Source organism: Tamlana sp. s12, from assembly GCF_016767215.1.
Classification (GTDB): Bacteria; Bacteroidota; Bacteroidia; order Flavobacteriales; family Flavobacteriaceae; genus Pseudotamlana; species Pseudotamlana agarivorans.
In genome coordinates, this window is the sequence record NZ_CP068547.1 from 173014 (window position 1) to 230684 (window position 57671).

Sequence of the window (57671 nt, forward strand, 5' to 3'; positions counted from 1 at the left end):
AAGACACCACATCGGTACAAGTTGAAAACAAAATACTAAATCTAGATTTACAATCTAATGCCACACCTCTCGTATTTAGTAAAGCCCTAAAAAACCATGTATTAAGTTACTTTTATAGAGAAGACAGAAGCGCTACTCTCGATACGCTTCAAAACCCGGTAGAACTTAAATTACAAGCAAAACTCGCGCAATCACCCGTAATAAACAATGTCTTTTTAGTAAATCTAAAAGAGGTTGATACCGTTAAAATAGATGTCGAATTTAAAGAACTTGATAGGCAGTTAGTAGCCATTGTGGACGCTCCTCATATAAACTACAGTGACAATACTATTGACAGTTTATCGGTATTAATTAACACCTATAAAGATGAGTTTCTTTTTAATTTAGGGTTTAAAGAAATTAACGCAGGACCACTATTACTTCCTGAAACCTATATAACCGGCGTACAAAAGAATAATGAATTACAGTTAGATTTTAATGCTGCTTACAAGGGCACCGAACTTACAGATGTTAGGGCTGTTGTAACAGGTGTTGAAAACGATATAAAATTTCATGTTTATCCTGAAAATTTAAAACTAAATAAGGAAAATTGGAGCATCCCAGAAGACAATGCCATCCTATTTACAAAGGATAAAATTTCATTTAATAACTTTAAAATCACCAAGAACGAACAGTCGATAGAAGTCACTAACCAATTACCTAAGGTCCATACAGACCATATCGCTGTTGCATATAAAAACTTTAAAATAAATGAAATTTTAGAATATTTCAATCCTGAAACTCCCTTGGCTGAAGGGGTTTTAAACGGTGACTTTATTGTTCAAGACCCACTTAATAAGCCCGGAATTATTGCCGACTTAGACATCTCGCAACTTAAGGTTAAAAACATAAACATGGGGCGTTTAAGTTTACATGGAAAATCGGTTGGAGCTAATAACTATACCTTAGAAAGCACGCTTTCTGGAGGCGAAATTGATTTAGACCTTAAAGGAACTTATAAATCAGAAAGCGATAAAGCTAATTTAAACTTAGACCTCAATCTCAAAACCTTCAATATGCATGCCCTAGAAGGCTTTACCGATGGAGAGGTATCAGAAACTGAAGGCTTTTTTAAAGGACGTTTCAAAATTAGTGGCACTACTGAAAAGCCTAATTATGATGGAACCATAAATTTCAGCAATGCAAAATTCAAAATTGTTAAATTCAATACTGCTTTTGCTTTACTTGATGAAACTTTAAAAATTGATAATAAAGGTGTTTATTTTACCGATTTCACTGTTCAAGACGAAAACAATAACACCTTCGACATTGCTGGAAATATCGGCACAGAATCCTTTATTAATCCGACTTTCGATTTAAGTCTGAGTGCTAAAAACTTTCAAGTTTTAAATGCCACAAAGGATGATAATGACCTGCTATACGGAAAAATTGTTTTTGATGCTGACGCGAAAATTACTGGTGATTTGGAAATTCCGAAAGTGGATTTAAAACTTACGGTAGATTCTGAAACAGATGTGACTTACGTTATGCCGTCCTCATCGGTCGATGTCGAGTCGCGCGATGGGATAGTACGTTTCGTAAATCGAAATAACCCCGATGCCATACTAACACAAGCCAGCGAACAAACCAGCAAGTTAACAGGTTTTGATATTTCAAGCTATATAAAAGTTGGAAAAAACGCAACGTTTTCTATTGTCATTGACGAACAAACCAATGATAATTTTAAAGTTTTTGGTGAAGGTGAATTTGATTTTACGATGAGGCCAAACGGACAAATGAATCTAGCTGGTGTGTACAACGTATCTGGTGGTCATTACGAGATGAGTCTATACCATTTAGTTAACAGAAGATTTGAGTTAGCCCCTGACAGTCGTGTGACATGGTCTGGCAGCCCTTTTGATGCCGACTTAGACATTCGTGCTATTTATAATATTGAAACATCGGCCGCTGGATTAATGGCATCCACGTCTTCTGGGGCCGACATTTCCGATCAAGGTAGATTCCAACAAGTACTACCCTTTATCGTTTACTTAAATATTGACGGCGAACTAACTGCTCCTGTTCTGTCCTTTAATTTAGACATGCCCGAAGATGATCAAGGTATGGCTAGCGGTCAGATTTACGGACGAGTGCAACAAATTAATCAGGAGCCCGATGCCTTAAATAAGCAAGTTTTTTCCCTTTTGGTTTTAAACCGTTTCTATCCGGACTCTAACAGTGATGGTAGTGAAGGTGGATTTAACGCTATAGCTAGAGACAACTTAAACAGCGCACTCTCCGACCAATTAAATGTGTTTTCAGATAAACTTTTAGGAGACTCTGGTTTTGATTTGGATTTCGGGTTAAACAGTTACACCGATTATCAAGGTGATGCTCCCGAAGACAGAACGAACTTAGACATTGCGGCACAGAAAAAACTGTTTCACGATCGTTTAATTGTAAAAGTTGGTAGCGAAGTTGCCATACAGGGAAGTAGAGAACCTACACCTTTAATTGGTAATGTAAGTCTTGAGTATATGCTCACAAAAGATGGACGCTATAAACTTCGTGGTTTCAGAAAAAGTGAATATGAAAATGTTATAGACGGACAAACTATCGCTACAGGAATTGCCATTCTTTTTACCCAAGAGTTTAATAAATTTAAAGAACTTTGGGATTCCATGTTTAAAGCAGCCCAAGAGAAAGAAGAGAAAAAAGAAGCCTTAAACGATTCAACTTCCAAAACCCAAGAAAACGTCGATACTAAAAACAAAAAACAAACCAAATAGAGAAACCTTTTGAATATGTCGTGTAAAAACTTTTTAATCTTAAGCACTATAGTGCTCCTGTGTTACGCTTGCAGTGTATCGCGATACATCCCTGAAGATGAGCGCTTGTACACTGGTGCTACGCTAGAGATAGAAAGTGATTCCACCCTATCCGACAAATCTAAAGACGTCATAAAAACAAACCTTAATTCGGTGCTTAACCCTGAACCGAATAGTAAAATTTTGGGCATGTATTTAGGTTTGTATTTTTACTATCAAAACCAGAAAGAACACCCAGGCTTTATAAATAAATGGCTCAATAAAAATTTTGGAGAAGAACCCATCTACCAAAGTGATGTTAAACCTCTTGAAGTGGAATCTCTATTACTAAACCGCTTGGATAATCGAGGGTTCTTTTACAGTTCGGCATCATCAGAATTTATTGAAGAAGAAAAAAAGGCTTCTGCAGCCTACCAGGTTAAAGTTGCCCAGCCATATAAAATGGAAAATTATGCCCTCGATAGTTTACCACAACCCATTGGCGCCAATATTAAAGCGCATCTTAACAAAACAATTTTAAAAAAGGGGATGCGTTTCGATTTGCCTTTAATGCAGTTAGAGCGTAAGCGCATCGATCAGTCCCTAAAACTAAGAGGATATTATAATTTCAATGAAAGGTTTTTACTTTTTGAAGCCGACACGAATCAGTACAAAAACAAACGCTTTGATCTCTATTTAAAAATGAAACCGGAAACGCCAAAACCGGCCATCGTTCCTTATGAAATTTCTCGAATAAATATTTATCCGCATTACAATATAGAAACCGATTCTGTAAATATTCCTTCCGAAACTTATAACAATAAAAATTACAAACAAGACGAATTATTTTTTAAGTTAAAATACCTTGATCCATTTGTAACCATTCAAAAAGGGCAACTCTACAATGCTGAAACCTCTAAAAACACAGCGAGGCGCTTATCTCAAATTGGCACTTACAAATTTGTTAATATTCAGTATAAAGAAATAGACTCTGCTTTAACAGATAGCCTAGGACGTTTAGAAGCCAACATTTACTTATCTCCATTAAATAAAAGAGCTCTACAAGTCGAATTACAAGGCGTTACCAAATCGAATAACTTTACAGGGCCAGCTATTTCTGTTTCATCGATAAACCGAAATTTATTTAAAGGAGGCGAAAGCTTTAAACTAAGTGCTAAATTTGGTTACGAAGCCCAATTTACAAGAGGTAGTGAGGATGCCGATAAATTAAGCAGTACCCAATTTGGTATAACTGGGGAATTAACATTTCCTAGAATTATTTTCCCTATAAAAGTTGGCCCACATTTTTTCAAGTATAACATTCCAAAATCCAAAACTTCATTAAGCCTTGATTACTTAAACCGTAAGGAATATTTTAGTTTAATTTCAGCCACAGCTTTATTTGGATATACTTGGGACGCTAATAAACTAGTAACTTACGAAGTCAATCCTATAACGGTGAGTTACACCAAGCCTTGGAACATCACCGAGGAGTTTCAGCAGATTTTAGATGACAACCCATACATGCAAGACAGTTTTGAGCAAGAATTTATAAGCGGACTCACCTTTTCTTTCACATACAATGGGTTATTAGAAACTCGTAAAACCGATCAAATCTATTTTAACACCAAGCTGGATATTGCAGGAAACTCTTTAAGCTTAATCAGTAAAAATAATGCAGATGGCAGCCCTAGTGAAATATTTGGTTTAGAGTATGCACAATATGCCAAGGCCGATATTGATATTTACTACCACCATAAATTTAACGATGACCATATTTTGGCCAGCCGTATTTTTGGAGGTTACGGTATTGCCTATGGCAACTCTACATTACTGCCCAATGTAAAACAATATTTTTCGGGAGGTCCTTATAGCGTTCGCGCCTTTAGAATACGCTCTTTAGGACCTGGAACGTTTGACGGATCAACGGTTAGTGACACCTACTTTGATCAAACGGGTAATATTCGTTTAGAAGCCAATATAGAATACCGCTTCCCTATTTATTCATTCCTTAAAGGCGCCGCTTTTGTTGATGCTGGAAATATATGGAACTCGATTGAAAACCCTGCTTTACCAGGAGGTAAATTTACTAGCTCGTTTATGCAAGAATTAGGTATGGGTGTTGGCCTTGGTGCCCGTGTAGATTTTCAAGGATTTGTAATTCGTTTAGACCTAGCAACACCTTTTCATAATCCAGCCTTACCCAAAGGTGAACGCTATACTTTCGACACTCAGGAATCGGTACTAAACTTCGCCATCGGATATCCTTTTTAATAGGTTTATGACATAAAAAAAGCCGAATAAAACGAAAACAATATTCCGTTATTATTCGGCTAAACTCGACCACTGTGTTGTGAAATCATGTGGTACAAAAACAAAACGTATTTATTCGAGTTCTTTTATTCTAACAATTTCAATTTCGCTAAATCGTGAAAGAAAAAATTTCTATCATCATTCATAGAAACAAATAATCCGTTTGGATACTTATCCCCTAAAGCTACTGTGGTAACATCGCAACCATCGGTTTCAACAGTACCTAAATTAAGTTCTTTAATAAAGGCATTAGTGTCTAAATCGAAAATATTGAAACTATGCGCTTGCTGGTTTGATACGATAAGGAAACCTTTGTTTTCGTATTGAGCGATAGCAATCCCTTCGATATCTTCTTTAAAATATTCGCTACCAAAACATGAAATTTCTTCATTCCCTTTTGATGGTTCTGCATAATATTTTCTAATGCAATGCATTTCATCAGAATAATAAACGATACCATTTTTATTATCAACTGCAATAGCTTCAATTTCTTTTTTCCCGCTAAATTTTCCGAATTTTCTAACCAATTTAGCTTGTACCCCCAAACTATCACTATACAATTCGTATTGATGTAAATAACCATCTAAAGGCCCGTTTTTTCTTCCTACAATCGCATATATTTTATTAGATATTTGCGATTTGTAAAGTGCAATTCCCATTGGTAAATCGCCTTCTGGTTCTTGGGCATTTTCAAAAACTGAAAATCCACCACCATCTAAAGGAATCATTTCTGGAACGGCATACAAGCGCATTTTTTTGCGTTCTCTTTCGGTAAAAGCGATAATGGCTGTTTCGGTAGAATCGTTGATTTTAAAGCCGTATTCCAAATCCACATTGTTCGGTCGCTTTAGCCCTCTTATGGTTTTATCTTCAATAATTTTTCCATCTAAATCGAAAGCATAAATAGCACCTTCGGTATTTTTATCAGTACCAAAAACTATGCTTTTCGAAGCATCACTTGGGTTAATCCAAATGGCTGGATCATCAGAATCGTGCATCGTATGCTCGGTGATTACATCGGGTGCTATTTCTGGTAAATTTTTATGACATGAACTTGCTAAAGCTAGCAAGCCTACAAAAAGTAATTTCTTCATTAATGTTTTTTAAAAGTAGCTGACTGAGAACTATTCTGTTATTTATTGACCCTGTCGATATAGTTTTTGTTTCCCTGTCTTAACATGGGGTTCGACAAACTCTACCTGACAAATCAAATTCAATTGAGTCCTCGGTCAGCCTCTTATTTATATTTTATTTTTTTCTTTTGAATAAATCATACTTGATACCAAAAGTGAAACGTCTTCCGTAAAACTCGGCTTGCATAGTTCTATCTTTTTGCCCTTGGAAATAACGTAAAGGTTGGTTAGTTATGTTATTTAAATCGGCATAGACACTTAAGTTTTTATTGATATTAAAACCAACGTTGAAGTCTAAGAAAAACTGTTGATCGTAATATCTATCTTCAAAAGCATTTCCGCCGATTTCATCGATATAAGCATCTGAGAAGTTTGCCGATAATCTGGCGCTAAACTTTTTGTCGCTATATCCTAAAGAACCATTTACCAAATTTGGTGAAGTATTAGGTAAGTCCAAATCTGAACGCTCATCACCATCTTCATTTTTAATTCCTTCAGCATCTGATGACACATGAGTATAGTTTGCATAAACACTAAAGTTTTTAGCAAAACCTGGTAAGAAGTCTAACTGACGTTGGATAGAGAATTCCACTCCAAAAACAGAAGCTTTATCGCCGTTTAAAGGCTGATACACATCATATCCAGTAGTTCCATTTCCGAAGTTATCATCTTCAGTTTCATATTGTGAAGTATATATGAAATCATGAATGTCTTTATAGAACACCCCTGCAGAGATGATACCCACACTTTTAAAATAGTGTTCGGCCATGATATCGAAGTTCATAGAAGTTGTTGGATCTAAGTCTGGGTTTCCAATGAAAATTTCAGAATCACCATGAACAATATCGACAGTAGGAACAATATCCACATAATTAGGTCTCGCTAAAGTGTTCGTCCAGGCAAAACGCAATACAGTAGACTCAGAAGCATCATATTTAAAATGCACGCCAGGAAGCACATTGGTATATGAATTTTTTCTAGTCACTTCGCTAATAAACGTATCTTCATCTTCAATTTCGTTACCTGTGGCAGTTAAGTTCGTGTTTTCAACTCTTACCCCTAAAATAACGCTTAATTTATTAGATAATTTTTGATGCGCCATGATGTATGCAGCATAAACATCTTCTCTTACATCAAAATTCTCACGTAAATATTCATCTGGAACTGGGTCTCCTCCATTTAAGTTTAAGCTCCCTAACCATTCATTTGAAGCAAAGTAACCTGCTTTATACTTACTACCCGCTAAATAATCTGGATCTGTTAAATTTTGTGTAGGCACATCGGCAAGTGTTGGGTACATTGCTTCTAAATCATTCTCAAAAAAGCTGTTATCTCTGCTTTTATTTTTAAAACGACCACGACCTCCAAATTTAATGGTTCCGTCACCTTGTCCGAATAAATCTACTGGCAATTCAAAATTTAAAAAGGTATTGAAGTCTTGCTCTTCGGTGTATTGATTTTCTTCAGTGATTTCATCATATTCGAAATTAGATAAATCATCGGCATCGGCAGGGTTTGCTGCTGTAAAAATCGGATATCTTGAATCAGAATCATCATTATTAATAATATATTCCGATTGAAAAACTGCATATCGCTCGTTTAAACGCTCTTCTGAAGCCTTTGCATACGACGCCATCCAATCCACTTTTAATTTCCCAACTAAGTGATCACCACCTAAACTGTAATTTTGCATACGTTGGTCCTCTAAACGCGTATTTTTATTACGGTTATTATCAATACCTCCTTTAGTTTCTCTTTTTACTTCAACTGGAAAACGTGTAGGTACATTGTTAACAATATCAAAATCACCTATTTCGATATCTTCACCATCTAAAATACCATGTTCTAGAACATAACGGTTTTCACGGTCGTCTCTCCAGTTGTAAATGGTTTTTAGATAAATACTATTATTAGCATCAAAATCGTAATCAAAGTTTGCTGAGAAACTTCTACGAATACGTTGTACGATGTAGTCACGTTGCTCAAGAACGCTTGTATATGGATCTACATCAACTGCTTCAACATCGGTTCCGTTGTAATATTCAAATTCATTCGACCATTCAGCTTCAACATCATCAGAACCAAAATCGTTATCGTTGATAGAAGCAGAAAGCATCCATCCGAATTTATCATTTTTACTACGATCACCTAATAAAAATGACCCGTTTAAAATTCTTTTCCCAGAAATAAAATTAACACCAGAACCAGCAGTTGCAGATAACCTGAAACCTTCTGGTGATGTTCTTGTAACTAAGTTTACAGATCCCCCTAAAGCATCGGCATCCATATCTGGAGTAACCGCTTTACTCACCTCGATAAGTTGAATCATGTCGGCAGGAATTAAATCCATTTGTACATTACGGTTATCGCCTTCGGCCGATGGAATACGACTTCCATTTAAAGTTACCGAGTTTAATTGTGGTGCTAAACCACGTACAATAATGTTTCTAGCTTCTCCTTGATCGACCTGCATGGTAATACCAGGAATACGTTTAACCGCATCACCAATATTAGAATCTGGGAATTTACCAATTTGATCGGTAGACACAATGTTAGTAATGTTAGCCTTGTTTTTCTGTGCGTTCAAAGCTTTAGCTTGTCCGCTGTTGTAGCCTGTAATTAAAACATCCTCTAAAGCTACCGATGTTGGGCGAATTACAATAATAATTTCTGCCGTTTGTCCAGCAACCACATCTACATTAGTTTCGGCCGTTGTATATCCTATATAAGTTACTTTTACGGCATGCTTTCCCACTGGAACATCTACAATAGTAAATTTCCCATCCTCATCAGATAAATTACCTTTACTTAAAGCTTCAATAATTACGTTACTAAAAGGAACAGACAGACCATTTTCGTCTATTACTTTCCCTTGAATATTTCCATTTTGAGCATAACCCCAAAACGAAAAGCATATTATGGTTAATAATAATGCGTACTGTTTTTTCATCATTTTATTATTTTTAGTTTCGGACAAAACTAGTTTCCAAGGATGGTTTTTTTCTGAAATCTGTATTAACAAAAGGTAACTTGGAGTCCGAAATAGGCGTTATTGCATAGCAACATTAACCTGTGCGTAACATTGGAATAATCTTTATGAAACATGCTTAAAGATTCAGCAAATAGGCTTGTAAATCGGCCTTCGCATCGATAGGAAGTTTTTTTCGAAGCCTATATCGCGCAATACGAACACTTTCGGGTGTGATATGAAGAATAGAAGCAATCTCTTTTGAGGACAGATTTAGACGTAATAACATACAAAGTCGCAATTCTGAGGCCGACAACTTCGTGTTAACTTCAGAATTTAAATTTTCAAAAAAGTTTGGATGTATTTTTCCAAAGTACCCCATTAATTCGTTCCACTCATTTCCACGAGCTAAATCGAAATCGATGTCTTTAGCTAAGCTTTCAATTTTTGACTTTACAAAATCGGCATTTCTACTTTTCAAATTGGTTAGGGTTTTTGAAACGTTAGAAAGCATTTTGTTTTTATGAGCGATATTGAGACTGTAATTGGTTAAGGCAGATATTTTAGATTCAATTTCTCGTTTTAAAGAGGCTTCTTCCGCTATTTTAATATCTAAATCGGCTTGAAGAATTTGCTGCTTGTATTTTAAGATTCTTTGTTCCTGTCTTTTTCGCTTTTTTAAATAGATTAACCAAACCATAAAAACAATAAACATGGCACAGCTGGCAATGATGATAGCTATTTGTCGTGTTTTATTAATTTGATTTTGTTTATTAAGCAAACTGAGTTCGGCTTCCTTTTCTTTAACATGGTAAAGCACTTCCATGGCACCCACTAAATCGGCGTTTCTCTGTTTAAAAGCCTGGTCGTTTAAAACATTTTGTTTTAAGAGGTATTGATACGCTTGTTGGAAATTACCCATATCGGCATAGGCGCGTGCTAAATCTTTTAACCCGCTTTCTTCTTGTTTAATATTTTGCGTGCTTTTAGCCAGAGTTAGCGCTTGTTGGGTAAATTCTAAGGATTTTTGAATATGCCCCCGCTTTCTATTAACATCACCAAGATTGTTTAAAATATTGATTTTAAGGTCTGAGCTTTCATTAGACTCATAATCGTAGGCCTTTTTAAAATAACCATACGCTTTATCGTATTGCTCCAAATCTTCATAAATACTTCCAATATTTTCATTGGTAATGGCTAAACCGGTGCTATCTTTCAATACCCTGAAAATTTCCAAACTAGTATATTGATACGATAAGGCATCTTCGTAATTTCCTTGTTTTTCAGCAACGCCTCCTAATAAAGCACTAGCTGTAGCGAGCCCTTTTTGATAGGATAGATTTTTAGAGAGGTTAACACTTTCATTGAGGTACAATGTAGCGTCGTTAAAATTTTTTAATTTATGATGAATGGCAGCAATATCATTATTAATGTTAACGTAGAAGGTATCCTTTTTTATATAGAGCCCTTGTGCCACCCGGTAATTTTTTAGAGCCTCACTATCTAAACCTAAATTTTTATAGTAACTAGCCAAATGCACATATTCCTGAGCCATTTTAACCGAATCTTTCAATTGTTCGGCATGATTAAGCGCCTTTTTAATGCTACTTATTTTTGTTTCATGAGCAATTACATTTTTGTCTTGGGCCGGTGATAAGGTGGTTATGGTAAGAACACCAATATAGAGTAGATTTTCAATTAAGTTCACGGTATGTTTTTTATTTACAAAAGGATGTAAAGTAAACCGTTGGACATTAACAAAACATCACTAAAAAACTATATTTAGATTAAAAATGCAGTAAACAGAAAAAGCCCTTCCTGAATAACAGAAAGGGCTTTTTAATACATTAAGAAAAATTTCTTAAGCCTCGAAAGGCTCGATAGAAACGTAAGATTTATTATCTTTTTTCTTTGTGAATTTTACAAGTCCATCAACTTTAGCGTGTAAAGTATGGTCTTTTCCTTGGTATACGTTTTCACCTGGGTGATGTGTATTACCACGTTGTCTTATGATAATGTTTCCAGCAATAGCAGCTTGTCCACCAAAAATTTTAACGCCTAAACGTTTCGATTCTGATTCTCTACCATTCTTCGAACTACCAACTCCTTTTTTGTGAGCCATGATCTTAAGGTTTTATATTGTTAAACTTAAGCGGAAAGCCTTATGCTTTACCACCATCTAATTCGTCTTGCCATTTTTTCAACTCATCCCACTTACCATCAGCAGCTAATTGAGCTTGTGCTGGCCAAGTATCTGTTACGTGGTTTCCACGAACATCAGAAATGATTTCTGCGATTTTAGCTGCATCTGTTTTCGCTAATTGAGCGAAAGTAGTAATACCAGCTTCTGCTAAAGTTTCAGCGATTTTTGGTCCGATTCCTTCAACTTTTTTCAAGTCATCAGCCTTAGTTGCTTTTGCTTTTTTTGCTGGTGCAGCTTTCTTTTCAACTTTGGCAGCTTTCTTAGCTCCCGAAGTTACAATACTTTCAATTACAATTTCTGTTAAAGATTGACGGTGACCGTTTTTCACACGGTATCCTTTACGTCTTTTCTTCTTAAAAACTATAACTTTATCACCTTTAAGGTGCTTTAAGACTTTGGCTCCTACTTGAGCTCCGTCTATAGCTGGGGCGCCTACAGTTACATTGTCACCTTCACCTACTAAAAGAACGTTATCGAAAGAAACTTCCTTACCCTCTTCGGTTTGTAAACGGTTAACAAAAACTTTTTGGTCTTTTTCAACTTTAAATTGTTGCCCTGCTATCTCTACAATTGCGTACATAGCGTAACGTTTTTATTAATTAATTTTGTTCAAAAATGAGTGCAAATATACTTCTAATTAATTAAACGACAAACGTTTTACTTTTTTTTGACAAATATTTTTTAATGAGGTTTACTGTATTTCTTGTAAATATACAATCCTATTCCCAAAACCAAGTACTCAAACTATTGATTTCATTCATATTAAGTGTACTATAGCACCCTGTTTTTAAGTACTAATTCGATTTTTTTAACCTAGTAGACCGCTTTATTTAGTAATTTTGCAGCAAAACCTTTAGAAACTAAATTATGAAAACTTTAAAACAACTTTTTATACTTACTTTAATTACAGCTTTCGCTTTTAGTTGTAAAAACAAAAATGCTGAAGTTAAAACCGTTGAAGTTGAAACGGCTACTGAAACCACAAAGGAATTAGATCCTAATGCGACTTATGCCAAAGCAGAATTTACCATAGAAGGTATGACTTGTGCCATGGGTTGCGCTGCTCAAATCCAAAAGAAAATCACTAAAATGGAAGGTGTAAAATCGGCTAAAGTAGATTTTGATAACAAATTAGCTATGGTTGAGTATGATGAGGCTAAGGTTACACCGGCATCATTAGAAGAAACGGTAGTAAAAGTTTCAGACACTTATTCGGTTCATGATATGAAAACTGTTGATGATTTTTCAGCGGCAAAGAAAACTTGTGGAGCTGATTGTAAAGGTGGATGTTGCAAAGCCGATAAGGATAACGACGAAAAAATAGCTTGTAAAGAAAACTGCGACAAAGCTTGTTGCACTAAAAAAGCTGCTTAAATAGATAAAACATCTATTTAGATTTATAAAAAAAGAGGCTGTCTGAAAAGTTAAAACAAACGTCATTCTGTGCTCGACACAGCATCTCATGATTATGAGAATCTGAAATAAATTCGGATTGACGTGACAATGGCTTTTAAGACAGCCTCTTTCTTTTACTTTAAGAAGTATTACTTAGCACAGAAAGCTCAACAAAACCTACCTCAAAAGGTAATCAGAACACTTCGCCTTCCCTACTTCCACCTTACGGTTTCCATGATATGACGAATATCTTTTTCAATATAATGTGCGGCAGGTAAAATAGAATCGTAATTCGGTTTTGCATAAAAATACAGCGAACCAGTTAAAAAATGCTGTACGCTATCGGTCACATAAAACTGCGCTGGCGAGGCCACATCACCTTTTACTTCCGCGAAAGCGCCATAAACTTTACGTTTAAAATTCTCGTATGGTCTTACTGGAATTTCATCGGCCTTAATGGTATGTTTTTGGGTGAAGTTTTGAGCGTCTCTAAGGAAATCCTTTAAATTCTCTTCACTATTGTCAATCGACTTGTAGGTTAAAAACACCGTCCCTTTTAACGACGGATACACCAAATTCACACCATAACTCTCGGTTGGGGCTTCAACTTTTTGAAACTTTATTTTTGTAGCGAGTTCGTTAATTTCAAAAGTAACCGGCATATCAAAGGTAGATTCCTTATACACGGCCTCTGGATATTCTAATCGTAAAAACGCGTTAGGCTTTGGGACATGATCTTCTTCACAGGAAAAAAGGCAAAGTACCAGAACCAAAACGTATAGTATTTTCTTCATTATAGTATTGTAAATTTTACAAGCTTGATGCGTTTTTTATCGAGCGCTTCAATAGTAAAAACGTAATTTTCGAAATTTATTTTACTGTTTAATTTTGGAAAACTTCCAGAGATCTCTAAAACAAAACCTGCTACAGTTTCGGCTTCTCCTTTTTTAGATTCGAAAACCGTTTCATCTTCAATTTTAATAATCTTATAAAAATCCTTTAATGCGGTTTTGCCTTCAAAAACATAGTTGTTTTCATCTAATTTCGAATAGGTCAAATCTTCATCATCAAACTCATCACTAATATCACCAACTATTTCTTCGATAATATCTTCTAATGAAATAAGTCCTGATGTGCCGCCATACTCATCTACCACAACAGCTAAGTGTACTTTCTTTTCTTGGAACTCCGTCATTAAATCATCCAACTTTTTGTTTTCTGGCACAAAAAACGGATCGCGTAACAAACTCGTCCAATCAAATTGTTTTCTATCGATGTAAGGCAATAAGTCTTTTACATATAAGATCCCTTCTATCGTATCGATATTATCGCGATACACAGGAATTCGCGAGTAGCCGTTAGCAATCACTTCGGGCATAATCTCGGCATACTTTTGTTCTATGTTTAAAGCAAAAATATCAATTCTTGGGCGCATCACTTGCTTGGTATCGGTATTTCCAAACGACACGATGCCTTTTAAAATTTTATGTTCTTCTTTGGTAGTATCTTCTTCGCTGGTAAGCTCTAAAGCTTGGGAAAGTTGATCGACACTAATATTTGACTTCTGCTTACCTAACTTACTATGAATACCTAAAGTCACGCTACGCATTGGCAAACTTATAGGCGATAACAAGACATCCAATACCCGTAACGGATAAGCCATAAACACAGCAAACTTAAGGTTGTTTCTACTGGCGTAAATTTTTGGTAAAATCTCACCAAACAGTAAGATTAAAAAAGTAACGACAACAACTTCTACGAAAAATTTAAGTTGCGGACTCGCAATATGCTCGAATAAAATATCTCCCAAAAAGGCAAACAGAATGACAACAGCGATATTTATAAAATTATTGGCAACCAATATGGTCGCTAATAGTTTTTTAGGACGCTCTAAAAGTTTGGCTATAATTTGTATGCGTCGGGATTTATTTTCAAAACCTTCCTCTATATCGGTTCTATTCAATGAAAAAAGCGCGACTTCGGCACCAGATATAAGGGCAGAACACACTAAAAGCACAAATAATAATACAAAGCCAAGAACTACGGGAAGATCTACGGCAACAAAAAGTGCAATGAAACTGGCAGGATCAGGATCCAATGGCTATTGGTTTAGTTAAACTTAAATCTTGAAAAATCATGGTTTTCATATTAAAAAGGAAGATCATCATCGGCACCTTCATCCCTCGAGTTAGACTCTGGAGCAGTTGGCGCTTCTGTTTTTTGTGGGGTTGCCGGACTTGAGCTAGGTTGAGATCCGCTTTCACCTTTTGTAGTTAAAAAGGTAAAATCGGTACAATGAATTTCGGTAGAGTAACGCTCTAAGCCTTTATCATCCATCCACTTTCTAGTTTTTAAACGTCCTTCAATATATACTTTATCACCTTTGCTTAAATACTTTTCGCAAACTTCGGCAGCTTTATTTCTAACCACAATATTATGCCACTCGGTGTTAGTAACACGCTCATTGGTTTGTCTATTGGTGTAGGTTTCATTTGTCGCCAAAGGAAATCGCCCAATACAATTACCACCTTCAAAGTAGTGCATTTTCACTTCATCACCCAAATGCCCAATTAGCATCACTTTATTTAACGTTCCAGACATAATTTATTATAAAATTAGAAAAGCAAAAATAACCCAAATGCCGCACATGATTTTAAAATTAATAAAAAAATATAGGTGTATTCGAGTTTTGATTCGAAAATAAGAAATTCTACAACAACAACCATATATATAAGTGGTCATTCCCGTAGTTTAAAAATTAAACTGCTCTATAAAATTACCAATTAATATAGGAACCGCATAATCTCTAATACTATTAATAGGTATCGTTTGACCTTTAAGTTCCTTTATATTGATAATCCAAAATCTCGTATACAAATGTTGATGCGATAATTTATGTACAATCGCATCCTTATTATATAGACTCCATTTATAATCCTGTCCTTTTAATATGGTATGAGAACTTAAATGTTCTTGGAAAGCAGTTTCAGTGATATCACTTGGCGTTTCAATTAAGGGAAACTGATAGAGGTTTTGCCAAATGCCTTTGCCTTCACGTTGCTCTAAAATGGTTTTACCATCCTCACTAACAAACACTAAAAAGTTAAAATATTTCTTTTTCGCTTTCGCGGATTTAATTTTAACGGGCAATGCATCAATGCGGTTTTCATTAAAAGCCACACAGGCATCTTTAAAAACACAAGCTAAACAATCAGGATTTTTAGGCTTACATTGTATCGCCCCAAACTCCATAATCGCTTGATTATACTCGGAAGGATTTTTTTTATCTATTAACTCCTGAGCTAAAGATTTAAACTCCTTACTTCCTTTTGAAGAATTTATAGGCGTATCGATAGCAAAGTAACGCGACAATACGCGGTAAACATTCCCATCGACTACGGCAGTGGGCTCGTTGAAACAAAATGAAGCTATGGCACTTGCCGTATAATCACCAACACCTTTTAATTTTAATAGGTCCTTATAATTATTCGGAAACGCTCCTTGCAATTCGTTAGCTACATATTTTGCCGAAGCATGTAAATTTCGAGCTCGAGAATAATACCCTAATCCTTGCCATAATTTTAAAACTTCAGCTTCTTTTGCTTCGGCTAAATGAAAAACTGACGGAAAATGATTCACAAAAGCTTCATAAAATGGTAACCCCTGGTTCACTTGTGTTTGTTGTAAAATAATTTCAGACAACCATATATGATACGGATTTTTGGTTCTACGCCACGGTAAATCACGCTTATTATTTGAATACCAGTGAGTTATATTTTTTGAAAAATTCATGAATTATTTAAATAAAGGGCGTAAAAATAAACGTTTATAATATTAAATTTAAGTGAATTAGGTTTGAAATATTGAATATTAAATCCTTATATTTGCATCCCTTTTAGAATTTATAGTAACCCATAATAAAATATTAAAAATGACGAAGGCTGATTTAGTAGCAAAAATTTCTGAGAAATTAGGAATTGAAAAAGGTGATGTTCAAGCAACGGTTGAAACATTCATGGAAGAAGTAAAAACTTCTTTAGAAGCTGGTGATAATGTTTACTTAAGAGGTTTTGGAAGCTTTATAATCAAAACAAGAGCTGAAAAAACGGGTAGAAACATTTCAAAAAACACAACTATTAAAATACCTGCTCATAATATCCCTGCATTTAAGCCTGCAAAAGTTTTTGTTGAGGGCGTTAAAACAAATGTGGACGTAAAATAAGAATGCATTAGCTGAATTTGATTTCAGCATTAAAACGAATTATTAATCTTAAAAGACACTATTTATGCCAAGTGGTAAAAAACGTAAAAGACATAAGGTAGCGACACACAAACGTAAGAAACGTAGACGCGCTAACCGTCACAAGAAGAAAAAATAAATCAAAAAAGTAGTTAGATTAACTACTTTTTTTGATTTAAGAAACAAAGAGTTCTTTGAAATGAGTTTTAAGGCTTTAAAAAAAGTCTGTAAAACTCCACGGATTTTAAAAAATCCTGTGGTCTGGTGTGCAAACATCAGATAAAATAATGTATAATCCATCTATACCATTTGGTTGATGGTTATTGGTTTCTAGTTACTAGTTAATGGTTGCTGGTTTTTAGTTATGGGTTTAAAAGTGTCAAATGCTTTTAACCTTAAACTTCTAATCTCAAACTATTAACTTTTAACTCTTAACTTTTAACTTCTTACCAGACTGTATGGATAAAAATTAACGCAATGGATAAAGAATTGATTATTCGATCTAGTTCCGACAATGTTGATTTTGCCTTATTAAAAGATGGAAAACTTATTGAATTACAAAAGGATGAAGATAGTAACGACTTTTCTGTTGGCGATGTGTTTATAGCCAAAATAAGGAAAGCTGTTCCTGGACTAAATGCTGCATTTGTTAATGTAGGTTATGAGAAAGATGCCTTTTTGCATTATCATGATTTAGGTCCAAAATTACCTTCTCTTTTAAAATTCACAAAACGTGTAAGCACAGGTAAACTAAAAGATTTTTCTTTAAAAAATTTCCCATTTGAGAAAGATATTGAGAAAGACGGCAAAATTGTCGACGCCTTAAAATCTAATCAGTCTCTATTAGTACAAATCGTAAAAGAACCTATCTCTACCAAAGGCCCAAGAATAAGCTCAGAGCTTTCTATTGCCGGTAGATATATTGTTTTAGTCCCTTTTTCTAACCGCATTTCTATTTCTCAAAAAATAGAAGACCGCGAAGAAAAAGACCGATTAAAACGCCTGGTAAAAAGTATTACACCACCAGGTTTTGGGGTTATTGTTCGTACTGTAGCACAAGGCAAAAAAGTAGCAGAACTAGATAAAGATTTACAAAATTTGCTTAGTCGTTGGACGGCAATGTGTAAAAAGCTACACAAAGCGCATCATCCTAGTAAAGTATTAGGTGAAATGAATAAAGCCTCTTCTATTTTAAGAGACATATTCAACGATACCTTTACAAGTATTCATGTTGATGATGAAACGCTTTTTTATCAAATTAAAGATTATTTGCAAGAAATTGCACCAAAAAAAGAATCAATAGTGAAATTGTATCAGTCTAATGTTCCGATTTTCGAGAAATTTGGAATCGAAAGACAAATTAAAACTTCCTTTGGCAAAACCGTTTCTATGGCAAAAGGCGCCTACTTGGTGATAGAACACACCGAAGCCCTACATGTTATAGATGTAAACAGCGGAAACCGTTCTAACAAAGCCAACAACCAGGAGGACACAGCACTAGAGGTTAATCTTATTGCGGCTACCGAAATGGCGCGCCAATTACGTTTACGTGATATGGGTGGTATTATCGTAGTCGATTTTATAGATATGACCAATGCCGAAAACAGGCAAAAACTTTTCAATCACCTTCGCGATGAAATGAAAGACGATAGAGCCAAACACAAAATATTACCTCCAAGTAAATTTGGGTTGATACAAATTACAAGACAGCGTGTACGTCCAGAAATGAACATTAAAACACGAGAAGAAAATCCAGATGCCATATCCAATGGTGCCGAAGTAGAAGCGCCAATAGGCATTGTACAAAAGATAAACTTCGATCTTGAAAAACTATTTAAAAAAGACTATAAAAAGGTGACCCTAAACACACATCCTTTCATAGCAGCCTTCTTAACAAAAGGCATTCCATCTGTACGTTCTAAATGGTTTTTAGAACATAAAAAATGGGTGAAAATATTACCAAGAGATGCTTACACATATTTAGAATACCACTTTTTCGATAAAGATGGTAATCAAATTAAATAACCTAAAACCCCATACTATTCATTTAGTTTGGGGTTTTTTAGTTTTATATACTTTCTGAAATACGAAACATCGCTCTCAAATAACTTGTTTTTTTTTATTTGGGCAATTGCAAGCACCGCGCTTTCAGCTATATCTTTTTTGTGCAATACATAGCTTCGCGAAAACATGAAATAACATTTTTAGATCCAAATAAGAGTTTAAACCAAAGTTTTCGACAGGCACAAAAAAGGATGCCGCTTCAATCACTATTGCGGGGCTTCGATTTCATTTAGGCATGTAAGTCCAGAACAAACAGCTTAAATATCATTATAAGCATACCAACAATACCTCCAACAATAGCACCGTTTAAACGAATATACTGAAGATCTTCCCCTACCTTACTTTCTATTTGTTTTACCAATTCCACATTAGAAAGTTTTTGAAGACTTTCGTTCACCAACTCACCTATTTTATGATGATGTGTTTCTATAAGTTGTAAAATGGTCGTTTTTAACCAAGCATCGGTCTGCTGTAATTTTGAAGTATCGTCATGAAAAGATATAAGCATGTCGTTCACCTTATCTTTAATAAGCATGGTGTACTCGTTGTCATTTTCAAACAAATGTGTTTTTATCATGCTTTTAACTCGGGTTAATGCTTGCTGTACGATTCCTGAATCGATTAAACGCTCTAAAAATTGTTCACCAAAAGCATTAACATCGGCCTGAGCTTTATCATCGCCAGAGCTCAAACGCTCTGCATAATTATAAAGCTGTTCATCCAAGGCCTTAATAATTTTATGATCTCCCGGATTGCTTTGAATTTCTTCAATAAGTTTAACCAATTGTTCCTGTATACCTTCGGCAATACGTTGGGGTTTTATGGCCCCCAGAACTTTACCGGCCTCCACTAAAAACCCTTTTATAAGCGTGCCTTCTTTTTGCTTATTAACAAGCGTATGCACCTCAGCAACTAAAAACTCTAAGGTTGATGTCGAGGCTATTTTTTCTTTTAGAACCTCTAAAAACACATGTAACACCCCGTAATGATCTTTATGAGTTACCGTTTGCTTTAATAAATTCCCTAAAGGCTCTGCCACATTATTTCCCTTAATAGCGGGTCTAATCACACCTTCAAGAGTCTGAACTACATCCTCATGATCCAACTTTAATACCAAGGCTTCTAACTCTGGTTTTAAGGTTTTTCGTATCGATTCTTGATTTTCCTGCTTCAGTAAATAATCTACAATGGGTTTTGCCATAGATACCCCAGCAATTTTATCGCGAATCATGTCTTTAGACAACCATTCATTATTCACCAAATCGACAATCCCTGCCGATAGTTTTTCTCTACTTTTCACAATAATGTTTGTGTGCTTTTTAACAACCGGAATAGGAATCTCTTGAAACAAAGCACGAACTGCAAACCAATCGGCAACACCTCCCACAACAGCAGCCTCGAAACCTGCAAGTAGTATTTCTAGAGTATAACCTTGGTAGATATTAAAGTATTTTAAAACCAGGCCTCCTACCATACAAATGACAGCAATGGCTAACGAACGGTTTCCTAATCTATTTTTTTTCATACATTTTTTAATCTGAGTCTATCTTAAAAGCTACTGATTTAATGTGCTTACAGTTGCTTTTCGTGGAATAGTTGTCATGCAGACGAAAAAGGAGGAAGAATCTCCTTAATACGAAGATTTCCCCTCACTCGTTCCGCCCTTTGTCGTAATGACGAGTAACAATTCATTCTACCTATAAAAACAAAATCTACTTTTCGGACTCATGTAATTTTAATCTAAAATACAAAAAGCATCTTAAGTACATCACTCCACTAGAATAACAGTTAGTCTACAAAATTTTTGTTAAAAACCTTAAAACCTTGTTAACATAAAAACTTTTAGGGATTTTGGGTTCGTAGCTACACCAAACGTTTAACTAAAACATTTAAAATGAAAAAACTAATTAAAACATGTAGCTTAATTGCCATCGCAGCATTAATTTTCACTTCTTGTAGTAAGGATGACAACCCTGCCGATAATAATTTATTTGCTGGTACTTACCGAGGTGAAATAGGATATAACAGTGAAGGTACTACAGTAAGCACAGAAGACGGAAGTGTTTTTGTGACAAAAATCGACGATAAATATGATTTTGATTTTTCTAACGACGATATTCCGAGTATTCGAGGTATAGAGTTTGAAGAAGGTGAAGAAACCAATATTAATATAGGTGGTAGCGAAACCAGTTATATTAAAATTGATGAAAGCACTTTAAATATATTTTACAATGAAAATGGCGAAACCTGGACTGCAAATTGCACTAGGTAAATTTTAAAATTTTCAAAGTAAAAGAGGCTGTCTTAAAGTTGAATCTACGTCAATCTGAATTTATTTCAGATTCTCATAATTATTGTATTACAATGTTATGAGATTCTGTGTCAAGCACAGGATGACGTTTGTATCACCTGTTAAGACAGCCTTTTTTTTAAAACTAAATGGCCTCTAAGAACCCATTTATATAAATTATAATTCCCCTAAACCGCAGGATTAGGAATTTCGGCATGTACGGCATTGATTTGCTCCATGATGTCATCAGATAGTGTGACATGGATACTATCGATGTTTTCTTTTAACTGCGCCATGGTTGTTGCTCCAATAATATTACTCGTTACAAAGGGTTGCTGATTTACAAAAGCCAAACTCATTTGTGCTAAAGTCATATTATTTTCTTCCGCAATTTTTAAATACCTTTTAGTAGCCTCGATACATGATGCACTGCTGTATCGTGAAAATCTAGGAAAGAGATTTAATCTTGATTTATCGGTATCCGTACCTTTGATATATTTTCCAGATAACACACCAAAAGCCATTGGCGAATACGCTAATAAGCCCAGATCTTCCCGCATTGAAATTTCAGCCATATCGCCTTCAAAAGCGCGATTAATTAAACTATACGCATTTTGAATGGTACGCATTCTAGGTAAACTATGTGTTTTAGACTCTTCTAATAAACGCATAGCACCCCAAGCTTTTTCGTTAGACATCCCAACATGACCAATTTTACCCGCACGAATTTGATCGTCTAGTTTCGTTAGAACTTCATGAAAGTTATCTTCCCAAAAATCGTCTGGATTATGCTTGTAATCTCTAGTGCCAAAGGTATTCGTATCGCGTTCTGGCCAATGGATTTGATAAAGATCGATATAATCGGTTTGTAAACGTTTTAGCTCTTTATCGACGGCCTCTTGGATGGAATTTCCGCTTAAGGCCGTGGTTCTAATGTGCGCCGAATAATCGCTTGAACGTCCAATAATTTTACTGGCAAGAATAACCTGGTCACGCTTTCCTGATTTTTTTAACCAATTCCCAATTATCGTGCTTGTAGCTCCCGAAGTTTCTGGGTTTGCTGGCACGGGGTACATTTCGGCGGTGTCTAAAAAATTAACCCCTTCACTTAAGGCATAATCTAACTGTTTGAAGGCCTCGGCTTCGGTATTTTGATTTCCGAAAGTCATGGTGCCCAAACATATTTTACTAACTTTTATATTGGTTTTTGGTAGAATACTGTATTTCATAGTGTTTATTTCCTGGTGTATAAAGGCTGATTTTGCCCTTAAGTATCATTTTATTTAAGTAATAAAGTTAAAAAAACCTTTCAGCCATCAATGTATCTGAAAGGTTTTTATAGTATATCAACTTGCGTTAGCGATTGCAGTGGAAAGCCCACAGCGAGGTACGAGCGCGGACTTGCAACGTAAAGCGCGACCCTTGGGTAACGCCCAAATCACTATTCTACAATTAATGCTGTTCTTGTAACAACTTGGATAATTCGTCTAATTTAGGTGTTAAAATCACTTCTATACGACGGTTTGTAGCACGACCAGATGGCGAATCGTTAGAGGCAATTGGTGCAAACTCACCGCGACCTGCTGCCGTTAAATTTTCTGGATTGATCGCTTTATTCTCTCTAAGGATATTCACAATAGAAGTCGCTCTTTTGGTAGATAAATCCCAGTTGGTAGTCAGGGGACCATTACCTGTATAAGGCACATTATCGGTGTGACCTTCGATTAACACAGCGATATCTGGATTCTGTCCTAAAACATTACCCAGTTGTTGTACCGCACGACGACCTTCGCTACCTACAGCCCAACTTCCTGAATTGAAAAGCAATTTGTTTTCCATAGACACATAAACTTTTCCGTCTTTTTGTTCTACAGTTAAACCTTTACCTTCAAAATCGGTTAAAGCACTAGAAATAGCGTCTTTTAAATTATTCATGGCAGCATCTTTAGCTGCAATAACACTTTCTAATTCGGCCACACGGTTGGAACGATCTTCTAGCTCTTTTTTAAGGCGCTCAAGACGTGTAATTTCGGCAGATAAAGCTTGTTCCTTCGCTTCTAACTCCGCTAACAACTCACGATTTTTCTCTGAGTTTGACGCGATGGCTCTGGAGCTATTCTTCTCAAGTGCCGCATACGAATCCTTTAAAGCTTCTAGATTTGCAGCGGTAGCATCGTAATCGGCTTGCAGCTTATTACGCTCTGCAAGGGTTTCGTCGTAAGCTTTTTTGGTTTGTTTAAAATCGTTTTCCGCCTGAGCTTTCGATTTTAACAAAGATTCGTAATCTTCATTTAATTTGCGGTTTTCTTTCTTTAACTCGGCGTATTTAGCTTCTAGATCCTTGTATATTTTAGGAGACACACAAGAGGCCAAAATAGCCATTGTAAAAATGGTAAAAACACTTTTTTTAATCATGTTAATTGGGTTCTATAATTAGTAATTTAGTTAAATTTCAAGTTCTAGTAAAATCGGACAATGGTCGCTGTGCACCGCGTCGCTTAGTATAACGGCTCTTTTAATTTTTTCTTGTATGGTTTCTGACACCATCGCGTAATCTAATCGCCAACCTTTGTTGTTAGCCCTGGCATTGGCACGGTAGCTCCACCAGCTATATTGTTGTAATTCTGGGTTCACAAATCGAAAAGAATCAATAAAACCACTGGCTATAAAATCTCCTATCCACTCACGCTCTACAGGTAAAAATCCAGACACACCTTTCATTTTAGGGTTATGTATATCTATTTCTTCATGGCAAATATTATAGTCACCACAAATAACAAGATTAGGATGCTCTAATTTTAACTGATCGATGTAAGCTTGGAACATGCTCATATACTCTAATTTATGCCCTAATCTGGCATCATTAGTTCCCGATGGCAAATACAAACTCATGATGGAAACGCCGTCGAAATCCACTCTTAAATTACGACCTTCGAAATCCATAGACTCGATTCCTGTACCGTACTCTACATGATTGGGCTCTGTTTTACACAAAATAGCCACGCCGCTATACCCTTTTTTTTGAGCGCTAAACCAATAGTGATAATTATACCCGGCGTCTTCAAATAGTGTTAAGTCCAACTGTTCTTTTAAGGCCTTTATTTCTTGTAAACAAATAACATCTGGATTGGCACTTGTTAACCATTCTATAAAACCTTTATTTAAAGCGGCTCTAACCCCGTTGACATTGTATGATATAATTTTCATTCGTTTATTTCTTCCTATTAAAAGCTCCTAAAATTGTAGGAAACCTTTCGTTTTTCGACAAAATTGTACAGATTGCTGCTAAAATAAATAATACGTTACTTTTACGCTATTATTTTACGGCAGTTTTAACAAGTTACACTTTCAAAATAATTCTAGTTTTTTTCAGTTTAAGTATCCGATGAAATTTTTTACTTCTATACTATTGGTTTTTATAGGTTTTTGTGGGTTTTCACAAAATCTACCCAATAACTATAGATCTAAAAAAGTAGCTGTAAAAGACTCGATTTTTATTGAACAAGTTAGTATAAATTCTAGCGTGTTTTCCATTAAAACTAAGGATAGTACCATAATTGATTCAAGCTATTATACGGTAGATTTCGCCAAGGCACTTTTAACCTTTAAAAAACCCGTAGACACCGATAGTATTATTATCGATTATTTAAAGTTTCCAGACTTCCTTACCAAGACCTATAAAAATTTAGATGAAAGCATTATTGTGAATAACAACAGCTCCCATCAAAACTTATACAAACTGAAGCAGTCTAATAGCTCGAATCAATTTATTCCGTTTGATGGCTTATCGACTTCGGGAAGTATTTCGCGAGGTGTTACCGTTGGAAACAATCAAAATTCGGTGTTAAATAGTGAGCTAGACCTTCAAATTACAGGGAAATTAAACGAAAAAGTATCTTTGCGTGCCTCCATCCAAGATGCTAATATTCCCTTACAAGAAAGTGGTTATTCGCAACGTTTGGATGAATTTGACCAGGTTTTTATTGAAATGTTTAGCGACCGTTGGAACATACGCGCTGGTGACATCGATCTTGTAAATACCGATTCTTATTTTGCCAAATTCTCCAAACGTGTGCAGGGATTAAACTTCAACATAAACCTAGGTCCCGAAGAGAAGGAAACTAATCTTTATGCTGCTGGTGCATTGGTTCGCGGACAATTTACACGCAGCCAATTTACCGCTCAAGAAGGCAATCAAGGGCCTTATAAATTACAAGGTCCAAATGGCGAATTGTTTGTATTAATCGTATCGGGTAGTGAAACCGTTTATGTCAATGGCGTGGCTTTAAAGCGTGGTGAGAACGAAGATTATATTATCGATTATAACGCTGGTGAGATTATATTTAACCCCACCTTTCCTATAACCTCCGAAATGCGTATCACCATCGACTATCAATTTAGTGAACGCAACTATACCCGTTTTGTAGGTTATGGCGGCGGACGCTACGAGAGTAAAAAGTTTAGTTTAGGGGTTTCCATCTACTCTGAAAACGATGCTAAAAACCAACCCCTGCAGCAAAATCTCTCGGAAGACCAAGTCGAAATTCTAGCACAGGCCGGAAATGACCAAACCAAAATGGTTGCCCCATCGGAGTCGCGCGCAGAATACAACCAAAACCGTATTCTTTATAAAAAAGAACTTATTAACGGCGAAGAAGCTTTCGTGTTTTCAAACGACCCGGATGACGAATTATACAACGTGACCTTCACTTTGGTAGGTCCCAATCAAGGTGCATACAACTTAAGTAGCATTAACGCTATTAATAATATTTATGAATATGTTGGCGACGGACTAGGTTTATACGCGCCAATTATACAACTAGTAGCGCCTAAAAAATTACAAATAGCAGTTATAAATGGGGCTTACAACCCCACAGAAAAAACAAGTATACGTTTTGAAGGTTCTGGAAGTAAAAACGATCAGAATTTATTTTCGGATATCGATGACGATCAAAATGATGGTTTGGCCGGAGAAATCACCATCAATCAAGTCCTCGTAAAAAAAGAAAATCAATGGAATGCCAGCCTATTTTTAGATCATGATTATGTAAGTGCCAATTATCGAAATATTGAAGGATTGTACAACCCAGAATTTAATCGTGATTGGAACTTAGATCCCACACCATTAAACGGGATAGGCTATAATTTAGGAAATCAAAACCTATTAAACACAGGCATCAAACTCTTTCACAAGCAAAAGGGACTTATCGATTATACCTATGAACACCTCAATTTCGCCGACGGTTTTAACGGAAATAGACATATTGCAAATATAAATTTACAGCTAAACAAATTCAATATAAGCTCCTACTCTAGTTTTTTAAATGCTAATGCACTAGTAAACAATTCAACCTTTTCAAGGTCCTACAACCGTATTACCTATAACATGAACAAAAGCTGGGTGGGCATAAAAATAGCTTTTGAAGACAACGTACAAAAAAACAACAGCACCCAAGAACTCACGGCTTTAAGTCAGCGGTTCAAATCTTACGAAGCCTTTGTTGGCGTTGGTGATAGTACCAAAGTTTTTGTTGAAGTAGGTTATATAAACCGTACAAACGACAGTATTAGAAATAACACCCTCCAAAAGGTAAACACTTCCAACACGCTTTATTTGGATTCGAAACTCATTCAAAAGCAAAATACCAATTTGAGTTTGTATGCCAATTACCGTAGTTTGAAAGATGAAGATGATACCGTAGACGACGAGCATTCTTTAAACTCGAGGCTGCAGTTTAGTCAGAAATTATTCAACAATATTATTTTCTTTAGCACCATTTTTGAAACCAATTCGGGTAGTTTACCGCTTCAGGATTTCACTTACGTGGAAGTTGAGCCTGGCCAAGGTTCGTACACATGGATTGACTACAACGGCAATGGCATCCAAGAGCTCGAAGAGTTTGAATTGGCTCAATTTCAAGACCAAGGCACTTATATTCGAGTGTTATTACCTAATCGTGTCTATGTAAAAACACATCAAAACCGATGGAGTCTATCCCTTACCTTAAACCCTGCGCAATGGTTGGTTTCCAACCATAAAACCAAAAAGTTTTTATCGCATTTTTATAACCAAACCAGCTATTTAACCGATAGTAAATTGCGACGCGAAGGCAGCCGATTTAATCTCAACCCTTTTGAAAATAGTGAAGATGACTTATTAGGCTTACAGCTTAATTTTAGAAATGTTTTCTTTTTTAACCGTGGCAAACAACATTATACCACCTCATATACCTATTTGGAAAACAGCACCCGAAATTTACTTTCGGTGGGCTTTATTGAAAATAGTTTAAGCAGCCATCAATTAAATTTCAATCATAAAATTGCCGAAAATTGGTTAGTTAACTTGCTATCGGCATTGAACACGAATGAAAGTAAAAGTGAAAATTTCACAAGCAAAAATTACAACTTAGACGAAACGGTTTTAAATCCGAAGTTATCCTACTTATTCAACACCAATTCTAGTTTCGATATTTATTATCAAAGCACTACAAAAACCAATACGATTGGCGACCAAGAAACCTTAAAACAACAAAAGTACGGGAGTTCGTTTTCCTTTGGAAACAGTGAGAAGAGTGCGATAAATGGGGAGTTTAATTTTATTTCAAATGCTTTTAACGGTGATTCAAATACCCCAGTGGCCTATCAGATTCTAGAAGGTTTACAACCTGGAAAAAACTTTACTTGGAGCTTATTGGCTCAACGAAAACTGACCAAATTTTTGGATTTGAATTTGAGTTACTTCGGAAGAAAAACAGAAACTAGCCGAACCATTCATTCAGGATCTGTACAATTGAAGGCTTATTTTTAAGGGTTGTTGAATATGTCGCCCGGCGTATCGCTTTTTTTGAAATTATTGTTACACGAAGATTCGCAGAGGCTTCACAGAGAATCACTGAGGTTACAGAAGTTAACTTTGAAATAAAAACGAGGAAGCTATTTGAAAAGTAATATGCCCTAACAAGCAGAATAACGTTTCAAAAAACTTCCTCATTTCAGCAATTTACATAACGGAATTTAATGAGAGAGCGTCCAATATGTACAGGTTAATTTTTTATAAATTTTATAGTTTTTGACATGCCATTTTTCACCTCAACCTTCAATAAATAAATTCCTGAAGTTAACCCAGATACATTAATAGTACCTGACTGAGATGTATTCCGTTTTGAAAGCATTTCTTGACCTAATAGATTATAAATACTAGTTTGAAATTCAAATGTAGAACCTGTTTTCACATGAATAACATCGCTTACTGGGTTTGGCCAGTAGCTAATTAGAGATTCATTATTAGCAATAGCATCCACATTTAAAGTGGCTTCAATGTACTTGTTTCGTGTGGTATTTGTTGAAGTTGGCGCATTTTGGTCAAAATAAATGTCAGCACTATTTTCCATGATATCATCTATAACCACATCTTCCTTTGCTTTTATCATATACTTCACATAACCGTGGCTGGCGGGTTCGTCGTTCGCACTGAAATCCAAGTAAATATTATTAAAATTAAATTTCACGATTTGACCCGTATCCGAACCTATATTTTCAACAGTCATAGGGTGTGAACTTTCTAAAACCGTTAAGGAATGCTTTTCAAATTTTTCATCTAACTTGTCAATCACATAAATATCTTTTGCCGAAAAATTACCTTCATTTTGAAACCGAATGGTATAGGTTAGCCATTTTTCGTTTAACGGAATTTCATTTAAAGCATTAGGTAATCCAGGAGAAACTAATTTATCATTAGGGTCGAGAGCCGCCATAACAGCTGCACTAAACGGTCCGTTGGAAATAACTTCGGAATGATTTGTGGCTGAAGTCGAACTAAAGGAACTTGTTGGTGGCGCATAAGGCGCTCCAAAATCATGAAACCCCGTTTTAGAAGCCGGATTTCTAGGAATCAACTTTACTGAGTTCATTTTTTTAAAATCGGCACTAGTAATACTTTTAACACCATAACCTATAGGTTCTGAAACATGAGATGAACTAAACAATTCGGTTTCCACCTCGATCACATAGGTTTCTTGCGGATTGAGTTTTGGCAATATAAACTGAAGCTTAACCGTATCGGTTTGTTTGGTAATTATAGGTGTAATTGACTGTACAGATGATGTATATTCACCATTTTCTAAATTGGTTTCCCATCTATGGCTTCTAGGCTCAATGGTTAGTTTATCGATGATATGAAGGTTGGAATTTGAATTTAAACTGGTAACCTTCACACTTTTTATATCAGGTAAAACCATACTTGTATTTTGGTTTTCGTTATATAAAACATAATCGATGGTTACACTATTAAATGTTTTTGAAGCCGATGCATTGCCTACCGCTGTTGTAAAGATGTTGCTAAACCCATCACGAGAAAACGCCCAAGCACCTTCCTTAGCCGCCGATTTGATAACAACCGACTCCGAGTCTTTTGGTAATAATTTAAAACTAGGCAATATGGTATTCGTACTTGTATCAGTAACATTAAAACTATGTTGACGTGATCCTGGTGTAACGAAGGTTTGTATTACCGGAAGTATAATTTCGTAGTCTCCCGCATTATCATGATAAGGAAAATAATAGCTACCATCGGCATTGGTATAGGTTTCGTAAATATCGCCAGAATCGGTTTTCAAAGTTACTTTTTGATTTGGATGAACCTCATCAGCATCCATCTGCCCATTACCATTCGCGTCTACATATACATCACCCGATATACCAAAAGCCTCACCGTCATTTAAAAACTGAGTTGCCGTTTGTGATGAGAAAATTTTAACCCATCTGGATGATGCGCAAGACCAAAACACACCATTGGCATCTAAAGCTAGGGCATCCGGACGATAGAAACCATTATAAGGTATAATTCCTGTTGTGCCTTCAATAATGATACTAGAAAAATTAGGGGTGCTCGATTCTGGATGCTCAATGCTTATTATTTTAGCCAAATCGTTAGTTAGTAAATGTAACACGCCATCCGTATCGCAAACCGCATCAACAATTCTTCTAATATCAGCATTCATGCTATTATCTATTTCATTAAAACTTGTACCATGAAACAAGTAAACACCACTGGCACAAATAGTAGCCACATCGCCATTTGGTAAGGGTAGTATCTTTTTTACGGCACCTAAGTTTTTAGTTGCTGTATAAGTGGTTGTGGTTCCAGAAGCTACATTAAACTTTTTTAGGGTTAAAGTGGCATTTTGGAATTTTGGAAAGTAAACATCCCCATGAATATCGACCGTAAAATCAAAATAATTGGAATAATCATCTTCATCTAAAGTTATGGTCTGTATAAATTGACTGTTCTTGTAAACAAATAATTTCTTGCTTTTATTACTAAACACCCAAACCTGATCTTTGTAATTTTTTACTGCGGTGAACGTCGTTGTTCCTAAATCGGGCAATGTGGTTAAGTAAGGCATATATAATTTTTTCATAACAGGACTTCCTGCTATAATGGGATAACCATCGCTGTCTAATACAAAGGGGCCATGACCACCTAATTTGTATTGTTTTTCTATGGTTCCATCGGCTTTAAAGTGACTTAAAATACCGTCATCAGTATGGTTATACCACCAAGTTCCTCCAGATTTATCAGGAAAAGCTGTATTATATCGCTTTACTAAATTATAGGATATGTTACCTGGTTCGTGATCGGTAACACCACCCCACACTCCTTGTTTATAAGTAAGCGCTTCATATCTTGTTTCTTGATTCGTGCCATAATTAGCACTGCTATTGCAGAAGTATATTTTGTCTTTACTCTTGTTTACAACGCTTGGGGAATAGGACATGAGGAAACCTAAATCGCGAATATCATTCATCGATCTCACCGTCCAAACAGGGTTAGATCCATTAAGTTTTAGTTCGACAACCCCGGAAAGGTTAATAGCAACTGCCAAAACCGTACCTTCCGAATCTATTTCTAAATTATTAAACCGTACACTTTGTACATTTCCATGGGTAAACTCATATTGGGTTGTAGCACCTGTAGCCATGTTCACCTTATAAATGGCACCTCCACCGTTTGTGTTATTGGCACACCAGAAATTCCCTTGTCCGTCATAACTGAAATCGGATACATATTTATATTTAACATCAGCACCAGTAAGATAAGTGGTTTCTATAGCGGCTGTGTCAGTATTTAATTTAACAAACTCTTGTGTAGACGCAGCGCTATATCTTGTAGAAAGAAAAAGGGCATCATCAACAAACATAAATTTAGCTAACTGATAATTACGGGAAAATCCAGGTTCGCCAACATAGGTTAAGGTATTATTTTGAAATTTATACAATTGGTAGTAAAGCCCACTAGTTATGATATAAGTCGTATTAGTAGCACCATCATAGGCAAAAAGTATGGTGTATTGATAATTCGATACTCCTGAAGTTGGATAGGTTTTAAATCCGAAAGTTTTAGTTTTTAAATCATAATAATATAAACCCGTATTACCAGCGGTATTATTAAGAAATATTAAGCCATCGGCGTTTACAAGCGCATCCGTAGGTTTAGCCTCATTTCCAGTTAATGAAGTTCTAGGCATGGCTAAATTGGGGATATTTTCCCAGCTGCCATCCACCTTCTTTATGGATATACCGGCATTGGTAATATACACTTCATCATCGTTGTAATAATTAGGCACGACTTTAACAATGTTAATACTATTTAAACCGTAACTTTCCTCTACAACCCCAAGGTTATTATTACGATCACAAAAAGATAACTTCCCTTGGGCTTCAGGAATGGTATTGCCACATTGATTTTGGTAATAGGTTACTTTGGTTCCCATGGGATAGGTTTCTACTTTTTCCACCTGTGCATTAAGCAACTGGTTTAAAAGAAAAAATAAAGATAAAAGACAAGTAAAGTTTTTCATGATGGTTTCTTTTTAGTTGTTTTATTAGCCATTAGAATAAGGTGTCGAATTATTCTAGTTGTAATAGCTATGAAACCATTCAAAGTAGGTAAGTTTATGGGTATGTTTTGAATTCTTATATAAAAGCTCGACTGAGAAAATTATAGATTGGTCTATAGAACCTCACAACTCAAAATTGTGTTGTACAATGGGAGTTTCAATGATATTAATTATAATCACTACAATCGATAGCATCTAATTCTTTTTTAGCTTGCTGCACAGCTTCGTCATAACCGTAATCAAAAATTGGGATACAATCATAAATATCTTCCAAGGCGTCATAATACCTTAATACAGCAGCTTTGTATTCATTACAGCTTTCAACTGATGGATTATTACTTAAATTAGCTGATGCCTGGCTGAGATCCTCTATAGCATTTCCATATTGATCTTCCCAATTAGAACCGTCACAACCTCCTATTCCTAGGGCGTCAGCCACATCGTCTTTACCACATGAGCTTAGAAGAAAGCATCCTGAAACACAGGTTATCATTAATAACTTTAAAGTTCTAAGAAACAGCGAACTGCTTTTAACTTTAACGGTGGTCTTGTTTAAATTTTTCATGTTTTTCATTTTAAGTTAGTATTCAGATAATATTTTAAAAAGATTAAACCATTAAATACATCTAGGGAGATTACTTACTGTTTAGAATTCATGAGTTTGCTCATAACAAGCTGATTCAAATTTATACAGGACATATGTAAATAAAAACCTATAATTAGAATTTGGTACTTTTAAGTTAGAATTCGGAAATTCAACTTAAAACACTGAATACTAAATAATACCTACCGAATACTAAAAAAACGACCATCCTATTAAATGGATGCTTAAATTAGCTAGATGATGAAAAAAGTAGTTTCTCTTTTTTTTTACATTTTGGGAATTTACAGCCTATCTGCTCAGATATATGTTGATTCCATAGGCACTAAATTGTCTTTACAGAACCATAAAAATGTAGAAGCTATTCGCGTAAACAAAACGACTTCCTTTGAAGAAATAAGCCAAAAAACCACTTGGAGACCTTACGATTCAACCTTTACCGCTACTAAGGAAAAGCCTGTTTGGATTAGATTTAACCTTGAAAACAACTCGGATAAAGCAATAGAAACATACGTATACCTTCCAAGTCCTCATATTGATATCTATACGAAAATTAATGGCCGAATTAGGCATGACGTTAATGGGATGTTTGTGCCCTTATCGAAGCGTGCAAATAAAGAAGAATATTTTTTTACTAAAATCAATTTACAGCCCTTAGAGTTGGCTACTTGTTATATCAAACTGAGTCCTAAGTTTGTCGACACTATTAAGGAGCCACCTTATCTTTTTTCTAAAACCCTATATTTAGAAACCGTTTACAACATCACCAGAAGGCATGCTAAACCCATAGGATTTATCTATTTCTATTTAATTTCACTGTTATGTATATTTCTATTTGTATTGGTGTTTTGGATCCGGTTAAGGTCCCGGTTATACTTATACTATTTGGGTTATTTATTTTTCCAAATCCTCTATGGATTATTAACGCTTCATAGAACAACCGCAGGGATTGGTAATGTATTTTCGAATATTCCCATGTTGTCCTATTACATTTTTGACCCTGTACAATTTACTTTTATTGGATTTTACATCCTGTTTATAAGACAGTTATTGGATGTAAAAAAATACAATACGTTATTAAGCAAATCCCTTTACTATCTAGCTATATTTTGTTTCGTCTATGTCGCATTACGTGTAATTTTTAATTACTTTTTTAAAGATGCCCATACCGGAGAACTTCTTTTTTCAGTGGTACGGTTCATTATTTTACCACTTACTGTGGTGTTTATTTTTTGGATTATCATAAAGGTAAGACACCCCTTATTAAAGTATTTTATCATTGGGCAGACTTTCTTTTTTATAGGAGCAGTGCTGTCTTTTTATCTTGCCTTTACCGAAATACATTTTATTCCTGGAAACTATTTCAATTTTCCTTATTCCCTAAATATCATCTTTCAAGCAGGTTTGCTTCTTGAAGTTTTTTGTTTCTCTATTGCCATTGGTGAAAATATTTTTCTTATGCAACGAGAAAAAGATAAAGCTAATGAAAAACTAATTAGTCAATTACAAGCCCATCGTGTTTTACAAGAAGACATGCACCGTGAACTGGATAAAACAATCCATCAGAAAACCGAAGAATTAGTGCAATTATATTCTAAAATTGAAAAACAAAAGGAGGAACAGTTAAAAAAAGCATTTACCGAACGAATTCGAGAAATGGAGATGTTGGCTTTGCGTTCGCAGATGAATCCACACTTTATTTTCAACAGTTTAAATGCTTTAAAATACCTTGTTATGACCTCACGAAATGACGATGCTGTAACATATCTCGACAATTTCTCTATTTTATTAAGAAGCATTTTGCAAAATAGTACAAGGGATGTCATTACTGTTGAAGAAGAGCTAGAAATTTTAGAGCTTTACTTATCTTTAGAAAAAAGCCGCATTGGCGACAGTTTTGAATATCACATTCAACTGGCTTCAAAAGAAGCCTTATCGCAATACACCATACCGCCCCTACTACTACAACCCTTTGTTGAGAATGCGATTTGGCATGGACTTAGCTTAAGCACAAAATTAGAAAAAAGACTGTTGATTAAATTTGACACTAAGGACACCTTAAGAATAACTATTGAAGACAACGGCGTGGGCAGAAAAGCCAGCGGAGAAATTAAAAAAATGCATAAATCTATGGGTACTAATATTACCCAAGAACGTATGTCGCTTTACAACCATATAAACGATTCTAAAATGCATTTAAAAATTGAGGATCTTGAAAAAAACGGAGTCGCTCAAGGCACGAGAATTATAATAACTTACAACTTTTAAGTCATGGCAAACATCATTATTATTGACGACGAGATGCACTGCGTAAATGTGTTAACTAACCTTATTGAAAAAACGCATGCTGATTACACCATAACAGGAGCATTTACTAACCCCATTTTAGGACTTGACTATATATTAAACAATCCGCCAGACTTATTGTTTTTAGATATCGAAATGCCTAATTTAAATGGATTTGCCCTATTAGACAAACTCTTACCAATCGATTTCGATATCATTTTCACTACGGCTTACGACAGGTATGCTATTCGAGCCTTTCAATACAGCGCGATAAATTATCTTTTAAAACCCATTACAGAACAAAACATGGTTAAGGCCCTATCTAGCTGGGAAAAACGACGAAAAAAAACAAGTCATGAGCAATGGCAAATCCTACAAAAAAATTTAGAAGAAAGTACTTTAGAGCACTCTAAAATCGCTTTACCTACGGGCGTAGGGTATCATATTGTAGAAATTAAAGACATCCTGAGATGCCAATCTGACAACAATTACACCAACTTCTATTTTAAGGATGAAAACAAAATATTAATTAGCAGAACTTTAAAAGAAATTGATGATATATTGAGTGAACATGGTTTTTTAAGAGTACATCAATCCCATTTAATTAATCCGCAATGCGTAAAAGGAATTTTAAAACAAGATGGAGGTAGTTTAGTAATGAATGATGGCACCGAAATTCCTGTTTCAAGGCAAAAACGCACCCAGATTAACGACATATTAAAATCCATGTTAAGATTTAAATAACTAGTTACAAATTACATCCTAAATAAAACAACTTCAACCAAAATTTAACCTGTTCTAAGAGCAGGTTGTTCTACTTCTAAATCATCGGTAATAGCTCTTGGGATACAGTCATATTTGTCCAGCAAAGCATCATAATATACCTCAGTAGCATTTTTATATTTATTGTGATTTTCTGGGGTTGGATTATTTCTGAATTCACTCCCTGCAGCATTAAAATAGGACAAGGCCTTTTCCAAGCGATCCGACCAAATGAAATCATTTAACGGTTCGGAAACCGGAAGATTTTTAGCAATATTCGACTTTTTACTATTAGAAAAAATAGTAAAATAAGTAAGTGATGCTGTTTTAAGCTTAAAGGAATTGATATGGTTTTCTATATGTTTAAAATTTTTCATCTGCTTCAATTTTTACATTAATATTCCGACATAAAGGACTAACACTCCAGTAAAGCATTAGTTGTGAATAAGTTGAAGTCAATCTCAACAGATATAAAAGTATAAAGTAGTTAAAGAAAAGGATATCACATATGTAACAATATATAGAACTATTGTTACATGGCTACAAACGGTAGTAAAACAAAAGGATTATGACTCTTATAAATTAAAATAACAAGTAAAGGAGTCCCTATTCAAAAGACCTTAAATCATCTATTTTCTCAAAATAGTTGATCATAGTTTTAACCGCATTGATATAAAATTGAGGCTGAATGTTTTCAAAAGTATCTGTGGGTTCATGGTAATCTTCATGATCGTCGACTCCAAAATACAGAAAAGGAATATTTTCCAAAAAGAAACTCATATGATCTGAAGCATAGGTCCAATCCTCTCGGCCATCATGACCGTCATGACCTGCTTCCAAAATGATACTACAGGCAGGATTAGACTTTTTATAAATCGATTTTAAACGAGCATTGTGTGAAGTACCAACAACAAATAATGTATTGGTTTCGCTTCGACTCACCATATCCAGGTTTAAATTAAGTACTATTTTGGTGGTCTGAGCAACGGCACTCTTCATAAAGTATTTGGAACCCTGCAAATTTAATTCTTCAGCATCAAATGCAGCAAAAATTACAGAATGTTTAGGTGGGTGTTTTTTGAAGTATTCGGCGAAACTAAAAAGCGCACATACACCAGAAGCATTATCATCGGCACCATTATAGATTTCTCCATTTTTAATTCCTTCGTGATCGTAATGCGCACTAATAACAATATAGGAATCTGAAAAATGGGTTCCTTTAATTTCACCTAGAATGTTAACGGCTTTATAATCGACCTTTTCTTCTGTAAAACTAAATTTTTGCTCATAATTTTTAGTGAAAGGCAAAACGCCTAAAGCATGAAATTGATTAATAATAAACTGTTTTGCCTTTATAGCTCCAGCCGTTCCTGTTCGTCGCCCTTCAAAAGCATCAGAAGACAATGATTTTAAATGCTTGAGTAAGGTCGTCTCAGAAAAATAATTAGACTCACAAGGTGATGTTTGAGCATGTAGGTTTACAAATAAGCATAAACCGGTAAAGTAAGTGATTACATAGGCTCTAAACATGGTGAATTTTATAGACTTTGGGAATTATTTACAAAAAAGCCCATATCTAAAAACGATATGGGCTCCATATTATTATTGAATGCGTCTTATTTAAGCGCTGCTTTCATAAGTTCTCTATTCATTCTTGCGATATTATCTAATGAAATTCCCTTAGGACATTCCACTTCACAAGCACCAGTGTTGGTACAGTTACCAAAACCTTCAAGATCCATTTGTGCAACCATGTTTTTAACACGTTCGGCAGCTTCAACCTGACCTTGTGGTAATAATGCATATTGCGATACTTTAGCACCTACGAATAACATGGCAGATGAGTTTTTACAAGTCGCCACACAAGCCCCACAACCAATACAAGTTGCAGCATCCATAGCCTCATCGGCAGCGATTTTAGATATCGGTAATGAGTTAGCATCTTGCGTATTACCTGAAGTATTTACAGAAATATACCCTCCAGCGTGTTGAATACGCTCAAAAGCCATTCTATCAACAATTAAATCTTTAATTACTGGGAAAGCTGCTGCTCTCCAAGGCTCGATAGTGATGGTATCACCATCTTTAAACATTCTCATGTGTAACTGGCACGTGGTAACTCCTCTATCTGGACCGTGTGCTTCACCGTTAATATATAAAGAACACATACCGCATATTCCTTCACGACAATCATGATCGAAAGCTACTGGCTCTTCACCAGAGTTTACCAATTGTTCGTTTAAAACATCCATCATTTCAAGGAAAGACATATGTTCTGAAATATCAGATACTTTATAATCGACCATTTGACCCTTTGCATTTGAGTCTTTTTGTCTCCAAATTCTAAGTGTTAAATTCATATTCATAATGTCAATCTTATTTGTATGAACGTTGTTTCAGTTCAATGTCTTTAAATTCTAATTCTTCTTTGTGTAATACCGCATCTGCAGGCTCTCCTTTATACTCCCAAGCAGCAACGTATGCATAGTTTACATCGTCACGTTTTGCTTCTCCTTCTTGCTCGCCATCAAGCTCAACAGACTCTTCTCTAAAGTGACCACCACAAGATTCAGCTCTGTTTAAAGCATCTTTAGCAAATAACTCTCCTAATTCAAGGAAATCTGCTACACGTCCAGCTTTTTCTAATTCAGGATTTAACTCATTCGCACTTCCTGGAACTTTAACTTCTTTCCAGAATTCCTCACGAATCGCTTTAATTTCAGCCATAGCTTCAGTCAAGCCTTGAGCATTTCTAGACATCCCTACTTTATCCCACATTACCTTTCCAAGTTTTTTGTGGAAGTAGTCTACAGATTTTGTTCCCTTGTTGTTTATGAAGAAATCGATACGATCTTTCACTTCTTTTTCAACAGCATCAAATTCTGGAGTATTTGTTGGGATTTTTCCTGTTCTAATATCGTGAGATAAATAATCACCTATCGTATAAGGTAACACAAAATAACCATCGACTAAACCTTGCATTAAAGCCGAAGCTCCAAGTCTGTTTGCACCGTGATCAGAGAAGTTAGCTTCACCAATACAGTATAAACCTTCAACCGTTGTCATTAAGTTATAATCAACCCAAACACCACCCATGGTGTAGTGTGTTGCAGGATAAATCATCATCGGCGTTTTGTATGGATTTTGATCGACGATCTTCTCATACATTTGGAATAAGTTTCCGTATTTAGCCTCTACTATCGCTTGTCCTAATTCGTAGATTTTCTCTGCAGAAGGATTTGCGATGTTATGAATTTTAGCTTGTTCTTTACCGTAACGCTCGATTGCTGAAGCGAAATCTAAATAAACCGCTTCACCAGTAGCGTTAACACCAAATCCAGCATCACAACGCTCTTTAGCAGCTCTAGATGCTACATCACGAGGTACTAAGTTACCAAAGGCAGGGTAACGTCTTTCTAAGTAATAATCACGATCTGCTTCAGCAATTTCAGTAGGCTTTAATTTCCCTTGTTGAATAGCTTTAGCATCTTCGATTTTTGCAGGTACCCAAATACGACCATCATTACGTAAAGACTCCGACATCAATGTTAATTTAGACTGGTAGTCTCCCGAACGTGGAATACAAGTTGGGTGAATTTGTGTATAACAAGGGTTTGCGAAATACGCCCCTTTTTTATGAATTTTCCATGCTGCAGTAGCATTAGAACCCATCGCATTTGTTGAAAGGAAATAAACGTTTCCGTAACCACCTGTTGCAATAACAACAGCGTGAGCCGAGTGACGCTCAATTTCACCAGTAATTAAGTTACGAGCGATAATTCCTCTAGCTTTTCCGTCAATTTTAACAACGTCAAGCATTTCATGACGGTTAAACATTTCAATTTTACCACGAGCAATTTGTCTGTTCATCGCAGAGTAAGCTCCTAGTAATAATTGTTGTCCGGTTTGTCCTTTTGCGTAGAATGTTCTTGATACAAGAACCCCACCAAATGAACGGTTATCTAATAATCCACCATAATCACGTGCAAAAGGAACCCCTTGTGCCACACATTGGTCGATAATATTTCCTGAAACCTCAGCCAAACGGTAAACGTTAGCCTCACGAGATCGGTAATCGCCTCCTTTTACAGTATCGTAAAACAATCTGTAATTAGAATCGCCATCACCTTGGTAATTTTTTGCTGCATTAATTCCCCCTTGTGCTGCAATAGAGTGCGCACGCCGTGGAGAATCTTGGTAAGCAAATGCTTTTACATTATATCCTAATTCGGCTAATGTTGCAGATGCCGAACCTCCTGCTAAACCAGTTCCAACAACAATAATATCAATATTACGCTTGTTTGCAGGGTTTACTAAATTAATATGATTTTTATAATCTGTCCATTTATCTTTAAGTGGACCTTTTGGTATTTTTGAATCTAAAGCCATTCTATTGAAGATTAATGGTTAAAAAAATGATGGTAAAGTGCAATAAAAATAAACCCTAAAGGAATAATTATTGAATATGCTGTACCTATAGTTTGTAAGGTCTTTTTTCTTCCTGCTGTACCTCCCATTGATTGGAACGCCGAAGTAAATCCGTGTAATAAGTGTAACGCTAAAAACACAAAGGCCAACACATAAGCTCCAACACGTACAGGGTTTGCGAATTTATGAACCAATTCTTCATAATAACGATACCCTTCTACACCCGCCATCGTACCAGACCAATCGCCTTTAACGAACTTCGTGTTAATTTCAGGAAACCAAAAATCAATAAAGTGTAAGATGATGAAAGCTAAAATAGCAACCCCACTCCAAATCATGTTTCTGCTTACCCAGGTAGAGTTTGCAGCACCATTATTTTTAGCATAGGCTACACCATTTGCTTTTTTGTTTTTTATTTCTAATATGAATCCCATTACGAAATGAAAAATCACACCAAAAAGTAAAACAGGTTGTAAAGCAAATTGTATTAATGGGTTTGTCCCCATAAAGTGAGACACTTCATTAAAAAGTTCGGGGCTGAAAACCGATAAAATATTAATAGCAAAATGCTGAAGTAAGAAAAACATGAGGAAGAATGCAGAAAGCGCCATGGCTACCTTTCTTCCTATCGAAGATTTAAAAAATCCGCTCATTAGTTAAGTTATTTTTAAGATTCTAGCAAAGGTAGTTCAGAACCAAATTATAGGCAAATAACATTTGTCATGTTTTTGTTATTTAGAATCATTATAATTAACTAAGTATTTATACTTACAAAATACGTAGTTTTCCTACTTACTCTACTATGATTTTTTTAGTCAACTCCCCATTCTTTCCAGAAACCTTAACGAAATACACGCCTCTTGAGATGGCAGAAAGATCGATAGCTTCTTGATTAGAGGGTGTAAAAGCTGCTTTTTCAAAAACGGTTCTACCGCTTAAATCGTAAATTAATAAACTTTCTACTCTACTATTATCTCCGCCCTGCATATAAAGTATACCGTTGGTGGGATTAGGATAAAACTTTAAGGCCACATTATTAATATTATTTGAACTAACTCCAAGAAGGCAATTGGACTGACTTACACCAATCATAGCAGTTCGCCCTCCAAAACAAGATGAAAAAGGAAGACTTGCTTCACTTTCTGCTTGAATAGTATTTGCCGCCATGCGATTTTCATTTGATAGATCTCGTATTTGTTCTCCAAGTGATGTTGAGTAATGCATCACATCATTAAATTCTTTAATAACATGCCCCAATTGATGGGCATGTCCAATTTCATGTAAAGCTACACTTTGAAAATCAACTGAAAAACCTGGCGACCCACTTCCAAAATACCAATTGGTTTCGTTATCAAAGACCATGTCTATAGCTGTTGGAAACACTTCTGAATCATTTAAAACATCATTCTGACTGGCACAAAGTGTGAAGGAATATGAAGTATTACCTAAAGTACCGTCAGGCAATTCATTACCATTATCGAAGCGAATAATGTTCACACCGTCGGTGATATCGGCTACATCAACAGAAGACACGCCATCAATACTAAAATTAACACCAGTTTCACAACGCCAAGTCTCTAAAGCCGTAAAAAAATTATCTTTTGCCCCAGGATGCTCATTATCAGCATTAAAACTGGTTTCTAAATCAAATTCATAGCCGCCACTGCCATCGTTATTTACAAGCCGTGTCGGAAAAGCATAATCCTGTAATCCGCTTCCAGCATCAATATTAAAAACAACATTCAACAAAGCATAGGTTATTGTTAAATCAGCTGCCGACTCAATAACTTTAAAACCAGCATCGGTTACACGTATACTTCCTGTACCCGCTTTAGCAGGAACCTCAACTACAATAGACGTTGGTGACCAACTTAAAATTTGGGAATCTAGCGCATCAATAAAAACCGCATTGCCCATATCATCTTCACCACCGGTATCGGCATCTCTAAAACTCACTTTACCTCGAGCACTCCCAAAATTACCCGTAGCACCACTTGCAAGGGAAATGGTAATAGTAGAACGCGTGCCAGCTGTAGTACTGGAAGGCGAAAAAGTTATTCCTGTTGGAACCAACTCCTGCTTAGATTGGACTAATTTGGAAGTTTCATCCGAAACATTAAACGGTTTTACCTCGATATAATTCATTTGAGTATAATTAGAAAGGGTTTTATAAAACCCTTTAACGATACCAGACTTGGCCGTAAAAACATTTGCAACTACATCTTTATACAAATTATATTTATAAAACCCTTGAACACCACTGTATACTTTAAAAAACTCTGCTTCCTTAACACCAACTTGACCACTTTTTATCAGTGTAAACACTCCCAAATCTTTGGGTTTTAACTGCAAACTATGGGTTACCAACTGGCAATCGTAGCCCACAGTTCCTCCCCTTGTAATCACTTCGACCGTGGACACATGTTTTCCTTTAAAAACCTTATAAACTTCAATCGTATTTTTTGTATAAATATGATCATCATCACCCCAAAATGATGTCTTTGAAATCACTTTGCCTTCAACAATCAAATCTGACTGTTTAACTTGCTGCTCTAAGGCAACTTCTTTGAAATAAACTTGAGAAAAAACGAATGGACCTGTAAGAAAAATTAAGAGCCAAACGAAGTTTATTGTTACGAAAGTATTTTTTTTAATCCCCATAATACCATGTATTTAATTAATAACGAATGTGTTACCATCAAAAATACTAAATAATACTGTATAATTTATCTAGAATCATTACTTTTATCCTCCTTTTAAATTTCCAATAAAAATGAAATACACACCTATTAATAGTAAGCTATTTGTAAAAAATCGTGAAAATTTTAAAGCAAAAATGCTTCCTAACAGTTTAGCTGTTTTTAATTCAAATGATATTTATCCAGTAAGTGCAGACAGTACCCTACCTTTTGAACAACATCGCGACATCTTTTTCTTAAGTGGCGTAGACCAAGAAGAAAGTATTTTAGTTCTTTTTCCTGACTGCCCAAAAGAGAAACACCGTGAGATTTTATTCCTTAAAGAAACCAATGAACATATTGCCATTTGGGAAGGCGAAAAATTAACTAAAGAAAAAGCCTTTGAAACTAGCGGAATAAAAACCGTTTATTGGTTACAAGACATGGAAAAAATCATGTTTGAAATCATGACCCAATGCGACACGGTTTATATAAACACCAACGAGCATTATCGTGCAAATGTTGATGTTGAAACTCGTGAAGATCGATACACCAAATGGTTAAAAGACAAATACCCTGCACACCGTGTAGCTAAAAGCAATCCTATTTTACAACGCTTACGATCGGTTAAGGACCCTATTGAAATTGACTTAATCCAACAAGCATGTAACATTACTGAAAAAGGATTTCGTCGTATTTTAAATTTTGTTAAACCAGGCGTTTGGGAACATGAAATTGAAGCCGAATTTATGCACGAGTTTTTACGTAATCGTTCGAAAAAATTCGCTTACACCCCTATTATCGCTTCTGGAAACAATGCTAATGTTTTGCATTATGTTGAAAACAACCAACAGTGTAAAGCTGGCGAGCTTATTTTAATGGATGTAGGTGCTGAATACGCTAATTATTCTAGTGACATGACACGTAGTGTTCCTGTGTCAGGTAAGTTTACTAGCCGCCAAAAAGATGTTTACAACGCCGTTTTAAACGTGAAAAAACAAGCTGAAAGCATGCTTATTCCGGGAACCGATTGGGCACAGTACCATGTTGAGGTTGGTAAATTAATGACTAGCGAATTACTCGGTCTAGGTTTACTAGACAAAGCTGATGTACAAAATGAAAACCCAGAATGGCCGGCATACAAGAAATACTTTATGCATGGTACCTCACACCATATTGGATTAGACACCCACGATTACGGCATTTTAACAGATCCGATGGAGCCTAATATGGTCTTTACGGTTGAACCTGGCATTTATATTCCTAATGAAGGTTTTGGTATTCGACTTGAAGATGATTTAGTCATTCAAGAAACTGGAGCTCCCGTAAATCTTATGAAAAACATTCCTATTGAAGTTGAAGAAATAGAGGATATTATGAATGCTTAATACCTACTAAAAAGGTATTCCATTCTATTTTCCTAGAATCACATAAAAAGAAAGAGGCTGCTTGATAAACAAGACAGCCTCTTTTCGCATACAAATACTGAGAAATATTTTTAAAGAGTGACTAATTCAAATAAATAATCGTTGAGTTTTTGCAGCGTGTTAATTTTATCTTCAGAATCAATTAACAGAGAAATATTGTTTTGACTCCCTCCGTAGGAAATCATTCTAATTTTTACATCTTGTAATATTTTAAACAACTTGAAAGTATCATCATGATTTACAACTTCATGCCCTACCAAACATACTATGCTTTGGTTTTTATCCACTTCAATAGTTGCAATTTTATCTAATTCAACTAAAATAGCATCCAAATTAGAGTCATCATCTATAGTTAGAGATACAGCTACTTCCGAAGTAGTAATCATATCAATAGACGTTTTATAAGTCTCAAAAATTTCAAAGACTTTCTTTAAGAAACCATGTGCTTGTAACATTCTGGCCGACTTAATTTTTATAGCCGTAATACCATCTTTAGCAGCAATAGCTTTAATACCATCACCCGTTGTAATATTAGAAATTAAGGTACCATGAGCAGAAGGTTCCATCGTATTTTTTAAACGTACTGGAATATTATCGGCTCTAACAGGAGTTACCGTTTGTGGGTGTAATATTTTAGCACCAAAGTAAGCTAACTCGGCAGCTTCATCGAATGACAGGTTTGAAATTGGATGTGTATTTTCAACATGTCTTGGATCATTATTATGCATCCCGTCAATGTCAGTCCAAATTTGAACTTCATCAGCAATAAAAGCAGCACCAATAATGGTAGCCGTATAATCACTTCCACCACGTTGTAAGTTTGAAATCTCCCCTTCAGTATCTAAACAAATAAAACCTTGAGTGATGTAAATTTGAGAATCTTTAGTCGCCTCAAAAACCGCTTTAAAGTTTTCTTTAATATAAGCGATGTCTGGCTCCTTATTTTCATCAATACGCATAAAGCTTAAAGCAGGCAACAACGCCGAACTCACACCTTCTTGATTCAAATAGGCATTAAACATATAAGTTGAAAGCAATTCACCTTGAGCCACAATTTGATTGGCTAATGTTTCAGAAAAAGGTTTTGCAGTAGCTTGTTCTAGTAAGTTAAAAACTTCAGCAACATAAATCTTCACCTCTGCATTCAATGCTTCATTCTGCAACAAATCATCGATAACCACTTTGTAATTTTCATGTAGTGCAGAAACTTTTGCAACCGCATCAGTTACATTTCCTGATTTTATATCCTGCCCAATAGCTACCAATTGATTTGTAGTTCCAGACATAGCTGAAAGCACAACTACCTTTTTCTCACCATCGTTAATAATATTTTTAACGTTGGCCATATTTACCACCGAACCTACCGAGGTTCCTCCAAATTTTAATACTTTCATGGTCATTAATTTGACCGCGAAATTATAATTCATTTGCGTAACCACGATGTTTATTAAAAAAAAAGTTTATTTTTACACATATTGTTAAATAATTAACATAAAGTATTCATGAAAACGGTATCGAATTGTGTTGAAGACATTTTAATCACGCAACCTTATTTAGAAGAAGCCTTATCAAGAAACATCATAAATTTTAGCGCTTTAGCCATCGAACTGGTAGAACCGATAAGCAAAATGCTGAAAAAGGATGTTAAACCAGGAGCCATCATGATGGCGTTACGCCGATACAATCCGCCTGCGACTTTATCAAATTCTGTAAAAATGAAAAAAGCCATTCAGAATTTAGGTGATATCACGGTGCGCTCAAATCTTACCGATTTTACCGTAAAAAACTCCGATACTTTAATAGACAATCATTCCAAAATTCTGGAGCGCATTAAAACGGAATCGAAACCCTTTTACACCTTCACGAGAGGGATTCATGAAAGCAATCTAATTATTTCGAGCAGCTTAAACGATTTTATCAAAGACGAACTTAAAGGTGAAACTTTATTGGCTGTTCAGGAAGGTTTATCGGCCATTAGCATTAACTTACCTCAAGACAACTCTAAAATAGCAGGTTTGTATTATCACTTTTTTAAACGCTTAGCTTGGGATGGTGTGGTCATGTATGAAGTGATTTCTACCACCAACGAATTTACCATTTTAGTGGAAGATGAATATGTAGACAAGGCATTTACAGCTATAAAGCGTGTGAAATCATAAAATTAGATTTTTCCTAGCTATCTTTTATCTTTGCCATTCACAATTGAGGGTATGAATTTAGATTTTAAAGGCACCAACATTCACTATACCGATTCTGGAAAAGGCAGTGCTTTAGTGTTGCTTCACGGCTTTTTAGAAAGCACCCAAATATGGAAACAGTTACAACCAGAATTATCTAAAAAATTCAGAGTTATTTGTATCGATTTGCTAGGTCATGGCCAAACTGGCTGCTTAGGTTATGTACATACTATGGAACAAATGGCCGAAGCTGTTGAAGCTGTCCTTAAACATTTGCGTATTAGACGCTCAACCATGATTGGGCATTCGATGGGTGGCTATGTAGCACTCGCTTTCGCGGAAAAAAAGCCAGACGATTTAAAAGGGCTTTGCCTATTAAATTCCACTGCTAGTGCCGATAGTACTGAAAGAAAAATAAATAGAGAACGCACTATTGAAGTGGTTAAAAAAAATCACGAAACTTTTATTAAAATAGCCGTTACGAACTTATTCCGTCCCAAAAACCGAATTGTATTTAAGGAAAGAATAAAAGAACTAATAGCCAGTGCTCAAAAAACGCCTTTACAAGGTATTGTAGCTGCTTTAGAAGGTATGAAAATCAGAGATGATCGCGAAGCACTACTTCATTTTACTCCCTTTAAAAAAATGATTATTGCTGGAAAAAAAGATCCTGTTTTAGATTATAATACTATTTTAGAACAAGTTGAAGGCACCCAAGTAAAACTGGTCACCTTTCCCGATGGCCATATGAGTTTTATTGAAAATGAAAGTGAATTACTACACGAAATAATGCATTTCGTCGAAAAATAACGCTCTTTGTCGTTTTGTTTGGATTTCTTTTATACATTTAAAGCACCCCAAACCAAAAAACCATGAAAATAACGTCAAACAAACTAGCGTTAATTCCAAAAATGTATTGCACACTTTTTAATCATGAGTATCAGGTTTCTAAAAATGTAACCTCTCATGTAAAAGAGTACCGCTGCAAAAACTGTAAAAAAGAATTAACCACAGATAGCAACGGGAATTTAACCGAATTAACACCAACTTTTCGAGAAATTAACGCCATTTTAGAACGCGTTTACCAATCAAAAACAGAGCGTTTAAAAGAAAAAGTGATGAACACTTCGGTTTATCAGCAAGTTTAAACAAGCAGGTCTTCCCTCTTAACGCTTGTTTATTCAGTAAAATTTTTCCAGCCTTGAGCTTTAATCGGAATTCGAGTATCTGCTCTGGTCACTAAATGCAAGCCTTCTTTAGCTTCCTTCATATAACCAATAACCGTAAAATTTGGATTGGCCTTAATTTTAGGATAGTCTTCCTGAGAAATTGTGAATAACAACTCATAATCTTCTCCTCCATTTAACGCCACGGTAGTACTATCAATATTGAACTCCTCACAGGTAGAAATCACTTGAGGATCTAAAGGAATTTTTTCTTCATATAAATCGCACCCCACATCACTTTGTTTACAAATATGTATGATTTCTGATGATAGCCCATCACTAACATCAATCATAGAGCTTGGTTTAACACCCAATTCAGATAACAATTTAGGGATATCTTTTCGAGCTTCAGGTTTTAATTGCCTTTCGATAATATAAGTGTAAGGCTCTAAATCTGGTTGATTATTAGGATTCACTTTATAAACTTCCTTCTCTCTTTCAAGCACTTGCAAGCCCATATATGCCGCACCTAAATCGCCCGAAACCACTAGCAAATCATTAGGTTTAGCACCACTTCTATATACTTCTTGTTCAGCTTCAACTTCGCCTATAGCCGTCACAGAAATTAGTAATCCAGAAGTCGAAGAGGTGGTATCGCCACCAATAACATCAACATTATATATGCTAGCAGCTGTCTCAATGCCATCGTATAATGCTTCCAAAGCCTCCAACGGAAAACGGTTGGAAACCGCGATAGAAACCGTAATCTGAGTCGCTTTGGCATTCATAGCGTAAATATCAGACAAATTTACAACGACCGACTTATAGCCTAAATGCTTCAATGGCGCATAACTTAAATCAAAATGCACACCTTCCACCAATAAATCGGTGCTTACTACAACACGTTTATTATCAAAATTTAAAACAGCAGCATCATCACCTATACCTTTTATTGTTGAAGTTTGCTTAATCTTGAAGTTTTGAGTTAAATGCTCTATTAACCCAAATTCACCTAATGCACTTAATGGCGTCCGTTGTTGATTCTTATCTTCTATCATGATGCAAAAATAAGAAGCTATTTTTGTTTTTACTACCTTTATCACAAAACAAAACCTTTTTAGTTAATTAATAAAAAACACCTTGAAAAGAATCTCCAAATACCTAACCTTTGTTTTCGTGTTCCTATTATTAGTAACAACATATTCCTGCAAAACAGAATCTATTGACGATCCAACCGAGATTACTGATAGTGATGGCGATGGTATTGAAGATGAAAACGATAACTGCCCAGAAACTGCAAATCAAGACCAGGAAGACAGTGACAACGATGGTATAGGCGATGCTTGCGACACCGATTATCCTTTTGAACCACTTGCTTATTGCGAAGACGGTTTTGCAGATATCTATCCTTGTCAAGAATACAATTTAATGGCTCATATGCCTATTGAAACACTGGCTGAAACTGGTGCTTCCGGAACAGATTGCTGGGGATGGACCGACCCAACAACACAAAAGGAATATGCTTTGTTTTGCGCTTCTAGTGGTGTTTCTTTTGTAGACATTAGCCAGCCAAACGAACCTGTTTTCCTTGGTAAATTACCTACAGCCACCATTAACAGCTCTTGGCGTGATGTAAAAGTATACAACAACCATGCATATATCGTGGCTGATAATGCTAGCGATCATGGCATGCAAATTTTCGATCTTACCAGACTTAGAAATGTGAGTAATCCTCCCGAAACATTCACTGCCGATAGCCGTTACACAGGTTTTGGTAGCGCTCACAATATGGTTATCAACGAAGCATCTGGTTTCGCCTATGCTGTTGGCACGACGAGATCGGGCACTTATGCTGGTGGGCCGCTTTTCATAAATATTCAAGACCCAATAAACCCAACCGATGCTGGCGGATTTCCTGGCTACGCTCATGATGCCCAGGTGATTACCTACAATGGTCCTGATACACGGTATGCTAATAGAGAAATCCTTATTGGTAGTAATGAAAATGAAGTGGTTATTGTTGATGTTACAGATAAATCTAACCCATTAAAAATATCATCTATAACTTATAATAATGTAGGCTACACCCATCAAGGTTGGTTTACTGAAGATATGACTTATTTTATTCTAGGAGATGAGTTAGACGAGGTTAACCTTGGTAACCAAACCAGAACCATTATTTTCGATTTCACCGACTTGGAAGCCCCTAAATACCACATGGATTACCTAGGACCAACAGCGGCTATAGACCACAATGGGTATGTTAAAGAAGATGTTTATTACCAAGCAAGTTATACAGCTGGTTTTCGTGAAATCAACATTTCAAATATTGAAGGCAAAACTATTTCTGAAACTGGCTATTTCGATACGTACCCAGAAAACGATAACACTAGTTTTAATGGGGCTTGGAGTGTGTATCCGTTTTTTCCTAGCGGCAATATTATTGTAAGCGATATTAACCGTGGCTTGTTTGTGATAAGAAAAAAAGACCTGTAATTTAACCTATGCGTTATTTAAAAATTTTAATTACTCTGGTTTGCCTCTACGCATCAAGCTGCTCTAATAACGACGACCATCAAGAAAAGCCAGACTACACTCCTGGTGATATTGACCTTGTAAAAACTTTTGGCGGCTCCTTAAATGAAAGCGGGAAATCTATCATTAAAACCAACGATGGCGGCTATGCTGTTTTTGGGTATACACAAAGCAACGATCGCGATGTTACCAATAAACCCGACGATTCGTTTGACTATTGGCTTCTAAAATTTAATCAAAATGATGAGCTTGAATGGCAGAAATCATATGGCGGTAGCATGGACGATAGAGGCGCAAGCTGCATTCTAACATTAGATGGCGGCTATGCTATTTTTGGTTATAGTCAAAGCAGCGATCGCGATGTCTCGGAAAATAACGGCGCTACAGATTTTTGGATGACTAAACTTAATACGACCGGAGATATCCTTTGGGAAAAATCGTTTGGCTTTTCAGGGCCAGATAATGGTAGAAAAGTCATTCAAACAGCAGATGGGGGCTACCTCCTTATTGGTGACCTAGACGTTACAGCATCAGGCGGTGAAGGCATTAGCAAATTAGCCTTTGCAAAACGACATGCTGGAGGTGATTATTGGGCGATAAAACTAAATCATTTAGGAGAAAAACAATGGAGCCATTATTACGGCGGAACATTTACCGATACACCGTACGATGTCGTTCAAACCGAAGACCTGGGATATCTCATTGTAGGATCCTCCGATAGTGATGATGTAGACATAAACAACAACAAAGGGTCTTACGATTTTTGGGTGGTAAAAATAAACGCCACAGGCACTTTAATTTGGGAAAAATCTTTTGGAGGTACTGGTATCGACGAAGCCTTTTCTATAACATCAACCCATGATGGCCATTATATGATAGTAGGCGATACTAGAAGTGACGATTTAGACGTTAGTTATAATCATGGTGCAGCCGATTTATGGGTAATTAAAATATCGCCAGACGGGACACTCATTTGGGAAAAAACTTATGGCGGAACAAGTTTCGACTCAGGTCGCTCTATTTCTAAAACGCAAGATCAAGGCTTTATTATTTCAGGAAACTCGAGAAGTATAGATGGCGATGTTTCGGAAAACAAAGGCCAAAATGATGCATGGATTATAAAAATCGATGCTTCAGGAAACTTGATTTGGGAAAAAACTATTGGCGGAAGCGCTATTGATTTAGCATTTGATGCCATCGAACTTAATAACAATAACATTATCGGCGTTGGAGAATCGAACAGTTCCAACGAAGACATCCCTTCTAACAAAGGGTTTTCAGATTTACTACTTTTCAAACTAAAACAATAACATGAATAAAATACTTGCTACAACCTGCCTCCTATGTATGATCCTATGCTCATGCCATAAAGATTTAGATGATGAGGTTTTTCCGACTTCAGTCACATTCAATTTTAGCCATTCATGGGACGACACGCCTGTAACAGCTTCCGATTTTAACAGCTTAGAATTCACCAATGCTCATGGAGAACTACTTAGTATTTCAAAATTACGCTACCTCATTTCTAGGATTACTTTTGAAAAACCAAATGGCGAATATTTTACGTTTGACGACCATTTTCTTGTCGATTTAACCCAAGAAAACACCCTGTCTCTCACACCAAATAACACCATACCACCAGGAGAATACAGCCATGTATATTTCACTTTTGGTTTTAATAATGAAGATAATTACATGAATTACACCGATTTGAATTCGGCATCATGGAACGTACCAGAGATGCTTGGTGGCGGTTACCATTTTATGCAACTAGAAGGCAAGTTTATAGATGCAACCAATACTGAAACAGGCTATGCGTATCACTACATAAGAGCGGTGGACAACACCCAATCGCCATTGGTTTTTGAAGACACCTTTTTTACTGTTGATATAGGAGCTGTTAATCTGAGTCAGACCACAAATTTTAATATTAACATGAATATTGCCGAATGGTTTAAAAATCCGAATACTTGGGATTTAAATCAACTAAACAACATGCTGATGCCTAATTCTGATGCACAAATGATGATGTATCAAAATCGTCAAAACGTCTTCAGTTTAGAATCTGTAAATCCGTTTTAAACTTTGAAAAAATGGCCGACATATCTTTTTACCATTATCATTTTCATAAGCACAGCTTGCTCTAAAGAAAATGAAGCTAGCTATGTCCCCACGCCTAGCCCTTTAAATATTCCACCTTTATTTGAATCGCTTATTTTATCACCGGTCATACCAGCAAACAATCCCCAAACTGTAGAAGGTATTGCACTTGGTAAAAAACTTTTTTTCGACCCTATTTTATCGGTAGACAATAGTTTAGCCTGTGCCAATTGTCATGCGCCAGAACTGGCATTTTCAGATTCCGAAAGCATCAGCTCGGGGGTAAACGGAACTTTAGGAAGTAGAAATGCCATGCCTCTTTTTAATTTAGCTTGGAATTACGACGAACTTTTTTTCTGGGACGGCAAAACCTTTAGCTTAGAACATCAAGTATTTGTTCCGGTTACAGATCCCTTGGAGATGCAAAACACATGGCCCGTCGTTGAAAACAAATTACAGCAACATGCCGAATATCCTGAGCTCTTTGAAAAAGCCTTTGGAACTTCAAAAATTGATTCGGTTTTGGTTGGAAAAGCTATAGCACAATTTGAACGCAGCCTAATTTCTGCGAATTCAAAATTTGACAAATATTTACTTGGTGAAGCCGATTTAACCCCCGAAGAACGCAACGGATTTGAGGTCTTTATGGACGAAAAACGCGGCGATTGTTTTCATTGCCACGGCAGTGATAAAAATCCGTTATGGACAGACAACATATTCCATAACAACGGTTTAGATGAAAACTTTAAAGATCTGGGACTAGGCGCGATAACCGGCGACCCTGCCGATCATGGCAAATTTAAAACACCATCGCTTAGAAACTTAGCATTTACGGCGCCTTACATGCATGACGGACGCTTCCTAACTTTGGAAGACGTTATCAACCACTACAGCGAAGGTTTAAAAAATTCAGCAACCATAGATCCGCTCATGAAAAAAGTGGCAAATGGTGGTGTAAATTTATCGGATAAAGACAAAGCCGATTTAAAAAAATTTCTACTTTCCCTATCTGATTATGAATTTGTTAATAATTCTTCTATTAACAAATAATAACAAAAAACTATGAAACTATTAACTAATATAATGTTAGGTTATGTGGTAATGCATGACTTATATTGTATATTTGCACTCTATTTTAAAAATAGGTTTAAATAGAATAAATTAATATAATTTTAACCACTGATTTTTATAGATAGTAGTTGCCATGTACAACAATAAATATAACATGATAAAATCGAACATAAATTATGATAAAAGTTTCTGAAACTGCTAAAAAGAAAGTGATTGAGCTTATGACCGATGATGGTTATGACGCCTCAACCGATTATGTGCGCGTTGGAGTGAAAAGCGGTGGTTGTTCTGGTTTGTCGTACGATTTAAAATTCGACAAAGAACAACAAGATGATGACAAAGTATTTGAAGACAATGGCGTAAAAATCATTGTTGACAAAAAAAGCTTTTTATATCTAATTGGCACCACTTTAGAATATTCTGGTGGATTAAACGGAACAGGATTTGTTTTTAACAATCCAAATGCCAACCGAACTTGTGGTTGTGGCGAATCATTTTCGCTGTAACTCTCAAGTTAGAATGTTAAAAGTTAAAAAGTAATAAAGTCAATGGCGAAAATTAATTCTTTTGAAGAAATCCTTTCGTGGCAAAAAGCAAGAGAATTAAATAGTGAAATTTATAAGTTAACAATTAATAATACCTCTTTTTCTAAAGATTTTGGATTAAGAGACCAAATAAGAAGATCAAGTATTTCAATTTCTTCAAACATAGCTGAAGGTTTTGAAAGAGAAACAACAAAAGAGTTCATTCGTTTTTTATATATAGCAAAAGCATCAGCTGGAGAATTTCGTTCTCAATTATATTTAAGTTTTGATTTAAGCTATTTAACAAATGAACAATTTGAAAAATTAAAGTTAAAAGTAAACGAAGTTTCAAAACTGATAAGCGGGTTAATAAAATACCTAAACTCAACTTTATAACATGCTTACTTTCAACTTTACAACAATATTATTAAAAATATGAGCAAGTATACCGAGGATGATTTACGCGAGGAGCTAAAAACCAAAGAATACGAATACGGGTTTTATACCGATATTGAATCTGACACGTTTCCTAATGGGTTAAACGAAGATATTGTACGCGCTATTTCGAAAAAGAAAGAGGAGCCACAATGGATGACCGATTGGAGACTTGAAGCTTTTAGAGTTTGGAAAGAAATGACAGAGCCAGAATGGGCAAACGTACATTATACAAAACCAGATTTTCAAGGGATTTCATATTATTCTGCCCCAAACAGCAAGCCTAAGTACGATAGCATTGATGAAGTAGATCCAGAATTATTAGCGACTTTCGAAAAGCTAGGTATTTCTCTTGATGAACAAAAGAAATTAGCAGGCGTAGCCATGGATGTGGTCGTCGATTCTGTTTCTGTTGCTACAACATTCAAGAAAACTTTAGGAGAAAAAGGTATTATTTTCATGAGTATTTCTGAGGCTATTAAAGAGCATCCAGAATTAGTGAAAAAATATTTAGGGACTGTAGTGCCTCAGAAAGATAATTTCTATGCCGCTTTAAACTCGGCCGTGTTTAGTGATGGTTCTTTCTGTTACATTCCAAAAGGCGTAAAATGTCCAATGGAATTATCAACTTATTTCAGAATTAACCAAGCAGGAACCGGACAATTTGAACGTACGCTAGTTATTGCTGATGAAGGGAGTTATGTAAGTTACTTAGAAGGCTGTACAGCACCAAGTAGAGATGAAAACCAATTACACGCCGCCGTTGTGGAGCTTATTGCTTTAGACGATGCCGAAATTAAATACTCTACTGTTCAAAACTGGTTCCCAGGAAATGCCGAAGGTAAAGGTGGTGTTTACAACTTCGTAACCAAACGTGGTTTATGTGAGAAAAACGCAAAAATTTCATGGACACAAGTAGAAACCGGTTCGGCAGTAACTTGGAAATATCCATCATGTATTTTAAAAGGTGATAACTCGGTAGGTGAATTTTATTCAATCGCAGTAACTAACAATTACCAACAAGCCGATACAGGAACAAAAATGATTCACTTGGGAAAAAACACCAAGTCGACCATTATTTCTAAAGGAATTTCGGCAGGAAAATCACAAAACAGTTACCGTGGTTTAGTTCAAATTAATTCTAGAGCAGAAAACGCCCGTAACTTTTCACAATGTGATAGTTTACTTATGGGTAACGAATGTGGTGCACACACGTTCCCATATATAGAAGCTAAAAATAAAACGGCTAAAATCGAGCACGAAGCTACAACAAGTAAAATTGGTGAAGATCAAATTTTCTACTGTAACCAACGTGGTATCGATACTGAAAAGGCGATTGCTTTAATTGTAAACGGATTTAGTAAAGAGGTTTTAAATAAACTTCCAATGGAATTCGCTGTTGAAGCACAAAAATTATTAGAAATTAGTTTAGAAGGTAGTGTAGGATAAAACAGGAATCTATAGCGATTTAAAATGAAAAAATTATTTTTTATCACATTAATTCTTACAGCATTTATAAGCTGTAAATCTGAATCTAAAACAGAGAACACTGTTTATAGCGACGACGAACTCACAACCATAAAAGGTGAATTTGTGTATTTTGACGGTGCTGGGGTTATCCAAACACACCGTAAAATATATGGTGTTTTAGACTCCGAAAAATTAAAGGAGCTTAATAGCAAAGCAGATAAAATCAAAACAAAACCAACAGATATGGTTTTAGTGGAGATTAAAGGAAAAGTTACAGATCAAAAAGACGACGTTATACTTTGGAAAAATAAGGTTGAAATTGTAGAAATACTTAAAGTAACACCTAACCCGAAAGAAAATAACGAAGTTGTAAAAATAGGAAACGAATAGAAGTATGTTAAAAATTGAGAATTTACACGCACGTGTTGAGGATAAAAACATTTTAAAAGGTATTAACCTTGAAGTGAAACCAGGCGAAGTTCATGCCATTATGGGACCAAACGGTTCAGGAAAAAGTACGCTTTCTTCTGTAATTGCAGGTAAAGAAGAGTATGAAGTAACCGAAGGTAAAATCTATTTTGAAGGTGAAGACATTGAAGAATTAGCTGCTGAAGAACGCGCACATAAAGGTGTGTTTTTATCGTTTCAATACCCAGTTGAAATCCCTGGTGTATCGGTAACAAACTTTATCAAAACGGCTATTAACGAATCTAGAAAAGCAAAAGGTTTAGAGGAAATGCCTGCTAAAGATATGCTTAAGCTTATTCGCGAAAAGTCTGAAATGTTAGAAATCGATCGTAAATTTTTATCACGTTCGTTAAACGAAGGTTTTTCTGGTGGTGAGAAAAAACGTAATGAGATTTTTCAAATGGCGATGCTTGAACCTAAATTGGCTATTCTTGATGAAACCGATTCTGGATTAGATATCGATGCCCTTCGTATCGTTGCAAACGGTGTAAACAAATTAAAAAGTAAAGACAATGCTGTAGTTGTTATTACGCACTACCAACGTTTACTTGATTATATCGTTCCAGATTTCGTACACGTTTTACACAACGGAAAAATTGTAAAATCTGGTGGTAAAGAATTAGCTCACGAGTTAGAAGCCAAAGGTTACGATTGGATTAAAGAAGAAGCCTCTTTATAGTTTTTCTGTTTAAGGTTTAATGTTTCAAGTTCATGGCAACGATAACTAAATTTGAAGATTTAGAAACATGGAAAGAAGCTAGGCGTCTTTTTAATCAAATAAAAGACATTGCTAACGAAACAGATTTAAAAACAGATTATCGATTAAAAGACCAAATAAAAGCCTCATCTGGGTCTGTAATGGACAATATAGCCGAAGGCTTTGAAAGAGATGGAAACTTAGAATTTCGTCAATTTCTTTCAATAGCAAAAGGTTCAGCTGGAGAAGCAAGGTCACAATTATATAGAGTTTTTGATTCAGAATATATTTCAGAAGAAAAACTTAGAACATTAGTTTCAGAATATGAACAGTTAAGCAAACGCTTATCGGCTTTCATTTCATATTTGAACAAAAAAGATTTTAAAGGAAACAAGTTTAAGTAATTAGGGTTGAGTTAACAACTTGAAACTTTTTAAACCTTAAACTTGAAACGATTTATAACAATGGATTTAAAAGACAAATTAGTATCATCATTTTTAGCATTTGAAAACAAGGTCGATGTCGACACGCACGTTCATAATGTTAGATCTGAAGC

At 35.6% G+C, this 57671-nt stretch carries 47 protein-coding genes (2 of these 47 only partly in view); 24 read left to right on the forward strand and 23 right to left on the reverse strand.

The window, feature by feature from the left end:
* Window positions 1–2768, forward strand: the 3' portion of a protein-coding gene (locus JJL45_RS00795) for a translocation/assembly module TamB domain-containing protein (RefSeq protein ID WP_082935835.1). It extends 2191 nt beyond the left edge of the window; 2768 of the gene's 4959 nt are visible here — the last part of the coding sequence; its start codon lies off the left edge, out of view; it ends in the stop codon at window positions 2766–2768.
* Window positions 2769–2783: 15 nt separating this feature from the next.
* Window positions 2784–5060, forward strand: coding sequence for a BamA/TamA family outer membrane protein (locus tag JJL45_RS00800; protein ID WP_068601394.1), 2277 nt, complete (start codon window positions 2784–2786; stop codon window positions 5058–5060).
* Between the two features lie 125 nt (window positions 5061–5185).
* Here JJL45_RS00800 and JJL45_RS00805 read toward each other — a convergent pair whose 3' ends face one another.
* The 5 genes from JJL45_RS00805 to rplU all read right to left on the reverse strand — a co-directional run bounded on the left by JJL45_RS00805 (window position 5186) and on the right by rplU (window position 11983).
* Entirely contained in the window at window positions 5186–6193 is a 1008-nt protein-coding gene (locus tag JJL45_RS00805; RefSeq protein WP_068601391.1) for a phytase, read from the reverse strand.
* Between the two features lie 154 nt (window positions 6194–6347).
* Window positions 6348–9185 (reverse strand): TonB-dependent receptor, encoded by a 2838-nt coding sequence (locus tag JJL45_RS00810; RefSeq protein ID WP_202664208.1) that lies wholly within the window; start codon window positions 9183–9185, stop codon window positions 6348–6350.
* A 154-nt stretch (window positions 9186–9339) separates the two neighbouring features.
* Window positions 9340–10908 carry a tetratricopeptide repeat protein gene (locus tag JJL45_RS00815; protein ID WP_068601387.1) on the reverse strand — a complete coding sequence of 523 codons (1569 nt, stop codon included), beginning with the start codon at window positions 10906–10908 and terminating at the stop codon, window positions 9340–9342.
* Window positions 10909–11061: 153 nt separating this feature from the next.
* The gene (rpmA, locus tag JJL45_RS00820; protein WP_013869859.1) at window positions 11062–11322 is read right to left on the reverse strand and encodes a 50S ribosomal protein L27; all 261 of its coding nucleotides are present in this window, start codon (window positions 11320–11322) and stop codon (window positions 11062–11064) included.
* 40 nt (window positions 11323–11362) lie between these two features.
* Window positions 11363–11983: a 50S ribosomal protein L21 gene (gene rplU, locus JJL45_RS00825; protein ID WP_067144871.1), complete on the reverse strand. Its 621-nt coding sequence runs from the start codon at window positions 11981–11983 to the stop codon at window positions 11363–11365.
* Between the two features lie 287 nt (window positions 11984–12270).
* Here rplU and JJL45_RS00830 point away from each other — a divergent pair, with 287 nt between their 5' ends.
* On the forward strand, window positions 12271–12777 hold the full coding sequence (locus JJL45_RS00830; protein WP_068601385.1) for a heavy-metal-associated domain-containing protein: 507 nt from the start codon (window positions 12271–12273) through the stop codon (window positions 12775–12777).
* A 233-nt stretch (window positions 12778–13010) separates the two neighbouring features.
* On the opposite strand, the gene gldD is transcribed toward JJL45_RS00830, so the two are convergent.
* The 4 genes from gldD to mutY form a co-directional block, all read right to left on the reverse strand.
* Window positions 13011–13592 (reverse strand): gliding motility lipoprotein GldD, encoded by a 582-nt coding sequence (gene gldD / locus JJL45_RS00835; RefSeq protein ID WP_068601383.1) that lies wholly within the window; start codon window positions 13590–13592, stop codon window positions 13011–13013.
* Complete coding sequence (locus tag JJL45_RS00840) at window positions 13592–14896, reverse strand: gliding motility-associated protein GldE (RefSeq protein WP_067144874.1); 1305 nt, start codon at window positions 14894–14896, stop codon at window positions 13592–13594. Before JJL45_RS00840 ends, gldD begins: the two co-directional genes overlap by 1 nt.
* A 50-nt stretch (window positions 14897–14946) precedes the next feature.
* Window positions 14947–15399: a single-stranded DNA-binding protein gene (locus JJL45_RS00845; protein WP_068601381.1), complete on the reverse strand. Its 453-nt coding sequence runs from the start codon at window positions 15397–15399 to the stop codon at window positions 14947–14949.
* 150 nt (window positions 15400–15549) lie between these two features.
* Entirely contained in the window at window positions 15550–16590 is a 1041-nt protein-coding gene (mutY, locus tag JJL45_RS00850; RefSeq protein ID WP_068601379.1) for an A/G-specific adenine glycosylase, read from the reverse strand.
* Window positions 16591–16729: 139 nt separating this feature from the next.
* On the opposite strand from mutY, the gene JJL45_RS00855 reads away from it, so the two are divergent.
* Both JJL45_RS00855 and JJL45_RS00860 read left to right on the forward strand, forming a co-directional pair.
* Complete coding sequence (locus tag JJL45_RS00855; protein WP_013869848.1) at window positions 16730–17020, forward strand: HU family DNA-binding protein; 291 nt, start codon at window positions 16730–16732, stop codon at window positions 17018–17020.
* A gap of 495 nt (window positions 17021–17515) precedes the next feature.
* Window positions 17516–19063 carry a ribonuclease E/G gene (locus JJL45_RS00860; RefSeq protein WP_067144877.1) on the forward strand — a complete coding sequence of 516 codons (1548 nt, stop codon included), beginning with the start codon at window positions 17516–17518 and terminating at the stop codon, window positions 19061–19063.
* Between the two features lie 268 nt (window positions 19064–19331).
* Here the strand turns inward: JJL45_RS00860 and JJL45_RS00865 are convergent, their stop codons facing one another.
* Window positions 19332–20627: a DUF445 domain-containing protein gene (locus JJL45_RS00865; RefSeq protein WP_068601377.1), complete on the reverse strand. Its 1296-nt coding sequence runs from the start codon at window positions 20625–20627 to the stop codon at window positions 19332–19334.
* A 369-nt stretch (window positions 20628–20996) separates the two neighbouring features.
* On the opposite strand from JJL45_RS00865, the gene JJL45_RS00870 reads away from it, so the two are divergent.
* Window positions 20997–21374: a hypothetical protein gene (locus JJL45_RS00870; protein ID WP_068601374.1), complete on the forward strand. Its 378-nt coding sequence runs from the start codon at window positions 20997–20999 to the stop codon at window positions 21372–21374.
* Between the two features lie 206 nt (window positions 21375–21580).
* Here the strand turns inward: JJL45_RS00870 and JJL45_RS00875 are convergent, their stop codons facing one another.
* The 3 genes from JJL45_RS00875 to JJL45_RS00885 form a co-directional block, all read right to left on the reverse strand.
* Window positions 21581–22621 carry an aldo/keto reductase gene (locus JJL45_RS00875; protein WP_068601372.1) on the reverse strand — a complete coding sequence of 347 codons (1041 nt, stop codon included), beginning with the start codon at window positions 22619–22621 and terminating at the stop codon, window positions 21581–21583.
* A gap of 223 nt (window positions 22622–22844) precedes the next feature.
* Window positions 22845–23807, reverse strand: coding sequence for a flagellar motor protein MotB (locus JJL45_RS00880; RefSeq protein ID WP_068601370.1), 963 nt, complete (start codon window positions 23805–23807; stop codon window positions 22845–22847).
* A 30-nt stretch (window positions 23808–23837) separates the two neighbouring features.
* Window positions 23838–24599 (reverse strand): exodeoxyribonuclease III, encoded by a 762-nt coding sequence (locus JJL45_RS00885; protein ID WP_068601368.1) that lies wholly within the window; start codon window positions 24597–24599, stop codon window positions 23838–23840.
* 178 nt (window positions 24600–24777) lie between these two features.
* Here JJL45_RS00885 and JJL45_RS00890 point away from each other — a divergent pair, with 178 nt between their 5' ends.
* On the forward strand, window positions 24778–28200 hold the full coding sequence (locus tag JJL45_RS00890; protein ID WP_068601367.1) for a hypothetical protein: 3423 nt from the start codon (window positions 24778–24780) through the stop codon (window positions 28198–28200).
* A gap of 235 nt (window positions 28201–28435) precedes the next feature.
* Here JJL45_RS00890 and JJL45_RS00895 read toward each other — a convergent pair whose 3' ends face one another.
* Together JJL45_RS00895 and JJL45_RS00900 are read right to left on the reverse strand one after the other, a co-directional pair.
* Window positions 28436–32251, reverse strand: a complete 3816-nt coding sequence (locus JJL45_RS00895) for a T9SS type A sorting domain-containing protein (RefSeq protein ID WP_068601365.1) — start codon at window positions 32249–32251, stop codon at window positions 28436–28438.
* 205 nt (window positions 32252–32456) lie between these two features.
* Window positions 32457–32783 (reverse strand): hypothetical protein, encoded by a 327-nt coding sequence (locus JJL45_RS00900; RefSeq protein WP_202664209.1) that lies wholly within the window; start codon window positions 32781–32783, stop codon window positions 32457–32459.
* 348 nt (window positions 32784–33131) lie between these two features.
* On the opposite strand from JJL45_RS00900, the gene JJL45_RS00905 reads away from it, so the two are divergent.
* Both JJL45_RS00905 and JJL45_RS00910 read left to right on the forward strand, forming a co-directional pair.
* The gene (locus tag JJL45_RS00905; RefSeq protein ID WP_068601361.1) at window positions 33132–35159 is read left to right on the forward strand and encodes a histidine kinase; all 2028 of its coding nucleotides are present in this window, start codon (window positions 33132–33134) and stop codon (window positions 35157–35159) included.
* Between the two features lie 3 nt (window positions 35160–35162).
* Window positions 35163–35921, forward strand: coding sequence for a LytR/AlgR family response regulator transcription factor (locus tag JJL45_RS00910; RefSeq protein ID WP_068601359.1), 759 nt, complete (start codon window positions 35163–35165; stop codon window positions 35919–35921).
* Window positions 35922–35965: 44 nt separating this feature from the next.
* Here JJL45_RS00910 and JJL45_RS00915 read toward each other — a convergent pair whose 3' ends face one another.
* The 6 genes from JJL45_RS00915 to JJL45_RS00940 all read right to left on the reverse strand — a co-directional run bounded on the left by JJL45_RS00915 (window position 35966) and on the right by JJL45_RS00940 (window position 43028).
* Window positions 35966–36316: a hypothetical protein gene (locus tag JJL45_RS00915; RefSeq protein ID WP_068601357.1), complete on the reverse strand. Its 351-nt coding sequence runs from the start codon at window positions 36314–36316 to the stop codon at window positions 35966–35968.
* A 229-nt stretch (window positions 36317–36545) separates the two neighbouring features.
* On the reverse strand, window positions 36546–37469 hold the full coding sequence (locus tag JJL45_RS00920; protein WP_068601355.1) for a M28 family peptidase: 924 nt from the start codon (window positions 37467–37469) through the stop codon (window positions 36546–36548).
* An 86-nt stretch (window positions 37470–37555) separates the two neighbouring features.
* Window positions 37556–38299 carry a succinate dehydrogenase/fumarate reductase iron-sulfur subunit gene (locus JJL45_RS00925; protein WP_067145580.1) on the reverse strand — a complete coding sequence of 248 codons (744 nt, stop codon included), beginning with the start codon at window positions 38297–38299 and terminating at the stop codon, window positions 37556–37558.
* A gap of 16 nt (window positions 38300–38315) precedes the next feature.
* On the reverse strand, window positions 38316–40328 hold the full coding sequence (locus tag JJL45_RS00930) for a fumarate reductase/succinate dehydrogenase flavoprotein subunit (protein ID WP_202664210.1): 2013 nt from the start codon (window positions 40326–40328) through the stop codon (window positions 38316–38318).
* 11 nt (window positions 40329–40339) lie between these two features.
* On the reverse strand, window positions 40340–41020 hold the full coding sequence (locus JJL45_RS00935) for a succinate dehydrogenase cytochrome b subunit (RefSeq protein WP_068601351.1): 681 nt from the start codon (window positions 41018–41020) through the stop codon (window positions 40340–40342).
* Between the two features lie 139 nt (window positions 41021–41159).
* A complete protein-coding gene (locus tag JJL45_RS00940; RefSeq protein WP_068601349.1) occupies window positions 41160–43028 on the reverse strand; it encodes a zinc-dependent metalloprotease in 1869 nt (622 codons plus the stop codon).
* Between the two features lie 112 nt (window positions 43029–43140).
* Between JJL45_RS00940 and JJL45_RS00945 the strand changes: the two genes are divergently transcribed.
* Complete coding sequence (locus JJL45_RS00945) at window positions 43141–44433, forward strand: aminopeptidase P family protein (RefSeq protein WP_068601347.1); 1293 nt, start codon at window positions 43141–43143, stop codon at window positions 44431–44433.
* 110 nt (window positions 44434–44543) lie between these two features.
* Here the strand turns inward: JJL45_RS00945 and JJL45_RS00950 are convergent, their stop codons facing one another.
* Complete coding sequence (locus JJL45_RS00950) at window positions 44544–45866, reverse strand: aspartate kinase (protein WP_068601760.1); 1323 nt, start codon at window positions 45864–45866, stop codon at window positions 44544–44546.
* Window positions 45867–45974: 108 nt separating this feature from the next.
* Here JJL45_RS00950 and JJL45_RS00955 point away from each other — a divergent pair, with 108 nt between their 5' ends.
* The 3 genes from JJL45_RS00955 (at window position 45975) to JJL45_RS00965 (ending at window position 47797) form a co-directional block, all read left to right on the forward strand.
* Window positions 45975–46631: a hypothetical protein gene (locus tag JJL45_RS00955; protein ID WP_067144894.1), complete on the forward strand. Its 657-nt coding sequence runs from the start codon at window positions 45975–45977 to the stop codon at window positions 46629–46631.
* 51 nt (window positions 46632–46682) lie between these two features.
* Window positions 46683–47459 carry an alpha/beta fold hydrolase gene (locus tag JJL45_RS00960; protein ID WP_068601345.1) on the forward strand — a complete coding sequence of 259 codons (777 nt, stop codon included), beginning with the start codon at window positions 46683–46685 and terminating at the stop codon, window positions 47457–47459.
* A 62-nt stretch (window positions 47460–47521) separates the two neighbouring features.
* On the forward strand, window positions 47522–47797 hold the full coding sequence (locus JJL45_RS00965) for a hypothetical protein (RefSeq protein WP_067144896.1): 276 nt from the start codon (window positions 47522–47524) through the stop codon (window positions 47795–47797).
* A gap of 29 nt (window positions 47798–47826) precedes the next feature.
* Here the strand turns inward: JJL45_RS00965 and thiL are convergent, their stop codons facing one another.
* On the reverse strand, window positions 47827–48873 hold the full coding sequence (gene thiL / locus JJL45_RS00970; RefSeq protein WP_068601343.1) for a thiamine-phosphate kinase: 1047 nt from the start codon (window positions 48871–48873) through the stop codon (window positions 47827–47829).
* Window positions 48874–48991: 118 nt separating this feature from the next.
* Here thiL and JJL45_RS00975 point away from each other — a divergent pair, with 118 nt between their 5' ends.
* From JJL45_RS00975 to sufD, 11 genes are all read left to right on the forward strand, one after another.
* On the forward strand, window positions 48992–50311 hold the full coding sequence (locus JJL45_RS00975; RefSeq protein WP_242521402.1) for a choice-of-anchor B family protein: 1320 nt from the start codon (window positions 48992–48994) through the stop codon (window positions 50309–50311).
* Window positions 50312–50319: 8 nt separating this feature from the next.
* Window positions 50320–51660 carry a hypothetical protein gene (locus tag JJL45_RS00980; RefSeq protein WP_068601341.1) on the forward strand — a complete coding sequence of 447 codons (1341 nt, stop codon included), beginning with the start codon at window positions 50320–50322 and terminating at the stop codon, window positions 51658–51660.
* Window position 51661: 1 nt separating this feature from the next.
* Window positions 51662–52432: an MbnP family protein gene (locus JJL45_RS00985; protein ID WP_068601339.1), complete on the forward strand. Its 771-nt coding sequence runs from the start codon at window positions 51662–51664 to the stop codon at window positions 52430–52432.
* A gap of 3 nt (window positions 52433–52435) precedes the next feature.
* Window positions 52436–53500, forward strand: a complete 1065-nt coding sequence (locus JJL45_RS00990; RefSeq protein WP_082935834.1) for a cytochrome-c peroxidase — start codon at window positions 52436–52438, stop codon at window positions 53498–53500.
* A 197-nt stretch (window positions 53501–53697) separates the two neighbouring features.
* Window positions 53698–54027 (forward strand): HesB/IscA family protein, encoded by a 330-nt coding sequence (locus JJL45_RS00995; protein ID WP_067144901.1) that lies wholly within the window; start codon window positions 53698–53700, stop codon window positions 54025–54027.
* 42 nt (window positions 54028–54069) lie between these two features.
* A complete protein-coding gene (locus JJL45_RS01000) occupies window positions 54070–54441 on the forward strand; it encodes a four helix bundle protein (RefSeq protein ID WP_068601337.1) in 372 nt (123 codons plus the stop codon).
* A 39-nt stretch (window positions 54442–54480) separates the two neighbouring features.
* Window positions 54481–55929 carry a Fe-S cluster assembly protein SufB gene (gene sufB, locus JJL45_RS01005; protein ID WP_068601335.1) on the forward strand — a complete coding sequence of 483 codons (1449 nt, stop codon included), beginning with the start codon at window positions 54481–54483 and terminating at the stop codon, window positions 55927–55929.
* Between the two features lie 24 nt (window positions 55930–55953).
* Window positions 55954–56340, forward strand: coding sequence for a hypothetical protein (locus JJL45_RS01010; RefSeq protein WP_068601332.1), 387 nt, complete (start codon window positions 55954–55956; stop codon window positions 56338–56340).
* Between the two features lie 4 nt (window positions 56341–56344).
* Complete coding sequence (gene sufC, locus JJL45_RS01015) at window positions 56345–57097, forward strand: Fe-S cluster assembly ATPase SufC (RefSeq protein ID WP_067144904.1); 753 nt, start codon at window positions 56345–56347, stop codon at window positions 57095–57097.
* Between the two features lie 32 nt (window positions 57098–57129).
* The gene (locus JJL45_RS01020; protein WP_068601330.1) at window positions 57130–57519 is read left to right on the forward strand and encodes a four helix bundle protein; all 390 of its coding nucleotides are present in this window, start codon (window positions 57130–57132) and stop codon (window positions 57517–57519) included.
* A gap of 60 nt (window positions 57520–57579) precedes the next feature.
* Window positions 57580–57671 carry the start of a Fe-S cluster assembly protein SufD gene (gene sufD, locus JJL45_RS01025; RefSeq protein ID WP_068601328.1) on the forward strand. 1222 nt of this gene lie beyond the right edge of the window, so only the first 92 of its 1314 coding nucleotides appear in the window; its start codon is at window positions 57580–57582; its stop codon lies beyond the right edge, outside the window.

Bases quoted from the DNA above. Each gene is read 5' to 3' on its own strand.
- JJL45_RS00885 (WP_068601368.1), bottom strand. From the start codon at position 24,599: ATGAAAATTATATCATACAATGTCAACGGGGTTAGAGCCGCTTTAAAT.
- JJL45_RS00960 (WP_068601345.1), top strand. From the start codon at position 46,683: ATGAATTTAGATTTTAAAGGCACCAACATTCACTATACCGATTCTGGA.
- JJL45_RS00800 (WP_068601394.1), top strand. From the start codon at position 2,784: ATGTCGTGTAAAAACTTTTTAATCTTAAGCACTATAGTGCTCCTGTGT.
- JJL45_RS00980 (WP_068601341.1), top strand. From the start codon at position 50,320: ATGCGTTATTTAAAAATTTTAATTACTCTGGTTTGCCTCTACGCATCA.
- JJL45_RS00925 (WP_067145580.1), bottom strand. From the start codon at position 38,299: ATGAATTTAACACTTAGAATTTGGAGACAAAAAGACTCAAATGCAAAG.
- JJL45_RS00940 (WP_068601349.1), bottom strand. From the start codon at position 43,028: ATGGGGATTAAAAAAAATACTTTCGTAACAATAAACTTCGTTTGGCTC.
- JJL45_RS00890 (WP_068601367.1), top strand. From the start codon at position 24,778: ATGAAATTTTTTACTTCTATACTATTGGTTTTTATAGGTTTTTGTGGG.
- JJL45_RS01010 (WP_068601332.1), top strand. From the start codon at position 55,954: ATGAAAAAATTATTTTTTATCACATTAATTCTTACAGCATTTATAAGC.
- JJL45_RS00895 (WP_068601365.1), bottom strand. From the start codon at position 32,251: ATGAAAAACTTTACTTGTCTTTTATCTTTATTTTTTCTTTTAAACCAG.
- JJL45_RS00855 (WP_013869848.1), top strand. From the start codon at position 16,730: ATGACGAAGGCTGATTTAGTAGCAAAAATTTCTGAGAAATTAGGAATT.
- JJL45_RS00900 (WP_202664209.1), bottom strand. From the start codon at position 32,783: ATGATAACCTGTGTTTCAGGATGCTTTCTTCTAAGCTCATGTGGTAAA.
- sufB (WP_068601335.1), top strand. From the start codon at position 54,481: ATGAGCAAGTATACCGAGGATGATTTACGCGAGGAGCTAAAAACCAAA.
- sufC (WP_067144904.1), top strand. From the start codon at position 56,345: ATGTTAAAAATTGAGAATTTACACGCACGTGTTGAGGATAAAAACATT.
- mutY (WP_068601379.1), bottom strand. From the start codon at position 16,590: ATGAATTTTTCAAAAAATATAACTCACTGGTATTCAAATAATAAGCGT.
- JJL45_RS00860 (WP_067144877.1), top strand. From the start codon at position 17,516: ATGGATAAAGAATTGATTATTCGATCTAGTTCCGACAATGTTGATTTT.
- JJL45_RS00950 (WP_068601760.1), bottom strand. From the start codon at position 45,866: ATGAAAGTATTAAAATTTGGAGGAACCTCGGTAGGTTCGGTGGTAAAT.
- JJL45_RS00965 (WP_067144896.1), top strand. From the start codon at position 47,522: ATGAAAATAACGTCAAACAAACTAGCGTTAATTCCAAAAATGTATTGC.
- JJL45_RS00870 (WP_068601374.1), top strand. From the start codon at position 20,997: ATGAAAAAACTAATTAAAACATGTAGCTTAATTGCCATCGCAGCATTA.
- JJL45_RS00955 (WP_067144894.1), top strand. From the start codon at position 45,975: ATGAAAACGGTATCGAATTGTGTTGAAGACATTTTAATCACGCAACCT.
- JJL45_RS00995 (WP_067144901.1), top strand. From the start codon at position 53,698: ATGATAAAAGTTTCTGAAACTGCTAAAAAGAAAGTGATTGAGCTTATG.
- JJL45_RS00935 (WP_068601351.1), bottom strand. From the start codon at position 41,020: ATGAGCGGATTTTTTAAATCTTCGATAGGAAGAAAGGTAGCCATGGCG.
- JJL45_RS00805 (WP_068601391.1), bottom strand. From the start codon at position 6,193: ATGAAGAAATTACTTTTTGTAGGCTTGCTAGCTTTAGCAAGTTCATGT.
- JJL45_RS00865 (WP_068601377.1), bottom strand. From the start codon at position 20,627: ATGAAAAAAAATAGATTAGGAAACCGTTCGTTAGCCATTGCTGTCATT.
- thiL (WP_068601343.1), bottom strand. From the start codon at position 48,873: ATGATAGAAGATAAGAATCAACAACGGACGCCATTAAGTGCATTAGGT.
- JJL45_RS00875 (WP_068601372.1), bottom strand. From the start codon at position 22,621: ATGAAATACAGTATTCTACCAAAAACCAATATAAAAGTTAGTAAAATA.
- rplU (WP_067144871.1), bottom strand. From the start codon at position 11,983: ATGTACGCAATTGTAGAGATAGCAGGGCAACAATTTAAAGTTGAAAAA.
- JJL45_RS00930 (WP_202664210.1), bottom strand. From the start codon at position 40,328: ATGGCTTTAGATTCAAAAATACCAAAAGGTCCACTTAAAGATAAATGG.
- JJL45_RS01020 (WP_068601330.1), top strand. From the start codon at position 57,130: ATGGCAACGATAACTAAATTTGAAGATTTAGAAACATGGAAAGAAGCT.
- JJL45_RS00845 (WP_068601381.1), bottom strand. From the start codon at position 15,399: ATGTCTGGAACGTTAAATAAAGTGATGCTAATTGGGCATTTGGGTGAT.
- JJL45_RS00905 (WP_068601361.1), top strand. From the start codon at position 33,132: ATGATGAAAAAAGTAGTTTCTCTTTTTTTTTACATTTTGGGAATTTAC.
- JJL45_RS00985 (WP_068601339.1), top strand. From the start codon at position 51,662: ATGAATAAAATACTTGCTACAACCTGCCTCCTATGTATGATCCTATGC.
- JJL45_RS00910 (WP_068601359.1), top strand. From the start codon at position 35,163: ATGGCAAACATCATTATTATTGACGACGAGATGCACTGCGTAAATGTG.
- JJL45_RS00945 (WP_068601347.1), top strand. From the start codon at position 43,141: ATGAAATACACACCTATTAATAGTAAGCTATTTGTAAAAAATCGTGAA.
- rpmA (WP_013869859.1), bottom strand. From the start codon at position 11,322: ATGGCTCACAAAAAAGGAGTTGGTAGTTCGAAGAATGGTAGAGAATCA.
- gldD (WP_068601383.1), bottom strand. From the start codon at position 13,592: ATGAAGAAAATACTATACGTTTTGGTTCTGGTACTTTGCCTTTTTTCC.
- JJL45_RS00830 (WP_068601385.1), top strand. From the start codon at position 12,271: ATGAAAACTTTAAAACAACTTTTTATACTTACTTTAATTACAGCTTTC.
- JJL45_RS00920 (WP_068601355.1), bottom strand. From the start codon at position 37,469: ATGTTTAGAGCCTATGTAATCACTTACTTTACCGGTTTATGCTTATTT.
- JJL45_RS00810 (WP_202664208.1), bottom strand. From the start codon at position 9,185: ATGATGAAAAAACAGTACGCATTATTATTAACCATAATATGCTTTTCG.
- JJL45_RS01000 (WP_068601337.1), top strand. From the start codon at position 54,070: ATGGCGAAAATTAATTCTTTTGAAGAAATCCTTTCGTGGCAAAAAGCA.
- JJL45_RS00915 (WP_068601357.1), bottom strand. From the start codon at position 36,316: ATGAAAAATTTTAAACATATAGAAAACCATATCAATTCCTTTAAGCTT.
- JJL45_RS00880 (WP_068601370.1), bottom strand. From the start codon at position 23,807: ATGATTAAAAAAAGTGTTTTTACCATTTTTACAATGGCTATTTTGGCC.